The 55,170-nt window shown below is 61.0% G+C and carries 58 protein-coding genes and 2 tRNA genes (2 of these 60 running past the window's edge); 18 read left to right on the top strand and 42 right to left on the bottom strand.

The genetic code is table 11. The features are described from left to right. Both EXN22_RS07835 and EXN22_RS26155 read right to left on the bottom strand, forming a co-directional pair. Positions 1-305: the 5' portion of an HIT family protein gene (locus EXN22_RS07835; RefSeq protein ID WP_130263525.1), read on the bottom strand. The gene continues 121 nt to the left of window position 1, outside the view; only the first 305 of its 426 coding nucleotides appear in the window; its start codon is at positions 303-305; its stop codon lies beyond the left edge, outside the window. A 365-nt stretch (positions 306-670) separates the two neighbouring features. After that, positions 671-820, bottom strand: a complete 150-nt coding sequence (locus tag EXN22_RS26155) for a hypothetical protein (protein ID WP_165392195.1) — start codon at positions 818-820, stop codon at positions 671-673. Between the two features lie 294 nt (positions 821-1,114). On the opposite strand from EXN22_RS26155, the gene EXN22_RS07830 reads away from it, so the two are divergent. The 3 genes from EXN22_RS07830 (at position 1,115) to EXN22_RS07820 (ending at position 5,277) form a co-directional block, all read left to right on the top strand. After that, positions 1,115-2,419 (top strand): OprD family porin, encoded by a 1,305-nt coding sequence (locus EXN22_RS07830; RefSeq protein WP_130263524.1) that lies wholly within the window; start codon positions 1,115-1,117, stop codon positions 2,417-2,419. Positions 2,420-2,589: 170 nt separating this feature from the next. Continuing rightward, complete coding sequence (locus tag EXN22_RS07825) at positions 2,590-4,305, top strand: proline--tRNA ligase (protein ID WP_130263523.1); 1,716 nt, start codon at positions 2,590-2,592, stop codon at positions 4,303-4,305. An 18-nt stretch (positions 4,306-4,323) separates the two neighbouring features. Beyond that, the gene (locus EXN22_RS07820) at positions 4,324-5,277 is read left to right on the top strand and encodes a hypothetical protein (protein ID WP_130263522.1); all 954 of its coding nucleotides are present in this window, start codon (positions 4,324-4,326) and stop codon (positions 5,275-5,277) included. 81 nt (positions 5,278-5,358) lie between these two features. On the opposite strand, the gene dinB is transcribed toward EXN22_RS07820, so the two are convergent. After that, entirely contained in the window at positions 5,359-6,423 is a 1,065-nt protein-coding gene (dinB, locus tag EXN22_RS07815; RefSeq protein WP_130263521.1) for a DNA polymerase IV, read from the bottom strand. Between the two features lie 217 nt (positions 6,424-6,640). Between dinB and EXN22_RS07810 the strand changes: the two genes are divergently transcribed. The 4 genes from EXN22_RS07810 to EXN22_RS07795 all read left to right on the top strand — a co-directional run bounded on the left by EXN22_RS07810 (position 6,641) and on the right by EXN22_RS07795 (position 11,087). Next, positions 6,641-6,717: transfer RNA gene (locus EXN22_RS07810), tRNA-Met, on the top strand. Positions 6,718-6,849: 132 nt separating this feature from the next. Then, positions 6,850-6,926 (top strand) — tRNA-Met (locus EXN22_RS07805). Positions 6,927-7,149: 223 nt separating this feature from the next. Then, positions 7,150-9,792, top strand: coding sequence for a bifunctional lysylphosphatidylglycerol flippase/synthetase MprF (gene mprF / locus EXN22_RS07800; RefSeq protein WP_130263520.1), 2,643 nt, complete (start codon positions 7,150-7,152; stop codon positions 9,790-9,792). Then, on the top strand, positions 9,792-11,087 hold the full coding sequence (locus tag EXN22_RS07795; protein WP_130263519.1) for a virulence factor family protein: 1,296 nt from the start codon (positions 9,792-9,794) through the stop codon (positions 11,085-11,087). Before mprF ends, EXN22_RS07795 begins: the two co-directional genes overlap by 1 nt. A gap of 78 nt (positions 11,088-11,165) precedes the next feature. Here EXN22_RS07795 and EXN22_RS07790 read toward each other — a convergent pair whose 3' ends face one another. Next, on the bottom strand, positions 11,166-13,064 hold the full coding sequence (locus EXN22_RS07790; RefSeq protein WP_130263518.1) for a potassium transporter Kup: 1,899 nt from the start codon (positions 13,062-13,064) through the stop codon (positions 11,166-11,168). A gap of 266 nt (positions 13,065-13,330) precedes the next feature. Here EXN22_RS07790 and rimO point away from each other — a divergent pair, with 266 nt between their 5' ends. From rimO to tsaA, 5 genes are all read left to right on the top strand, one after another. Then, complete coding sequence (gene rimO / locus EXN22_RS07780) at positions 13,331-14,668, top strand: 30S ribosomal protein S12 methylthiotransferase RimO (protein WP_130263516.1); 1,338 nt, start codon at positions 13,331-13,333, stop codon at positions 14,666-14,668. 89 nt (positions 14,669-14,757) lie between these two features. Beyond that, positions 14,758-15,228, top strand: coding sequence for a GNAT family N-acetyltransferase (locus EXN22_RS07775; RefSeq protein ID WP_130263515.1), 471 nt, complete (start codon positions 14,758-14,760; stop codon positions 15,226-15,228). Positions 15,229-15,358: 130 nt separating this feature from the next. Continuing rightward, positions 15,359-16,069, top strand: coding sequence for an rRNA pseudouridine synthase (locus EXN22_RS07770; RefSeq protein ID WP_130263514.1), 711 nt, complete (start codon positions 15,359-15,361; stop codon positions 16,067-16,069). Between the two features lie 49 nt (positions 16,070-16,118). Then, the gene (locus EXN22_RS07765; RefSeq protein WP_130263513.1) at positions 16,119-16,580 is read left to right on the top strand and encodes a YehS family protein; all 462 of its coding nucleotides are present in this window, start codon (positions 16,119-16,121) and stop codon (positions 16,578-16,580) included. 7 nt (positions 16,581-16,587) lie between these two features. After that, entirely contained in the window at positions 16,588-17,283 is a 696-nt protein-coding gene (gene tsaA, locus EXN22_RS07760; RefSeq protein WP_130263512.1) for a tRNA (N6-threonylcarbamoyladenosine(37)-N6)-methyltransferase TrmO, read from the top strand. 45 nt (positions 17,284-17,328) lie between these two features. On the opposite strand, the gene fpr is transcribed toward tsaA, so the two are convergent. After that, complete coding sequence (gene fpr / locus EXN22_RS07755) at positions 17,329-18,108, bottom strand: ferredoxin-NADP reductase (RefSeq protein ID WP_007908723.1); 780 nt, start codon at positions 18,106-18,108, stop codon at positions 17,329-17,331. Between the two features lie 119 nt (positions 18,109-18,227). On the opposite strand from fpr, the gene EXN22_RS07750 reads away from it, so the two are divergent. Beyond that, complete coding sequence (locus EXN22_RS07750; protein ID WP_130263511.1) at positions 18,228-19,154, top strand: LysR family transcriptional regulator; 927 nt, start codon at positions 18,228-18,230, stop codon at positions 19,152-19,154. Here EXN22_RS07750 and EXN22_RS07745 read toward each other — a convergent pair. From EXN22_RS07745 to EXN22_RS07735, 3 genes are all read right to left on the bottom strand, one after another. Then, the gene (locus tag EXN22_RS07745) at positions 19,151-19,516 is read right to left on the bottom strand and encodes a diacylglycerol kinase (protein ID WP_130263510.1); all 366 of its coding nucleotides are present in this window, start codon (positions 19,514-19,516) and stop codon (positions 19,151-19,153) included. The genes EXN22_RS07750 and EXN22_RS07745 overlap by 4 nt on opposite strands. 75 nt (positions 19,517-19,591) lie before the next feature. Beyond that, complete coding sequence (erdR, locus tag EXN22_RS07740; RefSeq protein WP_130263509.1) at positions 19,592-20,242, bottom strand: response regulator transcription factor ErdR; 651 nt, start codon at positions 20,240-20,242, stop codon at positions 19,592-19,594. Positions 20,243-20,503: 261 nt separating this feature from the next. Then, positions 20,504-21,214, bottom strand: a complete 711-nt coding sequence (locus tag EXN22_RS07735; protein ID WP_130263508.1) for a tRNA-uridine aminocarboxypropyltransferase — start codon at positions 21,212-21,214, stop codon at positions 20,504-20,506. 237 nt (positions 21,215-21,451) lie between these two features. On the opposite strand from EXN22_RS07735, the gene EXN22_RS07730 reads away from it, so the two are divergent. Further along, on the top strand, positions 21,452-21,868 hold the full coding sequence (locus EXN22_RS07730) for a quorum-sensing-regulated virulence factor family protein (protein WP_130263507.1): 417 nt from the start codon (positions 21,452-21,454) through the stop codon (positions 21,866-21,868). A gap of 5 nt (positions 21,869-21,873) precedes the next feature. Here the strand turns inward: EXN22_RS07730 and EXN22_RS07725 are convergent, their stop codons facing one another. Continuing rightward, complete coding sequence (locus tag EXN22_RS07725) at positions 21,874-22,074, bottom strand: hypothetical protein (RefSeq protein ID WP_130263506.1); 201 nt, start codon at positions 22,072-22,074, stop codon at positions 21,874-21,876. 394 nt (positions 22,075-22,468) lie between these two features. Between EXN22_RS07725 and EXN22_RS07720 the strand changes: the two genes are divergently transcribed. Continuing rightward, entirely contained in the window at positions 22,469-23,587 is a 1,119-nt protein-coding gene (locus tag EXN22_RS07720) for an LOG family protein (RefSeq protein WP_130263505.1), read from the top strand. Positions 23,588-23,589: 2 nt separating this feature from the next. Here the strand turns inward: EXN22_RS07720 and recX are convergent, their stop codons facing one another. The 23 genes from recX to EXN22_RS07600 all read right to left on the bottom strand — a co-directional run bounded on the left by recX (position 23,590) and on the right by EXN22_RS07600 (position 42,472). After that, positions 23,590-24,057 (bottom strand): recombination regulator RecX, encoded by a 468-nt coding sequence (gene recX / locus EXN22_RS07715; protein ID WP_130263504.1) that lies wholly within the window; start codon positions 24,055-24,057, stop codon positions 23,590-23,592. 8 nt (positions 24,058-24,065) lie between these two features. After that, positions 24,066-25,133, bottom strand: coding sequence for a recombinase RecA (gene recA, locus EXN22_RS07710; RefSeq protein WP_130263503.1), 1,068 nt, complete (start codon positions 25,131-25,133; stop codon positions 24,066-24,068). A gap of 103 nt (positions 25,134-25,236) precedes the next feature. Next, complete coding sequence (locus EXN22_RS07705) at positions 25,237-25,719, bottom strand: CinA family protein (protein ID WP_130263502.1); 483 nt, start codon at positions 25,717-25,719, stop codon at positions 25,237-25,239. Between the two features lie 14 nt (positions 25,720-25,733). Further along, complete coding sequence (locus EXN22_RS07700; protein ID WP_130263501.1) at positions 25,734-26,297, bottom strand: hypothetical protein; 564 nt, start codon at positions 26,295-26,297, stop codon at positions 25,734-25,736. A 73-nt stretch (positions 26,298-26,370) separates the two neighbouring features. Continuing rightward, complete coding sequence (locus tag EXN22_RS07695; RefSeq protein ID WP_130263500.1) at positions 26,371-27,669, bottom strand: colicin-like pore-forming protein; 1,299 nt, start codon at positions 27,667-27,669, stop codon at positions 26,371-26,373. Positions 27,670-27,776: 107 nt separating this feature from the next. Further along, the gene (locus EXN22_RS07690; protein WP_233281689.1) at positions 27,777-28,277 is read right to left on the bottom strand and encodes a lysis system i-spanin subunit Rz; all 501 of its coding nucleotides are present in this window, start codon (positions 28,275-28,277) and stop codon (positions 27,777-27,779) included. After that, positions 28,274-28,819, bottom strand: coding sequence for a glycoside hydrolase family 19 protein (locus EXN22_RS07685; protein WP_130263499.1), 546 nt, complete (start codon positions 28,817-28,819; stop codon positions 28,274-28,276). Before EXN22_RS07685 ends, EXN22_RS07690 begins: the two co-directional genes overlap by 4 nt. 24 nt (positions 28,820-28,843) lie before the next feature. After that, positions 28,844-29,896, bottom strand: coding sequence for a phage late control D family protein (locus EXN22_RS07680; RefSeq protein ID WP_130263498.1), 1,053 nt, complete (start codon positions 29,894-29,896; stop codon positions 28,844-28,846). 68 nt (positions 29,897-29,964) lie between these two features. After that, positions 29,965-30,171 (bottom strand): tail protein X, encoded by a 207-nt coding sequence (locus EXN22_RS07675; protein ID WP_130263497.1) that lies wholly within the window; start codon positions 30,169-30,171, stop codon positions 29,965-29,967. After that, a complete protein-coding gene (locus EXN22_RS07670; protein ID WP_130263496.1) occupies positions 30,146-30,991 on the bottom strand; it encodes a phage tail protein in 846 nt (281 codons plus the stop codon). The genes EXN22_RS07675 and EXN22_RS07670 overlap by 26 nt, the downstream gene beginning before the upstream one ends. Positions 30,992-31,000: 9 nt before the next feature. Beyond that, entirely contained in the window at positions 31,001-33,424 is a 2,424-nt protein-coding gene (locus EXN22_RS07665) for a hypothetical protein (RefSeq protein WP_130263495.1), read from the bottom strand. A gap of 140 nt (positions 33,425-33,564) precedes the next feature. Further along, entirely contained in the window at positions 33,565-33,867 is a 303-nt protein-coding gene (locus tag EXN22_RS07660) for a phage tail assembly protein (RefSeq protein ID WP_130263494.1), read from the bottom strand. Between the two features lie 9 nt (positions 33,868-33,876). Next, on the bottom strand, positions 33,877-34,386 hold the full coding sequence (locus tag EXN22_RS07655) for a phage major tail tube protein (protein ID WP_038996697.1): 510 nt from the start codon (positions 34,384-34,386) through the stop codon (positions 33,877-33,879). A gap of 12 nt (positions 34,387-34,398) precedes the next feature. Further along, a complete protein-coding gene (locus EXN22_RS07650; protein WP_130263493.1) occupies positions 34,399-35,565 on the bottom strand; it encodes a phage tail sheath subtilisin-like domain-containing protein in 1,167 nt (388 codons plus the stop codon). 79 nt (positions 35,566-35,644) lie between these two features. Then, positions 35,645-36,241, bottom strand: coding sequence for a tail fiber assembly protein (locus EXN22_RS07645; protein WP_130263492.1), 597 nt, complete (start codon positions 36,239-36,241; stop codon positions 35,645-35,647). A gap of 9 nt (positions 36,242-36,250) precedes the next feature. Then, entirely contained in the window at positions 36,251-38,935 is a 2,685-nt protein-coding gene (locus EXN22_RS26315; RefSeq protein WP_325053300.1) for a phage tail-collar fiber domain-containing protein, read from the bottom strand. After that, positions 38,928-39,536, bottom strand: a complete 609-nt coding sequence (locus EXN22_RS07630) for a phage tail protein I (RefSeq protein ID WP_130263491.1) — start codon at positions 39,534-39,536, stop codon at positions 38,928-38,930. The genes EXN22_RS26315 and EXN22_RS07630 overlap by 8 nt, the downstream gene beginning before the upstream one ends. A gap of 1 nt (position 39,537) precedes the next feature. Continuing rightward, complete coding sequence (locus EXN22_RS07625; RefSeq protein ID WP_130263490.1) at positions 39,538-40,419, bottom strand: baseplate assembly protein; 882 nt, start codon at positions 40,417-40,419, stop codon at positions 39,538-39,540. Next, positions 40,416-40,742 (bottom strand): GPW/gp25 family protein, encoded by a 327-nt coding sequence (locus EXN22_RS07620; RefSeq protein ID WP_130263489.1) that lies wholly within the window; start codon positions 40,740-40,742, stop codon positions 40,416-40,418. Before EXN22_RS07620 ends, EXN22_RS07625 begins: the two co-directional genes overlap by 4 nt. A 4-nt stretch (positions 40,743-40,746) precedes the next feature. Further along, the gene (locus tag EXN22_RS07615) at positions 40,747-40,944 is read right to left on the bottom strand and encodes a hypothetical protein (protein ID WP_130263488.1); all 198 of its coding nucleotides are present in this window, start codon (positions 40,942-40,944) and stop codon (positions 40,747-40,749) included. 43 nt (positions 40,945-40,987) lie between these two features. After that, on the bottom strand, positions 40,988-41,548 hold the full coding sequence (locus tag EXN22_RS07610; protein WP_130263487.1) for a phage baseplate assembly protein V: 561 nt from the start codon (positions 41,546-41,548) through the stop codon (positions 40,988-40,990). Further along, a complete protein-coding gene (locus EXN22_RS07605; protein ID WP_130263486.1) occupies positions 41,545-42,063 on the bottom strand; it encodes a hypothetical protein in 519 nt (172 codons plus the stop codon). Before EXN22_RS07605 ends, EXN22_RS07610 begins: the two co-directional genes overlap by 4 nt. Positions 42,064-42,124: 61 nt before the next feature. After that, positions 42,125-42,472: a phage holin family protein gene (locus tag EXN22_RS07600; protein WP_130263485.1), complete on the bottom strand. Its 348-nt coding sequence runs from the start codon at positions 42,470-42,472 to the stop codon at positions 42,125-42,127. A 196-nt stretch (positions 42,473-42,668) separates the two neighbouring features. Between EXN22_RS07600 and EXN22_RS07595 the strand changes: the two genes are divergently transcribed. Beyond that, positions 42,669-43,001 carry a colicin E1 family microcin immunity protein gene (locus tag EXN22_RS07595; protein ID WP_165392194.1) on the top strand — a complete coding sequence of 111 codons (333 nt, stop codon included), beginning with the start codon at positions 42,669-42,671 and terminating at the stop codon, positions 42,999-43,001. 7 nt (positions 43,002-43,008) lie between these two features. Here the strand turns inward: EXN22_RS07595 and EXN22_RS07590 are convergent, their stop codons facing one another. Together EXN22_RS07590 and EXN22_RS07585 are read right to left on the bottom strand one after the other, a co-directional pair. Continuing rightward, on the bottom strand, positions 43,009-44,028 hold the full coding sequence (locus EXN22_RS07590; RefSeq protein WP_177414007.1) for a colicin-like pore-forming protein: 1,020 nt from the start codon (positions 44,026-44,028) through the stop codon (positions 43,009-43,011). A gap of 473 nt (positions 44,029-44,501) precedes the next feature. Further along, the gene (locus tag EXN22_RS07585; RefSeq protein ID WP_123565785.1) at positions 44,502-45,245 is read right to left on the bottom strand and encodes a LexA family transcriptional regulator; all 744 of its coding nucleotides are present in this window, start codon (positions 45,243-45,245) and stop codon (positions 44,502-44,504) included. A gap of 160 nt (positions 45,246-45,405) precedes the next feature. On the opposite strand from EXN22_RS07585, the gene mutS reads away from it, so the two are divergent. Together mutS and fdxA are read left to right on the top strand one after the other, a co-directional pair. After that, a complete protein-coding gene (mutS, locus tag EXN22_RS07580) occupies positions 45,406-47,976 on the top strand; it encodes a DNA mismatch repair protein MutS (RefSeq protein ID WP_130263483.1) in 2,571 nt (856 codons plus the stop codon). A gap of 140 nt (positions 47,977-48,116) precedes the next feature. Next, complete coding sequence (fdxA, locus tag EXN22_RS07575; protein WP_038996711.1) at positions 48,117-48,440, top strand: ferredoxin FdxA; 324 nt, start codon at positions 48,117-48,119, stop codon at positions 48,438-48,440. A 535-nt stretch (positions 48,441-48,975) separates the two neighbouring features. Here the strand turns inward: fdxA and rpoS are convergent. From rpoS to EXN22_RS07535, 8 genes are all read right to left on the bottom strand, one after another. Continuing rightward, on the bottom strand, positions 48,976-49,983 hold the full coding sequence (gene rpoS / locus EXN22_RS07570; protein WP_130263482.1) for an RNA polymerase sigma factor RpoS: 1,008 nt from the start codon (positions 49,981-49,983) through the stop codon (positions 48,976-48,978). A gap of 106 nt (positions 49,984-50,089) precedes the next feature. Beyond that, complete coding sequence (locus EXN22_RS07565) at positions 50,090-50,986, bottom strand: peptidoglycan DD-metalloendopeptidase family protein (RefSeq protein WP_130263481.1); 897 nt, start codon at positions 50,984-50,986, stop codon at positions 50,090-50,092. A gap of 178 nt (positions 50,987-51,164) precedes the next feature. Next, positions 51,165-51,842 (bottom strand): protein-L-isoaspartate(D-aspartate) O-methyltransferase, encoded by a 678-nt coding sequence (locus tag EXN22_RS07560; RefSeq protein WP_130263480.1) that lies wholly within the window; start codon positions 51,840-51,842, stop codon positions 51,165-51,167. Next, the gene (surE, locus tag EXN22_RS07555) at positions 51,842-52,591 is read right to left on the bottom strand and encodes a 5'/3'-nucleotidase SurE (protein ID WP_130263479.1); all 750 of its coding nucleotides are present in this window, start codon (positions 52,589-52,591) and stop codon (positions 51,842-51,844) included. Before surE ends, EXN22_RS07560 begins: the two co-directional genes overlap by 1 nt. Then, positions 52,579-53,637 carry a tRNA pseudouridine(13) synthase TruD gene (truD, locus tag EXN22_RS07550; protein ID WP_130263478.1) on the bottom strand — a complete coding sequence of 353 codons (1,059 nt, stop codon included), beginning with the start codon at positions 53,635-53,637 and terminating at the stop codon, positions 52,579-52,581. The genes surE and truD overlap by 13 nt, the downstream gene beginning before the upstream one ends. Next, positions 53,634-54,107 carry a 2-C-methyl-D-erythritol 2,4-cyclodiphosphate synthase gene (gene ispF / locus EXN22_RS07545; RefSeq protein WP_130263477.1) on the bottom strand — a complete coding sequence of 158 codons (474 nt, stop codon included), beginning with the start codon at positions 54,105-54,107 and terminating at the stop codon, positions 53,634-53,636. The genes truD and ispF overlap by 4 nt, the downstream gene beginning before the upstream one ends. Before the next feature lie 71 nt (positions 54,108-54,178). Next, complete coding sequence (gene fghA / locus EXN22_RS07540) at positions 54,179-55,033, bottom strand: S-formylglutathione hydrolase (RefSeq protein WP_130263476.1); 855 nt, start codon at positions 55,031-55,033, stop codon at positions 54,179-54,181. A gap of 8 nt (positions 55,034-55,041) precedes the next feature. Next, on the bottom strand, positions 55,042-55,170 hold the 3' end of the coding sequence (locus EXN22_RS07535; protein WP_130263475.1) for an S-(hydroxymethyl)glutathione dehydrogenase/class III alcohol dehydrogenase. The gene runs 984 nt beyond the window's last position; the window shows 129 of its 1,113 coding nt (coding positions 985-1,113); its start codon lies beyond the right edge, outside the window — the gene reads right to left on this strand; it ends in the stop codon at positions 55,042-55,044.

Raw genomic sequence — 55,170 nt, 5'->3', positions numbered from 1 at the left:
GCCGGATCATTGCGCCGACGAACAATGACATGCATATGTAGCTGGCTAACTACATTGCCGAGGGTTGCCACATTCATCTTGTCGGCTTTAAAGACATCCTTGAGGATTTGCGCCAGGCTTGTAGTCTCTTTCCAGAGTTGCTGCTGATCACTGTCATCAAGTTGAAACAATTCACTGATATCCGCACGCTGCGGCACCAGGATAAACCAGGGGTAGTTGGCATCCTTGCTCAGTAACAGCCGGCAAAGAGGAAAGTCACCCAGGTACAGGGTGTCTTGTTGAAGACGTTGATCTAAAGCAAACAAAGAGAAATCTCCTACAACAGCTTAATACCTTGCTCACACAACTCCACCGCGAGCCACTGCCAGCAGGATACTCCTGATCGGGCGCCGGGGCATTGCCCGCTGCCTTTATAAATGAAGAGATGCACCGATTTGGCCCAGTTCCCCGGCCAAAAGGGCCCATGGGCGAGAGGGTGTTACGCTGCCTGAGCGAGGAAACGCTACTTTTCGCACCAAAATGACACCGCCCATCGCCGTTTCGCCCACTGAACATCCACAAACTACTCAGCTTTAGCCTTTCGCGGTAACGCTTTGACTTTACGGGCAACTTTTACCCTTATTCCAGCACACGCGGCTTGCGCTAACCAATGGTTCTTTGACCCCCGGTTTCACGGCACCGCAGCCACCTTGCAGGCTGAAAAAGTGAAAAATTCGTGAAGCTGTTCGCTTTTGTGCACGCTTGTTGCATTGTCATCCGCCACAGTCGGCACGACACCTGCATTGATGCGGTGGAAGGCGACAAATAACAACAGCTGCATGGGTTAACCAGGGAGTTTCGGGGGCAAGGGGCTAGATTGTTTTTACCTATCCTTAATCCGCTTGAAACAGCGCTGGAGTTGTACGGCCCGCGAAACCCGGGGCGTGGTTTGCGACAGGGACATAACTGTTAGCGACATGACCGTAAAGTTACCGAAAGGTTCTGGACGCCCATATCGCCAACGCAGGTCAGCGTGATATACATTTCCGCCGACACAAAAAGAAAGAGCCGCACTGATAAAAAAACCAAACAGTGACGGCAGTACTCTTCCTAAAAACCAAAGGAGCAAATCACGATGCGCGTGATGAAGTGGAGCGTAATCGCCCTGGCTGTTGCAGCCGGCACCTCGCAGTTGGCAGTGGCCTCTTCTCAGGACGAGTCCAAGGGCTTTATTGAAGACAGCAAACTGTCTGTCAAAACCCGTGCAATGTACATGAACCGCGACTTCCGCAATGGCGCCGGCAACGTCCCTGATGCGACCAAGAGCAGCGGCTTCAAGAACGGCTACCGCGAAGACAGCGGTATTTCGATGCTGGGCATCTACGAATCCGGCTTCACTCAGGGTACCGTTGGCTTTGGTGTCGACGCCATGGCCATGGGTACCGCACGCTTCGACGGCGGCGAAGGCCGTGCCGGTAACGGCCTGTTCCGCACCGACAGCGACGGCAAGCCAGAAGACGCACAAGGCAAGACCGGTGGCGCGGTGAAGCTGCGCGTCTCCGACACCGTGCTCAAGTACGGTCGCCAGTTCGTTGCCAGCCCGGTTTTCGCAACCGACGACAGCCGCCTGCTGCCTGAAGTCGCCGAAGGTACCTTGATCACCAGCGACGAAATCAAGGGCCTGCAACTGAGCGCAGGTCGCTTCACCGCCCTGAGCTCGCAGACCGGCATGGGCAAGGATAGCATCAACGGCAAGCACACCCCGGGCCTGACCTCGGCCAACATTGCCGGCGCCACCTACTCCTTCACTGACAACTTCGTCGGTACCTTGGCAGCTTCCGATGTCGATGACTACTTCAAGAAGCAGTACATCAACCTCAACTACACCCTGCCGATCGATGACAGCCAGTCGCTGAACTTCGACTTCAACGCCTACCGCACCAAGGACCAGGGCCAGGCCCTGTACGGCGAGCTGGACAACAAACTGTGGAGCCTGGCAGCCGCCTATAGCCTGGGCGCTCACAAGTTCACCCTGGCCTATCAGCGCTCGACCGGCGACTCGGCCTACCTGTACGGTGTCGACGGTAACGGCACCATCTTCGTGTCCAACTCCATCCAGATCTCCGACTTCATCGGCGAAGAAGAGAAATCCTGGCAGGCGCGCTACGACCTGAACATGGCCAGCTACGGCGTACCCGGCCTGAGCTTCATGGCGCGTTATGTACACGGTGACAACATCGAGACCACGTCCAACACCGAAGGTAAGGAAAACGAGTTCAACTTCGAGACCAAGTACGTGATCCAGGAAGGCGCAGCCAAAGACCTGTCGTTCCGCGTCCGTCATGCCATCTACCGCGCCAACGATGCGTACAACGCAGACTACACCGCCGACAACAACGACTTCCGTCTGATCGTCGAGTACCCGCTGAGCATCCTGTAAGCCCCGGGCTTTCAGTATCCCCAGTACGAAGGAGCCCGGCACTGCCGGGCTTTTTCTTGCCTGAATACGGGCTGACAACGCCGTCAAGCTCCGGCATCCTGTACGCCACCGATTCGCCCCCGTACAATGCGGGGTCATTCAAAGTCTTAAGCAACCGACAACGGCCTACCATGCGCACCAGTCAATATTTGCTCGCTACTCAAAAAGAAACCCCTTCCGACGCGGTCGTCATCAGCCACCAGCTGATGCTGCGTGCCGGCATGATCCGCAAGCTCGCCTCCGGCCTGTACACCTGGCTGCCGATGGGCCTGCGGGTAATGCGCAAGGTCGAAGCCGTGGTCCGCGAGGAAATGAACGCCGCTGGCGCCCTGGAAGTGCTGATGCCGGCCATCCAGCCTGCCGAGCTGTGGCAGGAGTCCGGCCGCTGGGAACAGTACGGCCCTGAGCTGCTGCGTCTGAAGGACCGCCACGGTCGCGAGTTCTGCGTGGGCCCGACCCACGAAGAGGTCATCACCGACCTGGCACGCAACGAACTCAACAGCTATAAACAGCTGCCTTTGAACATGTACCAGATCCAGACCAAGTTCCGTGACGAGATCCGTCCGCGCTTCGGCCTGATGCGTGGTCGCGAGTTCATCATGAAGGACGCCTACTCCTTCCATGCCGATCCGGCTTCCCTGCAGGAAACCTACGATCGCATGCACCTGGCCTACAGCAACATCTTTACCCGCCTGGGCCTGGATTTCCGCCCAGTGCAGGCTGACACCGGCTCGATCGGTGGCAGCTATTCCCACGAATTCCACGTGCTGGCCGAGTCCGGTGAAGACGATGTGATCTTCAGCGACAGCTCCGACTACGCCGCCAACATCGAGAAGGCCGAGGCCATCCCACGGGAAACCGTGCGCCCTGCGCCGACTCAAGAGCTGCGCCTGGTCGACACCCCGGACGCCAAGACCATCACCCAGTTGGTCGACAACTATGACCTGGCGATCGAAAAGACCGTCAAGACCCTGATCGTCCACGCCGCCGAAGAGGGCAAGCTGATTGCCCTGATCGTGCGTGGCGACCATGAACTGAACGAAATCAAGGCCGCCAACCTGCCAGAGGTTGCCAGCCCGCTGGTCATGGCCTCCGATGACGAACTGCGCGACGCCATTGGCGCCGGTGCCGGTTCCCTCGGCCCATTGAACCTGCCGCTGCCGTGCATCATCGACCGCTCGGTCGCATTGATGAGCGACTTCGGCATCGGTGCCAACATCGACGACAAGCACTATTTTGGCGTCAACTGGGAGCGTGACCTGCCGGTTCCGCAAGTGGCCGACCTGCGCAACGTCGTCGCAGGCGACCCAAGCCCGGATGGCCAGGGCACCCTGGTGATCAAGCGCGGCATCGAAGTCGGGCATATCTTCCAGCTCGGCACCAAGTACAGCGAGGCCCTCAAGTGCCAGGTACTGGGCGAGAACGGCAAGCCGGTGACCCTGAGCATGGGTTGCTACGGCATCGGCGTATCGCGCGTGGTGGCCGCGGCCATCGAGCAGAACTACGACGACAACGGCATCATCTGGAGTGACGCCCTGGCACCGTTCCAGATCGCCCTGGTACCGCTGCGCTATGAAACCGAACAGGTTCGCGAAGCGACCGACAAGCTGTACGCCGAACTGACCGCTGCCGGTTTCGAAGTGCTGCTGGACGACCGTGACAAGAAGACCAGCCCGGGGATCAAGTTCGCCGACATGGAACTGATCGGCATCCCGCACCGCATCGTGATCAGCGATCGCGGCCTGGCCGATGGCAACCTGGAATACAAGCACCGCACCGAGCGTGACGCACAGCCGCTGCCAGTGGCCCAGGTGCTGTCGTTCCTGCAAGCCCGCATTCGTCGCTAAGCCAACGCAAGAGTAATCATGTTCAAGCGAAGTACCATCAACCTGGGGGGCGCCGCACTGTGCGGCGCCCTGTTCCTCAGCGGTTGCGCCAACCAGATGTCCCAGCGCAGCGAGCATGAGGAGCGCATCGAGCGCAAGCTGCTCGAACACAGCCTGCAGATCGATGTCGGGGACCCCAAGGTACTCGAGCTGCCGCAACGGCGTGTGCGCATCCACGAACAGAAGAATTTCGAAGTCACCGAGTTCGAAGTGACCCGTCGCTATGATCGCTATACGCCTTACCAGCCCTGGCGCGAGGTCTACGAGATTCCGCTGGGCGCGGTGGCGGTGGTTGCCGGTGTCGGCGCCAATGTGGTCAACGTCTTTGCCCTGGGCAACCTGCCCGACAGCGTGACCCATGACTGGCTGAGCTATGGTTTCGACGGCCTCAACCCGTTCATGAACGCTCAGTCCAACGGCCGTGCCCAGCAGAACCTGGCGGGTATCGCCGAGGTGCAGAAGGACAAGCGCCAGGAATACACCAGCGTCCCGTGGAGTGAACGTCCGGTCACCGTCAAGGCCGGCAAGGTCAACCACGAACTGACCACCGACCGCAACGGCGTGCTGCACCTGAACCTGCTCGACAGCCCGTTCAGCGAGCAGAACCTCACCCATATCGGCACTCTGCACCTGCAGGTCGCCGATGAAGACAACAATGTACGTGGCGATGCCAGCCTGCTGATCAGCGCCAGCCTGCGCGGCAAACTGGTGGAAGCTCACGAGCTGATTTTCGACGATCTGGAAGACGATGAAGTCAGCCAGTGGGTACATCGGGTCAAGCGCCTCTCGGAGCTGGGCCTGGAAGAGGAAGCCAGCGAACTGGAGCAGAGCCTGATCGAGCTGACCCGCAACGATCCGGAGCTGCAAGAGGAATTCCTCAAGGCGCTGACCAAGGACGCCGGCCGCCTGGTCGCTGATCCCGGCGCGCACTGATCTATCGCGGGGCAAGCCCGTTCCCACAGGATTCTCACCCAGTGGGAGCGGGCTTGCCCCGCGATTGCCCTCATAACTCAATCACTCATGACCAAACAGCTCCAACTGCTCATGACCTGCACGTAAATCCTGCAAGCGCACGCCGATACCCAACAACCTCACCGGTTTGCCACCTCGGGCAAAGGCCTGGCTGAGCAATTGCTGATAGCTGCCCAGGTCGCGCCCTGCCCCCGACTGCTCGAGGGTGGTCTGGCTGAAATCATGGAACTTCACTTTGACGAACGGCTTGCCCGGGCGATAGCTGTCGTCGATACGCGCCATGCGCCCGGCAAGGGTTTCCATCAGCTCCGGAAGCTTTTCCAGGCAACTGGCCAGGTCCGGTAGATCGGTATCGTAGGTGTTTTCCACACTGACCGACTGGCGACGGCTGTCGTTGTGCACCGGACGATCATCGATCCCCCGCGCCAACCCCCACAGGCGCTCGCCGAAACTGCCAAACTCACGGGCCAGGGCCAGGCGGCTCCAGTCGCGCAGCTCCAGGCAATGGATGATCCCCAAGCGCCCCATCTTGTCAGCGGTGACCTTGCCCACGCCATGCAGCTTGCTCACCGGCAAGGCTGCGACAAACGCCTCGACTTCGTTCGGCGTTACCACAAACAGCCCATTGGGCTTGCGCCAGTCACTGGCGATCTTGGCCAGGAACTTGTTCGGCGCCACACCGGCCGAGACAGTGATATGCAGCTGCTGGGCAACCCGCCGGCGAATGTCCGCGGCAATGCGCGTGGCGCTGCCATCGAACCAGGTGCTCTGCGACACATCCAGGTAAGCCTCATCCAGCGACAGCGGCTCGATCAGGTCGGTGTACTGACGAAAGATGCCGTGAATTTCTCGCGAGGCTTCTTTATAAGCATCCATACGCGGCTTGACGATCAACAGGTCCGGGCACAACTTGAGCGCGTGACGCGAAGACATCGCCGAACGCACCCCGTAGGCCCGCGCTTCATAGTTACACGTGGCGATCACCCCCCGACGCTCCGCCGAACCACCCACTGCCAGCGGCCGGCCAACCAGGCGCGGGTCGTCGCGCATCTCGATGGCGGCGTAGAAGCAATCGCAGTCGATATGGATGATCTTGCGTTGGGGCATAAATGGCGTAAGAACAGGTTTAAAGTGATGTAAGCAGTATCTCACTCGATCGAGTGCCACGCATCACAACTAATTTTTCGCCTCGCGGACGCCCTGCAAGGCCCACTCCTGCTGCCCTGCAGCGCTTTTTACAGGTGCTAAGCGATTGAAGGAAAAAGGATTTCTGCGAATGGGCTATTGACAGCCCCAGGCAAAACTGTAGAATCAGCCCCACAGACGCGGGATGGAGCAGTCTGGTAGCTCGTCGGGCTCATAACCCGAAGGTCGTCGGTTCAAATCCGGCTCCCGCAACCAAATAAAGAAAAAGGCCACTCTAACGAGTGGCCTTTTTCTTTGCCCGGAATAAAGTCCCAGGCACTTTTTTATTGTAAATCAACAATTAAGCGTTGACAGCCAAGCTCAACGCTGTAGAATCCGCCCCACAGACGCGGGATGGAGCAGTCTGGTAGCTCGTCGGGCTCATAACCCGAAGGTCGTCGGTTCAAATCCGGCTCCCGCAACCAAACAACAGAAAAGGCCACTTTGAAAAAAGTGGCCTTTTTTGCGTCTATACTTCCGACATTCATCCCTCTCGTCCACGCGCCCCGCCGCTTGGGCAATATGAAACTTCTTTAACTATCCTCAAGGTGCTCAGCGGCCCGATCATATCGGACATCACGCATCCATAGGGATTGGTACTTTGACCGGATACAGCCTAGCTGTCGCGCGCAAGCCACGAGGTGGTTGATGCGCACCCAGACACCTGAAACACAAGCCCCCGTTACCGCCGCACTACCGATTGCCGAGCATCGCCTGCGCATGCTTGAGCGCCTGAGCAAGTATCGCCAGCCGATCGGTCTGGGCGTAACCCTGCTGCTGTTTGCCGTTGCCCTGATCGCCTGTCGCCACCTGCTTAGCGAACTGGATATCTATGCCCTGCATGACTCGCTGCTCAGCGTGCCACCCACATCGCTGATCGGTGCGTTGCTGGCCACAGTGATCGGCTTCGTCATTCTGCTCGGCTACGAATGGTCAGCCAGCCGCTATGCGGGTGTGGAGTTACCGCCGCGCACCCTGGTGATGGGCGGTTTCAGCGCCTTTGCCATCGGCAATGCCATTGGCCTGTCGCTGCTGTCTGGAGGTTCGGTACGTTATCGCCTGTATGCCCGTCACGGTATTGGTGCCGCGGAAGTGGCGCGGATGACGCTGTTCGCCAGCCTTTCCCTGGGCTGTGCCCTGCCGCCACTCGCAGCCCTGGCGACCTTGAGCAACCTGCCTGCTGCAGCTTCAGCCTTGCACCTTGCCCCTGCGCTGCTGGCGGCAATCGCCCTGGCGATACTGGGCCTGAGCGCGGCGCTGGTTTACGGGCTCTACCGTCGACGGCTGCCCGAACAAGCCCTGGCAGACAACCTGCTGGTGCAAGTAGGCCGGCGTACTTTGCGCTTGCCAGGTGCACGCCTGACCCTGCTGCAGTTACTCATTACGGCCCTTGATGTTGCCGCTGCCGCCACCGTGCTGTACCTGCTGCTGCCAGAGGCGCCGCCCTTTGGTGCCTTCCTGCTGGTCTACCTGCTGGCCCTGGCCGCCGGCGTTCTCAGTCATGTGCCTGGCGGCGTCGGGGTATTCGAGGCAATCCTGCTCGCGGCCTTTGCCGACAAGCTGGGTGCCGCGCCACTGGCCGCCGCACTGCTACTCTATCGCCTGATCTATGTGGTGCTGCCACTGCTGTTGGCTTGCATCCTCCTGCTTGCCAGCGAAGCACGGCGCTTGCTGTTCGCCCAGCAGGCGATCCGGGCCGCTTCGGGCCTCGCGGCGCCGGTGCTGGCGGTGCTGGTGTTTTTGTCTGGCGTGGTGCTGCTGTTCTCCGGGGCCACGCCGGAAATCGACGAGCGCCTGGAGCACCTGGGCTTTTTGGTGCCACACCGGCTGATCGACGCCTCGCATTTTGGCGCCAGCCTGATTGGCGTACTCTGCCTGCTACTGGCTCAAGGCCTGCGACGGCGCCTGTCGGCGGCCTGGATACTGACCACCATCCTGCTGCTGGTCGGCGCCCTGCTCTCGCTGCTCAAAGGCTTCGACTGGGAAGAGGCCAGCATCCTGACCTTTACCGCCTGTCTGCTGGCAGTCTTCCGGCGCTCGTTCTACCGCCCTAGCCGCTTGCTCGAACTGCCGTTCTCGCCGGTTTATCTTGCCGCCAGCGCCTGCGTACTGGGCGCCTCGGTGTGGCTGCTGCTGTTCGCCTATCAGGATGTGCCCTACAGCCATCAACTGTGGTGGCAGTTCACCCTCGACGCCGATGCTCCACGCGGACTGCGCTCGGCCCTGGGCAGCGCGGTGCTGCTGGTGATCGTCGCCCTGACCTGGTTGCTGCGCACCGCCCGCCCGGTGATTCACTTGCCCAGCGCCGAAGAACTGCAACGCGCCAATGCCATCCTGCAAGCATCCGATCAGCCTGATGGCGGCCTGGCGCTGACCGGCGACAAGGCCTTGCTGTTCCACCCCAACAACGATGCCTTTCTCATGTATGCCCGCCGCGGCCGCAGCCTGGTGGCGCTGTATGACCCGATTGGCCCGGCCCATGAGCGCGCCGAGATGATCTGGCAGTTCCGCGACCTGTGCGATGTGCACCATGCCCGCCCGGTGTTCTACCAGGTTCGGGCCGAGAACCTGCCGTTCTATATGGACATAGGCCTGACCGCGATCAAACTGGGCGAAGAAGCCCGGGTCGACCTCAAGCGCTTTGACCTCGAAGCCAAGGGCAAGGAGATGAAAGACCTGCGTTACACCTGGAACCGGGGCGGGCGCGACGGCCTCAGCCTGGAAGTGCACGAACCGGGACAGGCGCCACTGCACGAGCTCAAGAGCATTTCCGATGCCTGGCTCAGCGGCAAGAACGTGCGCGAGAAAGGCTTCTCCCTCGGCCGCTTCAGCCCCGACTACCTGCAGCACTTTCGCATTGCCCTGATCCGCTTCGAAGGCCGGCCGGTGGCGTTTGCCAACCTGCTGGAGACCCGCGGCCTGGAACTGGCCAGCCTTGACCTGATGCGTGCCCACCCCGAAGCGCCGAAGCTGACCATGGAATTCATGATGATCGGCCTGATCCAACACTATAAGCAGCACGGTTATGGTCGCTTCAGCCTGGGCATGGTGCCACTCTCCGGGCTGCAACCACGGCGTGGCGCGCCCTTGACCCAACGCCTGGGCTCGATGGTGTTCCAGCGCGGTGAACAGCTGTACAACTTCCAGGGCCTGCGCCGCTTCAAAGACAAGTTCCAACCGGACTGGGAACCTCGCTACATGGCCGTGCCGGCCGGACTCGATCCGTTGGTGGCACTGGCCGATACCGCCGCCCTGATCGCGGGCGGCCTGACTGGATTGGTGAAACGCTGATGATTCGACGCTACTGGCTGTATGTTCTGGCTCCCCTGCTGCTCGCCCTGCTGGCCGCTGCCCTGGGCTTCTGGCTGTGGACGCGCCCGGCACCTGAAGCCACCCTCGAGCACCTGAGCCTGAGCGATGGCAGTAGCCTGATAAAGGTCAACCCGGGCACCCAGGCCAAGGCCCGGGTGGCCATCGCCGTGCCCCAGGAGCAGGCCTTGAGCGAGAAGCAGTTGCTCGATTTGAGCCAGAGCGGTGAAGCGCAGATGGTTCAGGTGATCCTTCCGCCCGCCGATTGCAGCAAGCAGCAACAAGCCGTGCAGCAAGCCCTGGAGCAACTCAAGGGCGCCCCGACCCTGGTGGCCGGTATCGGCCCAGGCGCAGCCCAGGCCTGGCGTTGGCTGGCCCAGCAGAGTGATGACAAGGCCCAGGCGATCTCGGTGGATTTCACCCTCGAACAGCCCGGCTGCGCCACCCCACTGCCCAAGTCCGCTGTCCACGGTCACTGGAGCGTGGCCTGGAACGACAACCCGGACGACGCCAGCGCCGCCTTCGTGCGTGACCAGCCGAACGCCGAAACCAGCATCAGCGACTACGACATCCACCTGCCGCAAGTGCTCAAGGCACAGCTGACCCAGGCGCTGGTGGGCGAGGATGGCAACGCCATGAGCATCCCCGTGGTCGAGGTGCCTGCCGGGCAAACCACCGACACCGTAACCCTGTTCCTGTCCGGCGACGGCGGCTGGCGCGACCTGGACCGCGACGTGGCCGGGGAGATGGCCAAGCTCGGCTACCCGGTGGTCGGCATCGACACCCTGCGTTACTACTGGCAGCACAAGACCCCGGAACAGAGCGCCATCGACCTCTCCGAATTGATGCAGCACTACCGGCAGAAATGGGGCACCAAACGCTTTGTGCTGACCGGTTACTCGTTCGGTGCCGATGTGCTGCCAGCGATCTATAACCGCCTGCCTGCCGAAGACCAGCAGCGTATCGATGCGGTGATCCTGCTAGCCTTTGCCCGCAGCGGCAGCTTCGAGATCGAGGTCGAGGGCTGGTTGGGCAACGCTGGCAAGGAAGCGCCTACTGGCCCGGAAATGGCCAGGCTGCCGGCCTCCAAGGTGGTCTGCGTGTATGGCGAGGAAGAGGCTGACGAGAGTGGCTGTACCGACCACAGCGCCGTTGGCGAGCGCCTGAAGCTGCCTGGCGGACATCACTTCGACGAGAACTACCCGGCGCTGGCCAAGCGCTTGATCGGCGATATCGAGAACCGCCAGGGCAAGACCAGCGTCGCCGAGCAAAACTGAACGTTCCATCGCGGGGCAAGCCCGCTCCTACATTGACCTGCCTTGTAGGAGCGGGCTTGCCCCGCGATGGCAGGCGCCTCAGATCTCTACTTGAGTACCCAGCTCGATCACCCGGTTCAACGGCAAATTGAAGAAGCGCAAATTGCCGTTGGCGTTCTTCAGCAAAAAGGCGAACAGCAAGCCCCGCCAACGCGACATGCCCACCAGGCGCGAGGCGATCACCGTCTCGCGACTGAGGAAGTAGGTGGTGCGCATCGGGCTGAAGTCCAGCCCTTCCAGATGACACAGCTTTAACGCTGCTGGCACATCGGGCTCATCCATAAAACCAAAGTGCAGCAGCACCCGATAAAAGCCCTCGCCATACGCTTCCACTTCAAAGCGCTGCTGGGCCGCTACCCGCGGTGTGTCCTCGCTGACCACAGTCAACAGCACCACCTGCTTATGCAGGACCTGGTTGTGCAGCATGTTATGCAACAACGCATGAGGCACCGCATCAGGCCGTGCGGTGAGAAATACCGCCGTCCCCTCGACCCGGTGCGGCGGCTGCACGCGAATACTGCCGATGAACAGGGGTAACGGCAGACTGCCTTCGTCCAGGCGCTCGACGAGGATCTGCTTGCCGCGCTTCCAGGTGGTCATCAGGACAAACAGGACGATCCCCGCCAGTACCGGAAAGGCCCCGCCCTGCACCACCTTGGGCACGTTGGCGGCGAAGAACAGGCCATCGACCAGAAGAAAGCCCAGCAAGACCGGTACCGCCAGCAACGGCGGCCATTTCCACAACAGCAGCATCACCGTGGACACCAGCAAGGTGGTCATCAGCATGGTCCCGGTCACCGCCACACCATAAGCCGAGGCCAGCGCGCCAGATGACTCGAAGCCGATCACCAGCAGGATCACCCCGACCATCAGCGACCAGTTCACCGCGCCAATATAGATTTGCCCCTGCTCGTCACTGGAGGTGTGCTGGATCTGCATGCGTGGCACATAGCCCAGTTGAATGGCTTGCCGGGTCAGGGAAAAGGCCCCGGAGATCACCGCCTGAGAGGCAATCACGGTGGCCAGGGTGGACAAACCGACCAACGGTATCAGCGCCCAGCCCGGCGCCAGCAAATAGAACGGATTGCGTGCCGCCTCAGGGTTCTGCAGCAACAGAGCGCCCTGCCCGAAGTAATTGAGTACCAATGCCGGCAGCACCAGGGCGAACCAGGCGCGGGCAATGGGCTTACGGCCAAAATGGCCCATGTCGGCATACAGCGCTTCGGCGCCGGTCAGGGCCAGTACCACGGCGCCGAGAATCGCCACGCCCATGCCCGGGTGGACGATAAAGAAACGCACCGCCCAGACCGGATTGAAGGCCTTGAGCACTTCCGGGCTCTGAAGAATGCCATGCACACCCAGGGCGCCAAGCACCACGAACCAGGTGACCATCACCGGCCCGAAGAGGATGCCGATGCGCGCGGTGCCATGCTTCTGAATCAGGAACAGCCCCACCAGTACGACCAATGCCACCGGAATCACCCAGTGATCGATGCCGTCGAAGGCCAGCTCCAGCCCCTCTACCGCCGACAACACCGAGATTGCCGGGGTGATCATGCTGTCGCCATAGAACAGCGCCGCGCCGATCAGGCCGCAACCGACCATCAGCGCCTTGAGTTTAGGGTACGGCGCCGAGGCGCGCCGGGCCAGGGCGGTGAGGGCCATGATGCCGCCTTCGCCCTGGTTGTCGGCGCGCAGGATGAACACCACGTACTTGATCGAGACCACCCAGATCAGCGACCAGAGGATCAGCGCCAGGATACCGAGCACGCCATCGTGGTTGACGGGCACGCCATAACCGCCGGAAAACACTTCTTTGAGGGTGTACAAGGGGCTGGTGCCGATGTCGCCGTACACCACCCCCACCGCTGCCACCAGCAAGCTCAGCGGCTTGGCCGACGAATGCCCGGTATCAGTCTGACTGCTTGCCTGAACCATCCACTACTCCCGCAACCAGGCCTTGTGGGCCGGTAAAATTCACCCCGGACGCTATGCTTTGTGCACCTGCAGCGCCGCAGCGGCCTGAGCCCGATACAAACACAGGCATATCGCCGCGAAGCATAGCTGAGCGTTCGTCGCATTTCTGCTGGTCAAGTGACTTTGCGCTCGCTAGAATTGCGCACTTTTTGATCAGAGGCGCCCAAAGCGCCCAACAGGCTTGCCCGCCGCCACGGCCGGCAAACCCTTCAATACCGAGGTTAGTCATGTCCACCACCCCTATGCCCACCGCGCCCAAGGTCGGCTTTGTATCCCTGGGTTGCCCCAAGGCCCTGGTCGATTCCGAGCGCATCCTGACCCAGCTGCGCATGGAAGGTTATGAAGTCGTGCCCACCTACGAGGACGCCGACGTGGTGGTGGTCAACACCTGCGGCTTCATCGACAGCGCCAAGGCCGAATCCCTGGAAGTGATTGGCGAAGCCATCAAGGAAAACGGCAAGGTCATCGTCACCGGCTGCATGGGTGTCGAGGAAGGCAGCATCCGCGACGTGCACCCAAGCGTATTGTCGGTGACCGGCCCGCAACAGTACGAGCAGGTGGTCAATGCCGTGCATGAAGTCGTGCCGCCGCGCCAGGACCACAATCCGCTGATCGACCTGGTGCCGCCCCAGGGCGTCAAGCTGACCCCGCGCCACTATGCCTACCTGAAGATTTCCGAAGGCTGCAACCACAGCTGCAGCTTCTGCATTATCCCGTCGATGCGCGGCAAGCTGGTCAGCCGCCCGGTCGGCGAAGTGCTGAGCGAGGCCGAGCGCCTGGTCAAGGCCGGGGTCAAGGAGATCCTGGTGATCTCCCAGGACACCAGCGCCTATGGCGTCGACGTCAAGTACAAGACCGACTTCTGGAACGGCCGCCCGGTCAAGACGCGCATGCTCGAGCTGTGCGAAGCGCTGAGCAGCCTGGGCGCCTGGGTGCGCCTGCACTATGTCTACCCGTACCCGAACGTCGACGACGTGATCCCGCTGATGGCGGCCGGCAAGATCCTGCCGTACCTGGACATCCCGTTCCAGCACGCCAGCCCCAAAGTGCTCAAGTCGATGAAACGCCCGGCGTTCGAAGACCGCACCCTGGCGCGCATCAAGAACTGGCGCGAGCAGTGCCCTGAGCTGGTGATCCGTTCGACCTTCATCGTCGGCTTCCCGGGTGAAACCGAAGAAGACTTCCAGTACCTGCTGGACTGGCTGACCGAAGCCCAGCTCGATCGCGTCGGCTGCTTCCAGTACTCCCCGGTCGAAGGCGCCCCGGCCAACGACCTGGGCCTGGACGACGTGCCGGATGACGTCAAGCAGGAACGCTGGGACCGCTTCATGGCCCACCAGCAGGCGATCAGCACCGCGCGCCTGCAACTGCGCATCGGCAAGGAAATCGACGTCCTGATCGATGAAGTCGAAGATGAAGGCTCGGTCGGTCGCAGCTTCTTCGATGCTCCGGAAATCGACGGCAATGTGTTCATCGACGGCAACCACGGCTTCAAGCCGGGTGACACAGTACGTTGCCGGGTGACCGACGCCGACGAGTACGACATGTGGGCCGAACCGATCTGATTCGGCGCTGTTAAAAAAGCCCTGCCAGCGATGGCGGGGCTTTTTTTTACAACTATCGTTTCCTCAATTGTCCTGAGGAGACCACCGTAATGCGCAGGCACATTACCGTGCAGACGCCCCACTTGAGCGACTACCCGGAGCTTGTACGCGTGTGGGAGGCATCGGTGCGCGCCACCCATGACTTTCTTCCCGACAGTTACATCTGCCTGCTGCGCGAGCTGCTGCTGAGCCAGTACCTGGACGCGGTGATGCTGATTTGCTGCAAGGACGCCAGGCAGCGCATCCGTGGTTTTGCCGGGGTCGCTTGCGGGCGGGTGGAAATGCTCTTCATCGACCCCCAGGTACGTGGCCAGGGCCTGGGCTCGCGGCTGCTGCGGGTGGCCATCGATGAGTTGCACGCCGAGCAACTGGACGTTAACGAACAGAACGCCCAGGCCCTGGGCTTCTACCTGCGCCAGGGCTTTGAAGTGGTCGGCCGCTCGGAAACAGACGGCATGGGGCAGCCCTACCCCCTACTCCACATGAAGCTAATTCGTACGCAGTCTGTCCGCACCGGCTGAAGGACTATGTAATCCACCTCCGAAATACCGCCAAACTGCAGATTAATGGCTGGATCAAAGAATGTTCCCGGCCCCAAGCCCGCCCAGGCAGTTACAATAGGCACCTTTCCCTGTGCCTACGGCTGTCGTCATGTCTGAACCCATTCGCCTTTCCAAACGCCTCATCGAACTGGTCGGTTGCTCCCGGCGGGAGGCCGAACTGTACATCGAGGGCGGCTGGGTCACCGTTAACGGCACCGTGATCGACGAACCGCAGTTCAAAGTCACCGAACACAAGGTCGAATTGCGCCCCGGCGCCAAGGCCGAAGCACTGGAGCCAGTTACCTTGCTGCTCAACCAGCCGGCCGACCTCGACCTCGACAGCGCCTGCGCCAGCATCGGCGCCGACAGCCTGTCGCCCGAGCACAGCTACAGCCGCCGCCCGCTCAGGGCGCACTTCGCCCGCCTGAGCTGCGCTGCGCCGCTTCAGGAAGGCGCCAGTGGCCTGCAGGTGTTTACCCAGGACTGGCGGATTACCCGCAAGCTCAGCGCCGACCTGGCCAAACTTGAGCAGGAATACATCGTCGAAGTTAGTGGCGATATGATTGCCCATGGCCTGGAACGGCTCAATCGCGGCTTCAACTGGAAAGGCAATGAACTGCCGAAGATCAAGGCCAGCTGGCAGAACGAAACCCGCTTGCGCATGGTTCTGAAAAACCCGCCAGCCGGGCTCATCAACCTGCTCTGCAGCAGTGTCGGGGTCACCCCGGTGAGCATGCGCCGGATCCGCCTTGGCGGCGTCGCCATGAGCAAGCTGCCACTGGGCCAGTGGCGCTACCTGGCAGCCAGCGAAAAATTTTAAGCAACAGGGCGCCGTCACTCAGGCGGCGCCCCTGAACAGGATTGTCCCCATGATTCACAACGATGCCCTGCGCAGCCTGCGCTACCTGCTGGACGTCAGCGATACCAAACTTACCGAGATCATCAAGCTGAGCGGCTTCGAGGTGTCCACCGCCGATATCGCCTCCTACCTCAAGAAGGAAGACGAGGAGGGTTTCGTGCGCTGCCCCGACGAGGTCATCGCCCACTTTCTCGATGGCCTGGTGATCTTCAAGCGCGGCAAGGATGACAGCCGCCCACCGCTGCCGATCGAGCTGCCGGTGACCAACAATATCGTCATGAAAAAACTGCGCGTAGCCTTCGAACTGAAGGAAGACGACCTGCACGCGATCCTCAAGGCCGCCGACTTCCCGGTGTCAAAACCGGAGCTCAGCGCCTTGTTCCGCAAGGTCGGGCACAACAACTACCGCCCCTGCGGCGACCAGCTGCTGCGCAACTTCCTCAAGGGCCTGACCCTGCGGGTTCGTGGCTGAGCCGGCGATGAACTACAGCGTCGCACCGGTCGGCTACGTCCGCTCCTGCTTCAAGGAAAAGTTTGCCATTCCGCGCCAGCCGCAATTGGCGCCGGCCGCCCGTGGGGTGCTGGAGCTACTGCCACCCTACGACAATGGCGAGGCGGTGGCCGGCCTGGAACAGGTCAGCCACGTCTGGTTGCTGTTCCTGTTCCACCAGGCCCTGGAAGACAAGCCACGGCTGAAGGTACGCCCACCACGGCTGGGCGGCAACAAGTCCATGGGTGTGTTCGCCACTCGCGCAACCCACCGGCCCAACGGCATCGGTCAGTCGGTGGTCAGGCTGGAAAAGGTCGAGGCTGGCCGCTTGTGGTTGTCGGGCATCGACCTGCTCGATGGCACACCGGTGCTCGATATCAAACCCTACGTGCCCTATGCCGATGCCTTGAGCACAGCGGTCAACCAGATGGCTGACGCGCCGCCTGCACCGATCGCGGTGAACTGGAGCGATACCGCCTTGATCCAGGCCCGCGAGCATGGCCTGCGCATTGGTGAGCCGTTGCTTGAGCTGATCGAGCAATGCCTGGCCCAGGACCCACGACCGGCCTACCAGATACCGCCACCCGAGCGCGTCTATGGGGTGAAGTTCTGGGATGTGCAGGTGCGCTGGCACTACCCGCAAGCGGATCAGATCCGGGTGCTGGAAGTGGTGAAAGATCTGTAGGCACAAAAAAGCAGGCCGAGGCCTGCTTTCTTATGTCGGTGCTGCTTACTTCTCGACGAATGCACGCTCGATCAGGTAGTCACCCGGCTCGCGCATACGAGCCGAGATTTTCAGGCCGAAGCTGTCGAGCACTTCGCTGGTCTCGTCGAGCATGCTCGGGCTACCGCAGATCATTGCGCGGTCGTCCTGCGGGTTGATCGGTGGCAGGCCGATGTCGCTGAACAGCTTGCCGCTGCGCATCAGGTCGGTCAAGCGGCCCTGGTTCTCGAACGGCTCGCGGGTCACTGTCGGGTAGTAGATCAGCTTGTCACGCAGCGCTTCGCCGAAGAACTCGTTCTGCGGCAGGTGCTCGGTGATGAACTCGCGGTAAGCGACTTCGTTGACGTAACGCACACCGTGAACCAGGATCACTTTTTCGAAGCGCTCGTAGGTTTCCGGGTCCTGGATGACGCTCATGAACGGCGCCAGGCCAGTACCAGTGCTGAGCAGGTACAGGTGTTTGCCCGGGTTCAGGTCGTCGAGCACCAGGGTGCCGGTAGGCTTCTTGCTGATGATGATTTCATCGCCTTCTTTCAGGTGCTGCAGCTGCGAGGTCAGCGGGCCGTCCTGCACCTTGATGCTGAAGAACTCCAGATGCTCTTCCCAGTTCGGGCTGGCAATCGAGTAGGCGCGCATGAGCGGGCGGCCGTTTGGCTGTTGCAGCCCGATCATCACGAACTGACCGTTCTCGAAGCGCAGGCCCGGGTCGCGGGTGCACTTGAAGCTGAACAGGGTGTCGTTCCAGTGGTGAACACTGAGGACACGTTCGTGGTTCATGTTGCTCATGTACGGGCTCCTGAAGAAAAACGCGGCGCTAAGCGAGAGCGCAATTGCGCAATAGTTTAGTGCCAGCGACAATATCTGTTAACTGAATTATCAAGATATGTCTTATCGGTTATATAGATATGCGATTTACCCTTCGTCAGCTCCAGGTGTTCGTTGCCGTGGCCCAGTACCAAAGCGTCTCGCGGGCCGCTGGAATACTGGCGCTATCGCAATCGGCCGCCAGTACCTCGATCACTGAACTTGAGCGCCAGTCCAGTTGCCAGCTGTTTGACCGCGCCGGCAAGCGCCTGAGCCTCAACGCCCTGGGCCATCAACTGCTGCCCCAGGCGGTCGCCCTGCTCGACCAGGCCAAGGAAATCGAGGACCTGCTCAATGGCAAGTCCGGTTTTGGCTCGCTGGCGGTGGGCGCCACCCTGACCATCGGCAATTACCTGGCCACACTGCTGATCGGCAGCTTCATGCAGGTCCACCCGGAAAGCCAGGTCAAGCTGCATGTACAGAACACTGCGCATATCGTGCAACAGGTTGCCCATTACGAAATTGATCTGGGTCTAATCGAAGGTGACTGCAACCACCCGAATCTGGAAGTGCAGCCCTGGGTCGAAGATGAGCTGGTGGTGTTCTGCGCGCCCCAGCACCCGTTGGCCAAACGCGGCCAGGCGAGCATGGAAGACCTCACTCATGAGGCCTGGATCCTGCGCGAACAGGGCTCGGGCACCCGCCTGACCTTTGACCAGGCCATGCGCCATCACCGCTCCACCCTCAATATCCGCCTGGAGCTGGAACACACCGAAGCGATCAAGCGGGCGGTCGAGTCGGGCCTGGGGATCGGCTGCATCTCGCGCCTGGCCCTGCGCGATGCCTTTCGTCGCGGCAGCCTGGTGCCGGTGGAAACCCCCGAGCTGGACCTGGCCCGGCAGTTCTACTTTATCTGGCACAAGCAGAAGTACCAGACGACCGCCATGCGCGAGTTTCTCGAACTGTGCCGCAGCTTCACTGCCGGCGTGAGCCGCAGTGACGAAATCGTGCTGCCAACCATCGCTTAGAGCAGGATTACCGCCCAGGTCAGGCCGACCATGCTCAAGGCCACGAACTGGGCGGCGCTGCCCATGTCCTTGGCATTCTTCGACAACGGGTGGCGATCGAGGGAAATACGATCGATCGCCGCCTCTACCGCCGAATTCAGCAGCTCGACGATCAGCCCCAGCAAGCACACGGCGATCAGGATCGCCCGCTCGGCGCGGCTGACATCCAGCCAGAATGCCACCGGGATCAATATGACGTTGAGCAGCACCAGTTGACGGAACGCCGCCTCACCGTTGAACGCGGCGCGCAGGCCGTCGAACGAATAGCCGGCGGCATTGAAAATACGTTTGAGGCCGGTCTGGCCCTTGAAAGGCGACGACATAAAAACTCACTTCATCCACTGAACGTGCTGCAGGCTAGTGTAGATCGGGTCAAAAAAGCGTGAAGGCCAATGGCCTTAACTGGCTGAAACCGATTCCAGTTGTTGCAGCAACAAGGCGGCCTGGGTACGGGTACGCACGCCAAGCTTGCGGAAAATCGCCGTCACATGGGCTTTGATGGTCGCTTCCGAGACACTCAGTTCATAGGCGATCTGCTTGTTCAGCAAACCTTCGCAGACCATCGTCAACACTCGGAACTGCTGTGGGGTCAGGCTGGCAAGGCCCTCGCTGGCAGCCTTGGCCTCAGCGGACACATCGACTTTCTCAAACGCCTGCGGGGGCCACCAGACCTCACCGTCAAGGATCTTCTGCACAGCGTCCTGAATCACTTCCAGCGAGCTTGATTTGGGAATGAAACCACTGGCGCCGAACTCCCGCGACTTGACCACTACCGCCGCTTCTTCCTGCGCCGACACCATCACCACCGGAATCTGCGGGTACTGCCCGCGCAACAGCACCAGCCCGGAAAACCCGTAAGCGCCCGGCATGTTCAGGTCCAGCAGCACCAGGTCCCAGTCGGCCTTCTCGCTCAGGCGGGTTTCCAGCTCGGCGATGCTCGCCACTTCTACCAGGCGCACATCCGGGCCCAGGCCCAGGGTAACGGCCTGGCGCAGCGCACTGCGAAACAGCGGGTGGTCATCGGCAATCAGGATTTCGTATGTGGCCATCGATCTAATGATCCTGTTCTGTGCAGGCGCAGGAAGGAAGGATAAGCGCCTGGCGGGCAACACGAGGCTTGCGGCAACGCCGCAGACCCAAAAGGCACATCGAGGCCCGGAAAAACAGCGTTTCAAGCCTTCGTTGTGCCCGAATCGGCGCCAAGGATGCCGAGCCAGGACCGGGTGGTCAAGTTCAACACCCGCCATGCTCGCCCACCCTGGCCACCAATCCATCCATTATGAAGCAAAGTGACGCGCCTGCCCCTTGTACTATAGGAAGGTATGCAAACGCTGGTGCACGCTATCCTGCTCATCCAGCGGCAGTTGATGCTTGGCGCTCAGGTAGTGGGTGGTGAATACATCCAGGTACGCATCCAGCGCTTGGGCCGCGTGATTGTCGCCGGCCATTTCCAGGCACATGGCCGCCACTTCGGCGGTGCAGAAGTGGTCGTCACGCTTTGAGCGACGCAAGCGATAGCGCGAGATCTGCTCAGGCTGCAGGCTCAATACCGGAAAGCGATTGAGGTACGGGCTCTTGCGAAACATCTTGCGCGCTTCGGTCCAGGTCGCATCCAGCAGAATGAACAACGGACGCTTGCCCGGTGTTCGCACGACCTCGCTGACCACCCGCTCAGGCTCGACGAACTCGCCCGGAAACACGATATAGGGCTGCCACTGCGGATCGTCGAGCAGCGCCAGCAACGCCTCATCGACCGCCGTACGCTGCCAGCCAAAAGCCGAGGTATCGGCAATCAGGTCAGCGATCAGCCAGCCGGTGTTGGTCGGTTTCAAGGGCTCGGTGTCATACATCAACAGGCACATACCCGAATCGGTCGGCACCCGCGGGCGCCAGGCGCACAGGCAGTAACTGAAAATCACTCGGCACTGTGGGCAGCGAGGTGCCCGGGAGCCGCGGGCAACGAAGGGTTTGACACTGAGCGCCAGACGCTCGGCGCGCAGGCGCGATACGGCGTGGCTCATGGCTGGGCACAACGTGGGCAAGAAAGGGATGACACTGCACTGACTCGGCAAGACGGAAAACCCGCGCAGTTTATCAGAGCCTGCCGACAGGTTGAGGGGATTTGGCGTGCAGCGCGCGCGCCGACTCCCCTATAATCCTCAGCCTGTCGCTACCCGCTGGCACTGCTGTTGCGCCCGTGACGGAACACCGCGCGCCGTTGTCGGTCCAACCGCCAGTTACCGAACCAGGAGAAATTCATGCTGCGTTTCATCGCCCCGTCCCTGAGCTTGTTGCTCGCCTTGCCTCTGGCGGCCAACGCCGCCTCCAAGCAGGAGTACGAGCTGAGCAAAATGCTGGAAAAAGTCGCCGCGCAGAGCAGCGTGGGCACGCCGCGGGCGATCAACGAGGATATCCTCGACCAGGGTTACACCGTCGAAGGCAAGCAACTGGTCAATCACCTGAGCGTGCTTCCCGGTCATGCCGAAAAAATGAAGGCCGACCCGAACCGGGTGCGCAGCCAATTGGGTGACAGCGTGTGCAAGAACAGCGGTTACCGCCAACTGCTCGCCAAAGGTGCAGTGCTGACCTATCGCTTTACCGAATACAAGACCAATCGCCCGGTGAGCGAGCAGGCATTCGATGCCGCCAGCTGCGGCCTGAAAGTCCAGAAGTAACAGCCCTAGGCTACCCGCTCCCTGTCGCGCCGTTGTTTTTCATCGGCGCGCAGTTCGGCCACCAGGGCCTGGATATAGCGCGAGTGCCGCTCCCCTCCCCCCAGCCGTCGCAGGCACTCCTGTTCAAGGCTCAGGTTATTGGCCTTCGCCGCATTATCGAGCAACCGGAACAACTGCTCGTCAAGCTCCAGGTTAAGCCGTTGCATGCTGCAGCCTCCTTGCACCGCGCAAACTCGCTGATCTTCAGTTAACCAGACCTGAGCAATGATTGGATCCTAGCTGACGAGCGGTCCTGCGCTTGGCAGCGAACGCCGTGGAACCATTCGGCATAAACCCGCGCCAAGGTCTAGATTGATAGCAACCATCCCGTATTTTTCGGGCAAGCAAAGGGGGTTGCCCATCGACGTGCTGCGATGCACGTGCAGCGTTGAACAACAATAAGTTGTATGGACCCATTACAACTGCAATGAGACCTTGCAGGTCTACTGCAATGCTCGGGGATCACACTCGAGCCACGGCAGCCAGCGACACATGCAGTGTCGCGGCCGGACAACGCATTGCCGCCCGGTCAGAGGTTTTGCTGCAGAAGGAGACGTTTGAATGCCTTACAAACCGAACGAACTGCTATCGAGTCACTTCAAGAACAACGACATCGACCTGAGCAAGATCGATGAGCAACTGAGCCTGGTTGCGCCGAACAGCCCCAACCTGCCGCTGTACCGCGACATGATGCTGACCGTGCTGCGCATGGCCCATGATGACCGCAACCGCTGGAACGCCAAGATCACTCTGCAGGCCCTGCGAGAGCTCGATCACGCCTTTCGTACCCTCGAACAATACAAGGGGCGCCGCAAGGTCACGGTGTTTGGCTCGGCCCGCACCCCGGTCGAACACCCGATGTACGCCTTGGCCCGGGAGCTGGGGGCGACCCTGGCACGCTCCGAGCTGATGGTCATTACCGGCGCCGGTGGCGGCATCATGGCCGCCGCCCATGAAGGCGCAGGCGTGGAGCACAGCCTGGGTTTCAACATCACCCTGCCCTTCGAGCAACACGCCAATGCCACCGTGGATGGCACCGACAAGTTGCTGCCGTTCCACTTCTTCTTTATACGCAAGCTGTTCTTCGTCAAGGAAGCCGATGCCCTGGTACTGTGCCCGGGTGGGTTCGGTACGCTGGATGAAGCGCTGGAAGTGCTCACGCTGATCCAGACCGGCAAAAGCCCGCTGGTGCCAATCGTTTTGCTGGACTCACCCGGTGGCAGCTTCTGGCAGGAAGCCCTGAACTTCATCACCCGCCAACTGGAAGAGAACCGCTATATCCTGCCCAGCGACATGAAACTGCTGCGCCTGGTGTACAGCGCCGACGAGGCGGTGGAGGAAATCAACCAGTTCTACAGCAACTACCACTCCAGCCGCTGGCTGAAAAACCAGTTTGTGATCCGCATGCAGCATCCATTGAGCGAAGCCGCGCTGTTTGACGTGCAGGAAGGTTTTGCCGATTTGCGCCTGAGTGGCAACTTCTACCAGCATGCCTATGGTGGCGAGCAGCATGACGAGGCCCGCTTCAGCCACCTGACGCGCCTGACCTTCGCCTTCAACGGGCGTGACCAGGGACGCCTGCGTGAGCTGGTGGACTTCATCAACCTATCGGAGAACTGGGCCAAGCCTCAACCAATGCACACTACCCAAAGGGCACGCGAGGCACTAAAGGTTACTTAAGCTCAGTCGTCCAACCCTCGGCCGCTCAACAGGCGGCCGACCGACTCCATGGAAAATCCACGATAAACCAGAAAACGGGTTTGCTGTGCGCGGCTGCGCGGATCGATGGGCAGTTGGCCGGCAAACTTGCGCTGCCAGACTTCCAGCAACCGGGCCGACCAGTCCACCCCGCATTCACGCAGGGCCTGGTCGATATCACCACGGTGCAACCCGCGCTGGCCCAGCTCTTCGCGAATACGCGCCGGGCCATAGCCTGAGCGTGAACGGTAGCTGATGAAGCTTTCCAGATAACGGGCTTCACTGAGCAGGCCCTCTTCCGTCAGACGGTCGAGCTCCTGATCAATCAATTCGGGGGAAGCGCCGCGCTGACGCAACTTGCGCGTCAGCTCGACTCGACCGTGCTCGCGACGTGCGAGCAGGTCCATGGCTGTCCGCCTTACGGCGACGGGGGTATCGAGTACGGCGGACATGGGGTCAATCAATAGTCAGCGTTAGCGTCAGCCAGATCTTCCGGCTCGGCATCGGCTACTGCGGCTTTACCAGCGGCTTCAACAGCTCCGGCATTAAGCAGCTTGTCGCGGATCTGCTTCTCCAGGGTCGCGGCGATTTCCGGGTTCTCCTGGAGGAACTTGGCCGAGTTGGCCTTGCCCTGGCCGATCTTGCTGCCCTGGTAGCTGTACCAGGCGCCGGATTTTTCCAGGAAGCCGTGCAGCACGCCCAGGTCGATGATCTCGCCGTTGCGGTAGATGCCCTTGCCGTAGAGGATCTGGAATTCAGCCTGACGGAATGGCGGAGCCACCTTGTTCTTGACGATCTTGACCCGGGTTTCGCTGCCGACCACTTCGTCGCCGTCCTTCACCGCGCCGGTACGGCGGATGTCGAGACGGACCGACGCGTAGAACTTCAGCGCGTTACCACCGGTGGTGGTTTCCGGGCTGCCGAACATCACGCCGATCTTCATGCGGATCTGGTTGATGAAGATCACCAGGCAGTTGGCGTTCTTGATGTTACCGGTAATTTTGCGCAGCGCCTGGGACATCAGGCGAGCCTGCAGGCCCACGTGCATGTCGCCCATTTCGCCTTCGATCTCGGCCTTGGGTACCAGGGCCGCCACGGAGTCGACGATGATCACGTCAACCGCGTTGGAACGCACCAACATGTCGGTGATTTCCAGGGCCTGCTCGCCGGTGTCCGGCTGCGAGACCAGCAGGTCATCGACATTGACGCCCAGCTTGCCGGCGTACTCCGGGTCCAGGGCGTGCTCGGCGTCGACGAAGGCACAGGTAGCGCCTGCCTTCTGTGCCTGGGCGATCACCGACAGGGTCAGGGTGGTTTTACCGGACGACTCCGGGCCGTAGATTTCGACGATACGGCCTTTTGGCAGACCGCCAATGCCCAGGGCGATGTCCAGGCCCAGGGAACCGGTGGAAATGGCCGGAATGGCCTGGCGCTCGTGGTCGCCCATGCGCATGACCGCGCCTTTACCGAATTGACGCTCGATTTGCCCCAGGGCCGCAGCCAAGGCGCGCTTCTTGTTGTCGTCCATTGAAGTCCTCACGTAATCGATAGGGCCTGACGGCCAGAACACCTGTATAAGTAGCCAGTATTATTCCACAGGGTTTTCTTCGCGCCTACCCCCGATGTGCGATTTACTCTGCGCCAAGCTGTAACAAGCCCTCTAGCGCGGCGATTACCGTTTGTCGGCGCACCGCGTCACGGTCACCCTCGAAGTGCCGGCGCTCGCTGCTGACGTGGCTGCCATCGGCCCAGGCCAGCCAAACAGTGCCCACCGGTTTTGCCGGTGAGCCGCCATCGGGCCCGGCCACGCCGCTGACCGCTACGGCAAAACGCGCGCCGCTGGCAGCCTGGGCGCCCCGCACCATGGCCTCGACCACGTCCTGGCTGACCGCCCCGACCTGCATGAACAGCGCCTCGGGCACCGCCAACTGACAGGTCTTCTGGCGGTTGGAATAGGTCACATAACCGGCCTCGAACCAGGCCGAGCTGCCCGGGATCCGTGTGATGGCCTCGGCAATACCGCCGCCGGTGCAGGACTCGGCGGTAGTCACCTGGGCATTGAAACGGCGCAGGTGTTCCCCCAGGCGGGCGGACAGTACAGTAATCGGGTCCATGCCAAGCTCCTTGGTCAATGCCGCTGCCTGCGCTGCGCCAATACCTCGCGAGGAAAGCGCAGCAGCAAGTTGTAACTGAAAAATGTCATCGCGTAGAACGCCAACAGCGACAGCATCGCGATAAACGGAAAGAACACCACGCTCAGGCCAAAGAAGCGAAACCTTCTAGAGTGAGCGGCAAAGTCGGTGAAGGTAAAATAATTCTGGTAGATCAGAAAAGCATCCAGCAATACACAGCCTGCGGCAATCAATGCATATCGGCCCAACGCCACCTGCGCCGGAGGCCCCGGTCGCAGCAGCGATCGCCGCATGATGCAGACAGTGATCCACAGGGAAAAAAACGGCGCGGCAACGGCAATGTAGTTGCCGATCGCCTTGGCGGTCAGGGGAAACATCGATGACCAGACGCCCACCCGACCGAACAGGCAGTCATCGAGAAACCGCTCAAGTTCCGCGTAGAAGCCCTGATCCGCCACGGCCGGGATCAACCAGGCAAGCAGGATGACCGGCGCCAGGCTCACACCAATCAACAGGTACGGGATATACAGGTAGGCCCCCTGTTGCGGGTCGGCTTTCATCACATTCATATTCACTGCGTCCATTGAGCCGGGCCAGGGGCAGCAGCACGGCGGCTCCCCCTGACCCATCTTTTCAGGATGCTACTGCATTGAGCACCATCTGGTTGAACGACTCCATTGCCTGGGCGTCGATGTAGGACGACACGGCAGCCAGAATCACCCCGGAGGCAATGATACCCGCACCTGCGGCCAAACCAGGTGCCAGCACCAGCGCCAGGCCGGCACCCAGTACGGCGCCGGCGGCAGCGCCTACCAGAGCGCCCACGGCAATGCTTTCCAGCTCCAGAAAGAACGGCTTCCATTCACCGGTGCTGAAACCACTGGCCGCCTTCTGTGCCAGGGTCGTTGCCTGCACAGCCTTGCCCGTTACACCAAACGCCTTGCCCAACCGCATGGCGTTGTCGGCATAGGTTGCCACATCCAGGGCATTGAGGGCCTGAGCGATGGCGGCAGTGTCCTTCTGGTTCATCTTGAAGCCCGGGTTGCGCGCAAGCTTTTCAAACGCCTGCATGGCCTGGTCGTAGCTCTTGACCGTCTTGCCGGTGATGTCCTTCTTCAGCTCGTCGGCAGCCTTGGCCATCTGCGCTCCGAAACGGCTGGCGACCTCCTTGCCGACATCACTGGCGAAGCTAACTGCGCTTTTGTACGCCTCCTGCTCCGCCACTTCCCGGGCTTGGGCCTGCAGCTTGTCGAGTTTCTCCTGGAGCATCGCGTTGGCAGTCAGGTCCACGTGCAGGCTCAAGCCTGCGCTCATGACATCCAGGACCTGATCGATAGCAGGCGGGATCTGCTCGTCGTCGAGTTTTTTCAACTCGGCGACCATTTTGTCGATGTTGCGCTCGATCAGCTCGCTGCCCGGCGAGGTGGACAGGCGCAGACGATTGAATTTGATCAGCTCGTCGCGCTTGGCCATCATCGCTTTGACGATACCGATAGAGCGCTCCAGGCGTTGCCCCGGGCTCAGGGCCGCATTGCTGCCGGCAGCGGCTTCGGCGGCGCGTTGTTCGGCATCGAGCTCTGCCGGCAGGGCGCGCTCCTTGCGCACGAAGCTGCCGTGAACCTCGTCACGCACCTCGAGGATCTGATAAGGCAGAATGCCCCAGACACTCATGCCCAGGTCGTAGTAGGCATCGATACTCGGCCAACCGTAACCCGACAGCACGGATTCGACGATCGTGGAGTTGAACACGATTGCCGCATTGAACGCAGGGCCCGTGGGCCTGCTGACGCCATCGATCGACACCGTCACCGAACCGATCACGCTACCGATGTTGCCGCTGCCCCAGAAGCCGCCGAAGACATTGCCAGCGGAAGCACCGCTACCGCCGCCTGGGGGAATGCCACGGTCGACGATGATATTTTTTTCACCCATGTTTAAAGTCCTTTTTTGTTGAGTCAATTGATAGCGAGGACACAGCCATGCCGGCCGTCCTCATATGGTTGGTTGAAAACAGAAAGTCTTTTGCACAGCCCCGACGCTCAGGGCATCAGCCCGCGCACGTAGGCCTGGCACGCGCGCAAGGCGATCAGTCCACGGTCGCCGTCGTCGGTGATGGCGACAATTCGTCGAGCATGCGCCGGGTCAAGTCGGGCGCGTACGGGGCCATGATCCAGGCCGCCGGTGCCGGGGGCGGCAGGCAGGCCGGCACAACCGGCGGCGTCGCGCTCGACCAGGACTGACAGCCGCACGTCAGCAGTAGCCAGGCGATCACGCAGGCGTGCCTGAGTCTGTTGGGCATCGAGTAGCTCCTGATAATGTCGTTGCTCACTGACCGCCAGCCGCTGCGCCATTCCTTGGCGTTGCAGGCGTTCGGCGACCAGTTGCGCGGCAGCGGCTTCGGCCTGTGCCTGCCACTCCTGTCCGTGCTGTTGCGCTTGCTCCGCAAGTTTGTGCCCCATGCGCCAACCCTGGACCTGCCAGGTCAGTGCACAGGCCAGCAACATCAGCAATGCAACAGCGCCCCATTGCAGTCGGCTCAACACAGCACCTCGCGGGCCCGCGCCCAGAGTTTCAGGCGGTCTTCAAGGCCGTTGAGCCCGCCGTTGATATGCCGGGTGATGCGGTTGAACTCGCCCAGGTCGGCCAGTTGGTTGAGGCCGCGCGAGTGCCAGAACCAGGCCGCCGACTCGGCCGCCCATTGCGGTTGTTCGAGCAGTTGTGGCTGCTTGAGCAAACGCTCGTCAGCGAACAGGGCCATGCTGCAAGCCCGGTAGTTGTTGCGCCCGGTGACCTGGATCAGGCCGCGGCCGCAATACAGCTGGCCATCACCGTCCGCTTCGGGGGTGTTGCCCAAACGCAAGGCCAGGCTGCCGGTGTCGTAACGTGCCAGGTAGCGGTCATTGCCCAGCTCCTTGACGTAGCGCAACTGACCGGACTCGTGGCCGATCTGGGCGAGGAAGGCGGCCATGCGCCGTGGGGTGTCGATGTCCCAGCGGGCCATGGCCAGGTTCAAGGCAGGTAGAAAAACGCCCGCATTCAGGCGGGCGTTGGGGAACACGGCAGCAAGTTGCTCCAGCGTCATGTAAGGTTCCTCATCCTTGGGGGTTCAAATGGGGTGCAACTGAATCGTCTTCAGACCCGGCCTGCTTTTGGCTTTCTTGCCCTTGGCTTTGGCTTTGCCTTGGCTGCCACCGTTGCAGTCGACCGTGGTTCCCCAGCCATTGGCGCTGAAGCTGTGCTCGACCGACTCGATCAGGTACTCGCCGTCCAGCCCGTCCTTGAAGCCCTGGGCAAGAATCAGGCGCTCGGCAAACAGATCGGTGCGTCCGGCCATTTCCAGTCGCACGCTGGCAGTACTGCGGTTGAACGCCGCCAGGCGCGCCTTGGCAGCCTGCTCGGCAGCAGCTTTGTTGGGGTAGAGATGACGGTCGCTGTGTACCGGCTGCAGCCCGGCCGGCGAGTCGTCATTGGCCAGGTCGATAATCTTCAGCCCGCCGCTTTTGGGGTCCTGATGTCGGGTTTGCACAGCCTTGTGCGTGCCTTTGTCCGCCAGACGAATCTGCCAGCGGCTCACATCGCTGCGGTTGAGGGTAACGACCCCCAGGGCCTGCCCACTGGCGCTGCGCCCGGCCTGACGCGACAGCACCAGCAACTTGCCGTCGCCGATCTTGGCCGTGCAGTCGTACTGCCTGGCCAGGCGGGTAATGAAGTTGAAATCCGACTCGTTTAACTGGTCGACCCGTGGCACCCGTGTGCTCACCGGGCAGAGCGGTTGCCAGCCGTTGCGCGCGGCAATGTCCCTGACGATCTGCTGCAACGGCACGTCCTCCCAGCTACCGCTGCGGATACTCTTGCCAGTACCACGCATGTCGCTGGCCTTGCCACGGATGACGATACTGTCGGGCGGACCGGACAATTCAATCTCATCCACGGTGTAGCGCCCCAGGCGCGTCAAGACCTGGCCGGCGTAGCCCAGGTGCACTTCGATCAGCGCCCCCCTGGCAGGCAGGGTCACAGCGCCGTCGCGATCGTCAATGCGCAGTTCGAACTCGTCGGACTCCATTCCAGGCTTGTCCGAGGTACGCAATGACAGCAAGCGATCGTTGATCAGTTCGGTAATGTCCTTGCCATCGGCAACAAGGCGAAACACTGGCTGCATGGTTCAGGCTCCAGAAAAGAAAGGCCCCGCACACGGCGGGGCCTGATCATCACAGTTAACGACAAGCATCAATCCCACAGCTGCACCGTGGCATCGCTCGCTGCCGGCAGCTCCGGCAGCAGGATCAATACCCCGGCGTGAAACGGTTGCGGTTGCTCGGCCAGGCCTTGATTAGCTGCCAACACGGCCTCGACGGTGCCGCTCAGGTGGCCGTAGTAGTGCTGACACAAGGTGTCGAGCACGTCACCCTCAGCGGTTCTGCAGGTCGTCGCCATAGCTCACAAACTCCAGTGAGAAACCTTGTTTTCGCGGAATGCCCCCGGCCAGCAGATTGCTCTGGTCTTCATCAACGCCGGTCAGGCACCAGGTGCCCAACACCTCGCCGTAACCACTGGTCAGGGTCAATGGTTGCAGTTGCCGACCGATGCTGCGCAACGCCTGCAACTGGCCAAGCCCGCCCTTGAAACCGGGGAAAATCGCGCCCTTGATGCTGATCTTCTCATCACCCAGGCCCACGGCCTGTTGCGCCGTGCTGCGGGTCAGACGCTCCTGGCCTGCCCAGCGAAAGCTGGTCTGCCGACGCAGCTCATCGAACGCTGCCGTGTCGAGGTTGAAGTAATAGGCCGGTGACTGGGCTTTGAGCGGTTGCAGAATCAGCAAATGCGGAAACGGCTTGACCGCTTCTGCCGCCGGCGTCGCTTCGGGGGCGAAGCTGCTGGTCGGCAGGATATTGGCCAGGGACGGACTGATCTTGCCCGCCAACCGATTGATCGCGGCACTGACCCGGCCAACCTGGGCCTTCACCGTGGCGACGCCATCACGTACCTGCGCCACCACCGCCACGGCCCGATCATATTTCGCCAGCGCTTGATCGACGCTGGACTGGGCCTTGTTGATCGCCCGCAAGCTGCGCTGCAGCTTGGCACCGATGGCAGGCCCGACAAAGGGCAACGCCTCAAGTTCGGCGGCGGCACCGATGAACTCGGCGGCGGCATCCTTGACCGGCGCCAGCATTTCATCAGCACTGCGCCGCCCCGCCTCGCCCGCCGCCACCAGGGCACCAAGCCCTGATTGCAACTGATCCATGTAGGTCATGGCACCTCCTTAAGCAACGTGAGGAACGTCGTACAACTGACGGCTGGTGGATTGACGCAGCAGATCCTCGAACTCCCGCCGGACAATGGCACCGACTTGCTGGGCAAGCTGCAAGGGATCGCTCATCCCGCCCTGAACCGTGATGGTGGGTGAAAAGGTGATTTGCTGAACTGGCTGCGGCGGTTGGCTGGCGCCAGGCTGTTCCATCCTGGGTGCCATGGAAAGCACGCCTGGCTGGTCTGCCGCAGGCTCCATCCCACGAACAATGTTGCCGATTCGCCCGACGGCAATGCCAGCGTCATCCTTGGAACGCTGCAAGTTCAAGGGTTGCCGGGCGGCTGACGGGGCCTGGCCCCTGTCCTGGGCGGGGGTGACGAGCGATCCGGCCTGTTTGCTGTCAAGCGTACCTGCGAGATGCCCCCCCACCAATGAGCCAAACTCCCGGCCTGGCAGCAGAACAGGCACGCCTGGCGCCGCTCCAAGCAATGCTCCGGTCACTGATGCGCTGACAAACTTCATGAGTTTGTCGTCCTCATCGGCTCTCGTCGGTGCTTGGCCTACGGCGGGTGTGGTTTTGCTCTGCTCGCTGGGGCATGGTTTGCACGTGTCTGCTGGGGGAGCAAACCAGCGCTTCGCCATCCAGCCACTCAAACCGTCATGCGCTGGCTGCCCCGAGGATGCACTTGGCAAAGGGCCGGCCCCTGATATTGACGACGGCGCAGATGACAGTCTCGTCAGCACCGGCATCGGTCCATCCGCCGAGGCATTGCCACTGTCCTTGCGCAACAAGGATATCGGTGGCAGCGCCTGAGCAGGCCTTGAAGCTGGCGCTGGTGCCTCAGGGTCACTCATCCAGCGTTTGCGCAGATACGCATCCAAGTTTTCGCCCGCCAAACCACCGACCCATTCGCCACCCCGTTCGCCACCCCGTTCGCCGAATACAGCCCCGATCGGCCCACCGACTCTGCCCCCAACCCAGCCCCCGAACCGTGCCCCCGCGAGCCCGCCCAGGGTTTCACCATAACTCTTGGCCTTTTCTTCAGGTGACTGGTCACTGGTATAGGTACTGAAAATATCGTATCCCGCTTCCAGATAATCAAGCCGCTTACCCCACCGCTCAGCAGCATCGCCCGGTTTCGCTGACGGGTCGTGCGATGCTTCAGTGCGAGGAGGTTGCTTTGCAGGTGGCTGGTGCGCACTTCCAGACCCGGTGGGTCGGGTTTCTTTCTTGGCTGCCGAACGTTGCTCAGGCCCGCCTGAACGCGCCTTTGCTTGGGCCTTGCTCGCTTTGCCTGGGCGAGCCTTGCCCCCTTGCTTGCCAAGGGCCATTGTCATCGCGCCCAGGGAAAGCCAATCAACTTCCGGCACTGCTGCTTGTGTTGTATTGCTGCCCGATGGGGCCAGGCCAGGACCTGGCTGTGCCTTGCTGGATGCACCTGGGCGAGCTTCGGCCTGGCCTGTCGCAGGCCTTGAAGCTGGAGCTGATGCCTCCGGGTCACTCATCCAGCGTTTGCGCAGATACGCATCCAAGTTTTCGCCCACCAAACCACCGACCCATTCGCCACCCCGTTCGCCACCCCGTTCGCCGAATACAGCCCCGATCGGCCCACCGAGTCTGCCCCCAACCCAGCCCCCGAACCGTGCCCCCGCGAGCCCGCCCAGGGTTTCACCATAACTCTTGGCCTTTTCTTCAGGTGACTGGTCACTGGTATAGGTACTGAAAATATCGTATCCCGCTTCCAGATAATCAAGCCGCTTACCCCACCGCTCAGCAGCATCGCCCGGTTTCGCTGACGGGTCGTGCGATGCTTCAGTGCGAGGAGGTTGCTTTGCAGGTGGCTGGTGCGCACTTCCAGACCCGGTGGGTCGGGTTTCTTTCTTGGCTGCCGAACGTTGCTCAGGCCCGCCTGAACGCGCCTTTGCTTGGGCCTTGCTCGCTTTCCCTGGGCGAGCCTTGCCCCCTTGCTTGCCAAGGGCCATTGTCATCACGCCCAGGGAAAGCCAATCAACTTCCGGCACTGCTGCTTGTGTTGTATTGCTGCCCGATGGGGCCAGGCCAGGACCTGGCTGTGCCTTGCTGGATGCACCTGGGCGAGCTTCGGCCTGGCCTGCGCCTGACTTCAACCCTAAGACCAACTTCATCAAGCCCAGTGACAGCACATCAAGGCCCGCAATTTTCACCACCAACGGGTTGCTGCTGTTCGACTGCGTTGGCACCGTAGCATCCTGCCCCGCTGCCGAATCATCAGTCGAAGCCAACTCATCTGAACCTGCCCCGTGCGGTTCCTCGCGCGGCCTCTGGGTCTTGCCAAGGGTGTTCTGATCGGCCTGTTTGAATCTGTTGATTCGCTCCAGGACCGCCTTGAAAACCACCCCTAGCGTCGGCTTGACGATGGCACCAATCACCCGCGTTTGCGCCAATTTGCTCGCCATCTGATCCCCCTTGTGCATGGCTATACGCTCAATCCGTGAGCCACCAGACCATGTCGCTGTACGACATGGTCATGATCTGGGCAGCGGTAAAATTCAGCTCTTTGGCGAGCCGCTTTGCCGCCGCCTTCTGCAGCCTGGGATCAAAGCTCGTCGTCTTGCACCAGACGAAAATAGCCCGCCTGCAAGCGGCCGTAATCCTTGAGCGGCAGTTCCTCGAGATCCTTGATCCCGACTTCGGCCAGGGAGGCGAAGAGGTTCAGCTCACGCTGCTCGTCATCGCCACTGGCCACCGATTGTGCGGTACGGATGTCACGCACGGTCGGCGCCCGCAGTGCCAGACTGTCGACTTGAACGCCATTGGCCTGGCAGGGTTTGCTCAAGGTCACAACGACGCGCTCGGCGCTCACCGCCAGCCAGCTCGGTGTCTTGTTTGCTTGTTGCATGGGAGCTCCTTACAGGCCCAGGGCCGAACGTTGGGCGGCGAGCTGGTCGACGCCGTTGATGACGCGTTTCATGCCCAGCGGGTCGATTTCGTAGACCAGGCGGCCGTCGACTTCGAGCTTGTAGTAGGTCACGGCCACGTTGTGCTTGATCTCGGCCTTGTCGCCCGGTTTCCAGTCGCCCATGTCGACCTCTTTGAGCGCCCCGCGCAGGGTGACGATGACCGGGGTGATTTTGCCTTTGAGGCCTTTGAAGGCACCGCGGAAGGTGCCGTTGAACGCCGAGCCGTCGGCCAGGCCGAAGAACTTCAGCGACTCGCGGCGCACGCCAGTGGTGACGAAGCCGGCTTCCTGCTTCTCCATGCCTTGATCGATTTCGATCGCCATGTCCATGCCGCCGGCACGGTGCTCCTCCATCTTCAGGGTGAGCTTGGGCAGGGTCAGGCTGGGGACGTCACCTTGAAAACTGACGCCATCGACGAACAGGTTCAGGTTGGCCAGGGTTTCGGGAATCATTGCCATGGTTATTGCTCCTTAAGCGGCTTGGTCGAGGACTTCGGTCAACCACTGGTTGGTGACCTCGACACGGAAATTCGGGTTCTCGGCTGGCGGCACGTCGGTGAAACGAATGTTCCAGTAGACCTTGCCCTGCTCCAGCTGGCTGGCGGTGTTCAGCTCGGGGTCGGCGAACACTTCGAAATTGATGATTGCGCCCTGGGCCTTCAGATCACGCATGAACGCCTGCAGGCCTTCGGTGACATCCTTGACGTAAGTCGCGGTGATCGAGCGGTCCACCGCCCACTTGTGGCCGTAGAGGATTGCGTCCATGACGATGTCCATGGTCCGCACGCGGGTGACGAAGGCCCACTTCGGGTCGCTGCTCAGAGTACGGTTGCCCCACAGGCGATAGCCGTCATCGCGAATCACGGTGGTGATGTTGGCGTTGTTGAGCAGGTTGGCCCGGCAAGTGGCATCGCCATCGAGGTACTCGATCGAGCGGCTGGTGCCGGTGATGCCGACAAACTCCTTGTTCGACGGCGAAGCCCAGAAGCCGTACTCGCTGTCGGTCCAGGCGAACAGGCCAGCCACCCAGGCCGATGCAGGGGCATCCAGGGTTGCGCTCTTGCCGGTGTCCCAGTACTGCACACCCGGGTCGACCAGGTAGGCACGCTTGGCGCCAAAGTTGTCGGCGTAGGCGATGGCCGCCTCGTCGGTGGTGTTCGGGCCATCGATGATGGCCAGGCCACGCAGCTTGTCAGCCAGGGCCACCAGGGCGGTACCGACAGCCAGGGTGGAACTGTGCTTGGGCGTCACCAGCAGGCGTGGCTGGGCGTTAAAACGGCTTTTGCCGTCGAGCAGCGCCTGCAGGCCGGTGCGTTTGCCGTCGGCCAGCACACCGCCGATGATCGCCGAAGTCTGCGCCGCCTCTTCGTCGAGCTTGGCCACGCCGCAGGCAACGATGACCGCCTTGGCACGGCTGTAGATGGCCTGGCAGGCCCGGGTGATCGCCGCATCGGCGCCGAACGCGGCAACCGCTTCACGCTCGCTGGTGATCAGCACCAGGTCGTTGGCCTTGGCACTGGCGGTCGGCCCGGGGGTGAAGGTATCGACCAGCCCGATAATCGAGGAAGAAGGCAACGCGATGGTGCGTGCGCCGGTGTCGACGTTGGTTACGGTAACGCCGTGGAAAAATCCACTCATGAGTAAGTCTCCAGAAATGCAAAAGCCCCAGCAGGGCCGTGGTACAGCAGAAAAGAAAACGCCCCGGCAGTGCGGGGCGTCAGGTGATTGAATTGGCGGCCTTGCCGTCTTCGGGACTTGGCGGCCACTCCACCGCAAGGGGGAAGCCTTCTTGCTGCTCAATGCGGGCCAGATCTACTCGGTAGTCTTTCCAGGCCACCAGCAGCACCTGCTCGGCTGCTGTCGCACGCCCCAGATCAACGGCGTCCTGAAGTGGAGCGACGCGCAACGAGGCGACATAAAGCCGGTCATCGCGCTGGGCCATTACCTCCAGGCGCATGCCAGAGCGCTGAGCGGGCTCATCCAGAACCCAGTCAGTGCCGCTCCAGCGGTGGTAAACACTCGGACGCGGAACCCGTGACAAGCCCGCAGGTAGCCCCCCCAACCGGGTGTATTCCTCAGGAAAGCCCGTCCCGGTGTTGTAAACGGTTCCGCGGTTGTCTTCGATTGGCTCCCAGGTGGTTTTGTCCGCCGAACGCTTGGCCACATGCCACTGGGGGACTTTCGGGGGGGCATCCAGATAAGCGAAGCCCGGAATTAGCCAGTTGTCAGGGTCCAGCGGGTCAGGATCAGCAATCCCCTTGCTCAGGTACTCACCCGAGATAGGGTGGGCGTGATAAATCGTTGGTGCAGTCATAAAGCGTCCTCAGTATTTGATGCAGGCGAGCAATGCCATATTGCGGGGCCGGGCCTCACTGCCGCCGTCGGTGTTGATGACCAACTGGTGGGTGTGACCACCGGCATTAGCGGCCGTACCCGTTAGGGTATGGGTGTGGTCACCTGCGGCCGAAATTGCCCCGGCCGTCCATTCGCCGTTCGCGCCCGGTGCGGTGATAGGCGGCCGATAACCCGCTACATCGTTGCCACCCATAGAAATGTTGTGGCTATGCGAGCCCCCGCTGCTGGTCAAGCCGCTTATCGCGTGGTAGTGCTCTCCGCTCAATGCGGCATACCCGGTGTGCGCGTGAGTAGCGTTCTGCCCGAACTGAACAGAACCGAGCGCGCGGTTGATATCCACACCCCGGGCATCGTCGTAACACCGGATGAACTCGCCTCGCAGGTCTGGCAAGTGAAAAGTAGTGCTGCCATCACCTGCTCCGCCGAACGTTCCGATGGCGGTGAATAGCTTGGCGTAAGTCACTCGGTTCACTTGTGCACCGTTGGCCTTGAGGTAGCCAGGAGGCGCGGAATACGAAGGGAAATAGACAATGGTGCCTGGCGCCACCTGATTATCCAGGCGCTCCCACTTCGTCCATCCACCAAGGTCGGTGTACACACTGCGGACAAAAATCGCGCTACCACCGTCATACTGAACCGCTATCTGGGAACGGTTCGAATGGGGGGCAATGTGTCTGAAAAAGGTGGTTGTGATGTGCCAGTAAAAACCCGGTATTGGCACATTGGGGTGATTGGTGAGAATCACCTGACTTGTCGCCTTATCAGGGTCCTGATCGATTGCTCCTTGATTCAAACCTGACACGGCCTGCAGCGCATCAAGCAAACCATTGACCTGGGAAATGCCGTGGCTATGAGCGAGCGGTGCTTTGTCGGCCAGCGCGTCCCCCAACCCGGTTACCGCATTGCTCGAAAGCGCACCTGTTCTTGCAAAATCCAAGGCGGCGTTCGAGACATTGGCAGTGGTTAGTACAGCGACCCGCCGTGCCTGGACCTCACCGGAGATGACAGTACTGTAGGGCTCACTCGTCCAATCTTGATAGATCGCCAAGCCACCACCATAACTGCGCTCCTTGAGTGCTGTAACAGTGAGCCGTGGAATGTACGCATTGGACCCGAAGTCCAGGCGAATGTTAACCAATCCATTGCTGTGACTGAGGTGAACCTTGAACAAGTTGTCAATATCAACACTTGCGCCGCTGACAATCACCTGCGGCATGTATATCGCATTCTGGTAGTAGTACCAGCAAAGCTGGGCTTCGAACGGGCTGGTATAGCCGTTAAGCGCCCCCTTGATCGTCAACGTAGGCATGGTGCCTTCCGATGCGGGAATTTTGGTCCGAATCAAAATGCCGGTGGTTTGCCCGTTGACGGTCGCATCGATGCATTCCACAGTGAAAGCACCAGTCAGATTCCGGCCGCGAATCTGAACGTCATCCAAGATCCCATAGCCCACAAGATTGTTCGCCTTGTCCGCCTTGCTGTTCAGGCTATTAAGGACGGTCGTAGCAAAATTCGGGTCGTTACCCAGCGCATCTGCCAGCTCCTTGAGCGTGTCCAACGCACCGGGTGACCCCGCTATCAGCTTGCTGACCGCGGCATTCACGAAGGCCGTGTTGGCAAGCTGAAGTGAATCACTGCCTAGGGCCGCCGTCGGCGCCGTTGGAATCCCCGCCAACGCAGGACTCAGCAATGGCGCTTTTTCCGCCAGAGCCTTGTCCACCTGAATCTTGGTGTACACATCAGTGAGGCCGTAGCCTGCCACTGTGGTCGGGTTGGTTGCAGCAACCACGCGGCCATACTTGTCCACTGTAACGCAACGATAAATGCCAGCTGTCACACCGGTGCGACCAAAGGCCATTTCGAAGGCCAGTCCGGTCACACCGAGGGTAATCAGGGCATCGCTCACCAGTTGCCAAGCGCTATCGCCATTGGAGTTGCCCTTCTCCACCAACACCAGCAGGCCTGGTGTTACCTTGGCACTGCTATCCGCATCAGAGCATCGAGTCCACCCCCCGGCAGCAACCAGGTACAAGCCATTATCCTTTGCAGCGGCTTGGTCCTTGACCAGCACACGGTTACCCACCTGCAGCGCCACCCCGTCGACCGTCTGCAGGCCGCTCAGTTCGACAGAGGCCGTGGTCGCGGCCAGTACCGAGTGTTTGAAGTCCTGGCGGGACAGCTCCTCTGTCACCCATTCACGGCTGGCCAACACTACGCTAGGGTCAATTTTCAGCTGCACACTGCTGGAACTGCTGACCACCAGACTCATACGTACTACTTGCGTACGACCCGAACCTTGGCTCAGCAACGGTTTGTAGGTTGGCGCACAGTTGGCCACCGCAACCAGGTCACCGTCCGCATCGTAGAGGCCGATTTCACGAATCCAGCGCCCCCCCGCGTCAGCCGGAATCACCTGTTCGGCAACGATAATGGCGCTGTTCTTTTCATCCACTTTCAGCTGATTCAGCGGCGCGCGACGCCATTCGCCGAGCAGGGCGGTTTGAGTGGCATTAGGTGTAGGGTCGGTGCCGTTGGCATCCCCTACGCCCATTTGTGTAATTTTCCAAGGGATGCCCAAGGCATCGGCGTTGGCCTGCTTTGCTGCCCCCACGTTGGTGAGGATGGCGTAAAACTGGGAGTTCTGGTCAACCATATGCAATGTCCAGGATATCAATGGTGTGTTCACGGCCACCACGGCCAATCAGGCCGGCGACCTCAATTTCTCGTGGTACAGGTGGGTATACGTCGAGTACGTCGCCCTCGCTCACCGAGCCGCCCACGTAGAAGCCGCCAAGCGATTCCAGGCTGATTGCCAAACCTGTCATGTGCCGACTCACTGGCCGGGCGTCATCAAGTAACGCCGACAGCTCACGGTAGCTCTCTTCGCTGATCCCGCCGTTGGAAACGCCGATCTTCAAGGCGAAGGTTCCCGGCGCGCCCTCGGGCTGCTGGTTGAACCATTCGGCTATCTCAATGAGATAACCGAACGGCTCCACCACCCTTCGTAGTGCACTGATGGTTCCTTTGTGTGCATGTACGTAGAACGCCGAGCGGATCACCGAGCGCTTGATTGCCTCTGGCCAGGTTTCATCCCAGCGGTCCACCGACCAGGCCCAGGCCAGTTGGTGCAGCAGGTGCGCAGGGCAGGTGTCGGGGTTGTACAGGGCACGCAGGGGGACTTCGGTGGTTTCAAATCCTGCGGCCTCGATGGCTTGTTCAAGATCGGTACTGTTGAGCGGAAGCAAACTGTCCATGTCAGCTCCCCCGCGTTACGCTGATCCCTTCACACCAGGCCGCTTGTGCCGGGGTCGGGCGAATGTCGGTCCAGCTGTTCAGGTCGACGCGGCTGACGCCGTTGATATGCAACTGCGCATCCACGCCCGAGCGGGCCACTTCAACACCCAGGCGCCGGCGCGGATTGATCCAGGCTTGCAGGCGGCGTTTACACTCGGCAAGCGTCGCCTCGATCTCCGGGCCGCTGCCGCTCATGTGCACCACAGCGTCGATGCGGTAGCGCAGGATCTGCGCACCTTGCACCGTCAAGCGATCACCCACTGGGCGCACGTCATCGTCATTGAGCTTGCGCCGCACGGTTTCCAACAGTTGTACCCCAGCGTCGCCATCGCTTTCGAGCGCCAGCACGGTCACCACCACCTCGGCCGGCGACGGGCTTTCGGCCGTCGCATCGGCCACTTGGCCGGACGCGTTGCGGGCATGCAGGATGTAGCTGTTGCGCGGGCCGGCCGTGGTCAGCCCTTCATACACCAGTTGCACCCGCTCGCGCAGCGCGTCGTCTTCCTCCAGCACCTGCGGGGTGGGCGGTACGCTGCTGGTGTCTTGAGCCTGCACCTCCAGCCGCTGCAGTTGCACATTGGCGGCCAGTTGATCCAAGTCGGCACCTTGCGCATAGGCCAGCAACAGTGCCTTGGCGGCATCATTGACCCGCGCACGGTTGAGCAGCTTGCGGTAGGCGCCGACTTCCAGCAGTTTGTTCACAGGGTCGCTTTCGACTGCAGCGTCCCAGTTGTCGCCCATATGCGACCGGAAGGTCGCCAGGTCAGCCTGGTAGATGGCCTCGAAATCGAGGTCTTCCAGTACCTGCGGCGCGGGCAACGCCGATAGATCCACACTACTCATGCCACCACCTCCAGGGTCTGGCTGGCGTTCAGGTATTGCCCGGTGAGCTGCAAGGTAATCTGCCCGCCAACCACTGCCGTTACCCTGACCCGTTCCAGCTTCAAACGTGGCTCCCAACGCCCCAGGGCGCGGGCCACCTCCGCCTGCACCGCGCTTTTCCAACCTTCGTTGACCGGCAGGTCGACAAAGCGGCGCAGCTTGCTGCCGTATTCCGGGCGCATGCGCCGGCTACCCAGTGGCGTGGTGAGGATGTCTTCGATGGATTGGCGCAAATGTGCAAGACCGGATAACGGCTGGCCGCTCCGGCGATCCATGCCGATCATCGCCCTACTCCTTGGCTGTGAAGTCCGGGTGCTCCTGCAGGTAGCCTAGGGCGACGCTGTCATCAGCGGCGACAATGACTTGTCCTGCACTTACGCTCAGTTGGCGGGCATCCGCCAGGATGAGCACGCGAGAGGTGTAGCGGCTGTCGCAGAACACCCGGGTGGCGGGTGCTTGGGAAGTGCTTTTCTTTATGCTGGCCATGATGTCTCCAGGAATAAAAAAGCCCGCTGTGGGCGGGCTGGATTCAGTGTTTGTGGTTGGCAGTGTTGCCACCGGTATCGATGATCTTGGCGCCACCGAGAATGTCGCCGCTTACCCGCAGCGGGCCGTTGATCTGCACCTCACCGGTCAGGGTAATGCTCGCGGCATTGGCGGTGATGGCCTGATCGGTCACTACTGCCGAGCTACCGCCGACCTTGATGCTGACGGTACCGCTGGGCAGCTCGATGCTGTAACTGCGGGCCTGCCAGTCGTATACCAGCGAGCCACCATCGTCGAAACGCCAGACCTCGACATGCTCGCGGTTGTCCGGCTGGTCGCCGGCGTTGCCGTACAAGCCAGGCACGAACGTACCCTGGGCCGGCTCGCCACTGGGGCTGAGCACAATGCCCTGCTCACCCAGGCTCGGTGCCCGCCAGTGGCGGGCCTTGCCAGCGGCCTGGCTGTGCCAGCGCAACCAGGCGCTGGTCCAGCCGGCGCCGTCGGACACCCGCACCCGGGCGGCGGCAAGGTCTACGGCCACCACCCGGCAGGGAATCACCAGGCCGGCGAGCATACGGTCGTGCATGGCACTGGCGTAGCTCATTGCAGATCCTCCGGCGATTGGTAGTCGGCCTCAAATCTCGGACCGGTGTCAGGGCTGAAGGCGAAGGCCAGGGGCCCAGTCTGATCGGGCCAGGGCCATTGCACCGCTCCCAGGAGCAGCGCCTGCTCCCATTGCACTCGCCAAGTTGTGGGAAACGTTGTGCCTGCGCCGGGTTGTACAACAGACGCCTGAACATTGTTCGCCGCTTGGACAAAGTCCAGTTGCCAGAACTGCTGACGCAACAGTACGGTCAGTTGTGTTGCCAGGCTGGCAGCCTGCAATGGAGCTTGCATAACACTGGCATCCACATGGATATCCGCTTCGAAAGTGGCCAGGATGCAACAACGGCCATCACCTGGGTCGGTTCCGGGCCTGAAGCTGACCATGGCGTGATTGAGGGCCGGCAGCGCCGTGTTCTGCTCCGTCGTGGCGTAGCCGGCAACGGTTTCAAGTTGAGGCATCGCGGCCTTGATGGTCGCGGTGATGGCCTCGTGTAGCGTCGTCAGTTCGTTCACCTGCGCTCCTTGGCGACACGGTTGTCAGGCGCACGGTATCCGTAAGCCATCGCTCATCGCCTCATCCCTTGTTGCTGTCGCTGTTTGACGTTTGTGCATCGATGCCCAGTCGCCGTGCCGCCCAGCGTTCATAAAGCCCGATGGCGACATCGGCACCGGCCATGGCGGTCAGGCAGCCAAAAGCGCTGGCGCTCCAGATCGACATGCCGCTGGCGTACAGCAGCATCACCGTCGACACGCCGCAGACCATACAGGCCCCCGAACGCAACACCAGGCGCCGAAACAGCGCCCAACCACGGGCACCGGCCTTGTCCGCCCGCCACATCTCGCCGGATACGCCGCCCAGCAACGCCAGGACGATCACCAGCCAGATCGGCATTTCCAGTAACGTCTGTTGTTCGTTCGTCACTGTCCTGTCTCCTTGGATAAGTCCGCTTGGCAACGTGCCAGCGGCGTTTTTGTATCGATCACCTCTGCGAGGTAAAAAAAGGTAAAGTTCATCCGTCGACGCGCGTCTGCAAGGACATGCCCAAAGGCCAGCGATGCCAGTAGCGATTCGCCAGGCCGCAATGACTCCCCAGATATCTCGAACCACAGCGGACGCTATGGAAAAAAACTACTATGTAAAAAACCTCTTGCTCGCACTGAGCCTGTTTGCAATAGGCACAGCAATCTGGTGGTACGACAATTCATTCTCAACCCGGGAAAACCTGATTTACTTGCTGCTTTCCAGTGCGAGCCTGTTGTTGTTCCCCTTCTCGAGAAAGTTGATTGAACAGAGCGTTTTAAAGTTTTCTTCTTCGGCATTCTGGAGCCGCGGCCTATTTGTCGAGACCCCGGGTAAAAACGGCCTCTATGCGCTTTTTTATCTGCTGTGCATGGCGACAGCGATCCCGCTGGGTGGCGCCTACTGTGTCTATCTACTGATGAAACGGTAGCGTCACTTCAGAGCGCAAGCAGCGCATCGTTGAACTTCTTGACCCGCGCCTCATCAATGTAGGCACTGGTCACTGCCATGATCATGGCGAATGCAATAGCCCCCATGACGGTCGACGCCGCCACACCGAACGCAAACGCAAGCAGTGCACCTGCGGCATTGCCAGCCAACAGCGTTTCGATCTTCAAAAAGGTGCTACCCCACTCTCCTGTCGCGTAGCCTTTTTTGATCTCGACCAGCAGGTCAGCGTAATCCATGGCTTTACCCACATAGCCGAACGCTTTGCTGAACTGTTCCAGGTTTTTCGCCAGTTGCTCTTTGTTCAGCGAGTCCAACGCCTTGGCAATGGCCTCTCGGTCCTTGGCACTGAATTTTTTGTTCAACGCATCCTTGTATTTTTCATACGCGGCCATGGCCTCCTTGGCATTGCCAATACGCTTGCCCTGGACGCCCGCCGCCAAGGCTTGCGCCTCCGCTGCCAACTGCCCACCTACTTTCGATGTCAGCTCTTTGTAAAAGTCTGCGGTGAATTTTACCGCGGCCTTGTAATCAACTTCGGCCTTGGCGTCATTCGCCTGTTGCTGCCGAGTGATCTCGGCATCCAGTTTGCCTACCTGCGCCAACAGACTAGCGACCTGTTCATTAAGCAGTTTTGCGTTGTAAGTAGCCATCAGCTTGCCAATGCTGCGGCTGCTTTTGACCGCCTTCAACTCGGTCTGCAGTTCACTGTTCTTGCGAACCATCAGCGAATTGATCACCGCCACCTGCCTTTGCAGTCCGGTAATCGTTGCAGTATCTGTCAGCGGTGGAAACTGGCTGGACAACACGTCCAGTTCCTTCTGCAGGTTGATTTCCAGGTTGGCGTGCGCCGCTTTGTAGTCATTTTCGATGCCAATGACAGCACCCAGCATCGGGTTGCCCATTGGGTAGTTACCCAGAATACTGCCCCGGACCTGGCCAGGATTGAGACTGATAAATTCAACAGATCCATCACCGTAGATAATGGTCGTTGCCAGTTCTAGCGCCATGTAAAACTCCCTTTCAGAATTGACGCTGCTCGGCCTCTTGCCAACAGCGGTCACTGCTAAACCGATCACTCGGCATTCCAAAAAGCCCGGCCTCCCCAGGCTTTTCAGTAATGCGTTGTCGAACCGCCCGCCACGACTGGTGCGCTGGGCGACTCCGCTTCAAGTTGTTCCTCCGACCGCGGCCACCTGCCCGCCGGATAACTGCTTGTGGTGCTTTACGCTGCACACCCGGGCCAGTTGCCAACCCTCTGAACAGTTCAGGCCTGTTCATCGCTGCCTTTGTCGCTACCGGTGTCGACCGGCTTGAGACAAAGATTATGCATCAATGCATATGCAGTCAATGCATTTATGGAAATATTTATGCATGAGAAAATGCACCTGCGCATGTAGGCCTTGCCCTGCCTGGGCTGGATCGCTTTTCTGCAGGCGAAAAAAAACCCGCCGAAGCGGGTTATTCTGAGGAGTAGGACTACTCAGCGAGCGTACATGCCCCACCAGAACACATGCCCAAGGATGCTGATCTGCTCCTCTTGCATCTGCTGGAAGCTGTAGTCTTCATCCGGGTGTTCATCGCGGTTGAAGCTGCGCAGGCGAATGCCGGTAGGCAGGCGATACAACTGCTTCACCCGCAGTTGGCCATTGTGGTTGATGGCGTACAGGTCGCCGTCGACAATGTCGCCGATGCCGCTCTTGCCGGCGTTGACACCCACCGTGGCGCCGTCACGCAACACCGGCAACATGCTATTGCCGCGCACCGTCACACACTTGGCCTGGTCGAACTGCACGCCGTTGTGGCGCAAGCTGCGCTTGCCGAAGCGCAGGCTGGCCTTCTCGCTTTCTTCGATTACGAATCTTCCTGATCCTGCTGCCAACTCGACCTCGCGAAGAAATGGAATGGACACCTCGTCGTCCTCGACGGGTGTGTCGTCATCCCACAGACTGATATCGTTCAACTCGGCGTGGCTGCGTGCAGGCGCAGCTTCGCGGCTGTCACCCAGCTCGACGCGACCGCGCAGCTGGTCGGTGCTCACGCCAAAGTATTCGGCGATTTTCGACACATGCTTATCGGACGGGTCGACGATCTTCTCGCTGAGAATGCGCGACAGGGTGGATTGCGGCACGCCGGTACGCCGGTGCAACTCCGTGGGGGAGAGACCGTGGCGATCGAGCAGTGCTCTTAAGACGGATGCTACGTTGCGTTTTTGCATAAAATGCATAATGCCGGTGCCTGTAACGGAATGCAAACCCTGCTATGCATGGATATGCACGGACAAATGGTCGCGCCCGCCCGTTTGCCCTCGGCAGCCCGGATAAAATCCCTGTACCATTGCCCGCTTGCCTTTGGTCTACAACGACACTGCGAGCCCTGTTTTTGCAATGAGCGATCTTTCCGCACACACCCCGATGATGCAGCAGTACTGGAAGCTGAAAAACCAGCACCCGGACCAGCTGATGTTCTACCGCATGGGCGATTTCTACGAGATCTTCTACGAAGATGCGAAGAAAGCCGCAAAACTCCTGGACATCACCCTGACCGCCCGTGGGCAGTCGGCGGGCCAGTCGATCCCCATGTGCGGTATCCCCTACCACGCAGCCGAGGGCTACCTGGCCAAGCTGGTGAAGCTGGGCGAGTCGGTGGTGATCTGCGAACAGATCGGCGACCCGGCCACCAGCAAGGGCCCTGTGGAGCGCCAGGTGGTGCGGATCATCACCCCGGGGACGGTCAGCGACGAGGCGTTGCTCGACGAGCGACGCGACAACCTGATCGCTGCTGTACTGGGTGACGAGCGCCTGTTCGGCCTGGCCGTGCTGGATATCACCAGCGGCAACTTCAGCGTGCTGGAGATCAAGGGCTGGGAAAACCTGCTGGCGGAACTTGAGCGGATCAATCCGGTCGAGCTGCTGATCCCGGACGACTGGCCCCAGGGCCTGCCTGCGGAAAAACGCCGTGGTGCACGTCGCCGTGCGCCGTGGGATTTTGACCGTGACTCGGCACGTAAAAGTCTTTGTCAGCAGTTCGCTACCCAGGACCTCAAGGGTTTTGGCTGCGAGAAGCTGACCCTGGCCATCGGCGCCGCCGGCTGCCTGCTCGGCTATGCCAAGGAAACCCAGCGCACCGCCCTGCCGCACCTGCGCAGCCTCAAGCATGAGCGCCTGGACGACACCGTGGTGCTCGATGGTGCCAGCCGTCGCAACCTCGAGCTGGACGTGAACCTGGCCGGTGGCCGTGACAACACCCTGCAGTCGGTCATCGACCGCTGCCAGACCGCCATGGGCAGCCGTCTGCTGACCCGCTGGCTGAACCGCCCGCTGCGTGACCTGAAAGTCCTGCAGGCACGTCAGGGATCGATTCGTTGCCTGCTCGATGGCTATCGTTTCGAAAAGCTGCAACCCCAGCTCAAGGAAATCGGCGACATCGAGCGGATTCTCGCCCGTATCGGCCTGCGTAACGCCCGTCCCCGCGACCTGGCGCGCCTGCGCGATGCCCTCGGCGCCCTGCCGGAACTGCAGAACGCCATGGCCGAGCTCGAGGCGCCGCACCTGGCGCGCCTGGCGGCCATTGCTGGCACCTACCCGGAGCTGGCCGACCTGCTGGCCAAAGCCATCATCGACAACCCTCCCGCGGTGATCCGTGACGGCGGTGTGCTCAAGACCGGCTACGACAGCGAGCTCGACGAGTTGCTGGCCATGAGCGAGAACGCAGGCCAGTTCCTGATCGACCTGGAAGCCCGAGAGAAAGCCCGCACGGGCCTGGCCAACCTCAAGGTCGGCTACAACCGGGTGCACGGCTATTTCATCGAGCTGCCGAGCAAGCAGGCTGAACAGGCGCCCGCTGACTATATCCGGCGCCAGACCCTCAAGGGCGCCGAGCGCTTCATCACCCCGGAGCTGAAAACCTTCGAGGACAAGGCGCTGTCGGCCAAGAGCCGCGCGCTTGCCCGTGAGAAGATGCTCTACGATGCCTTGCTCGAAAATCTGATCGGCCATCTGCCGCCGCTGCAGGATACCGCTGCGGCCCTGGCCGAGCTGGACGTGCTGAGCAACCTGGCCGAGCGCGCGCTGAACCTGGACCTGAACTGCCCAAGCTTTGTCGACGAGCCGTGCATGCGCATCACCCAGGGCCGTCACCCGGTGGTCGAGCAGGTGTTGACCACGCCGTTCGTGGCCAACGACCTGGCACTGGATGACAACACCCGGATGCTGGTGATTACCGGCCCGAACATGGGCGGTAAATCCACCTACATGCGCCAGACCGCATTGATCGTACTGATGGCGCATATCGGCAGTTTTGTCCCGGCCGCCGCCTGCGAGCTGTCGCTGGTCGATCGCATCTTCACCCGCATCGGCTCCAGCGACGATCTGGCCGGTGGGCGTTCGACCTTCATGGTCGAGATGAGCGAAACCGCCAACATCCTGCACAACGCCACCGAGCGCAGCCTGGTGCTGATGGACGAAGTCGGCCGCGGCACCAGTACCTTCGACGGCCTGTCGCTGGCCTGGGCTGCCGCCGAGCGCCTGGCGCAACTGCGTGCCTATACTCTGTTCGCCACCCATTACTTCGAGCTGACGGTTCTGCCCGAGAACGAGCCGCTGGTAGCCAACGTGCACCTGAACGCCACCGAGCACAACGAGCGGATCGTGTTCCTGCACCACGTGCTGCCAGGGCCTGCCAGCCAGAGCTACGGCCTGGCGGTAGCCCAACTGGCTGGCGTGCCGTCGCCGGTCATCCAGCGTGCCCGTGAGCACCTGGGCCGTCTGGAAACCGCCAGCCTACCCCATGAAATGCCTGTGCAGCAGCATCAAGGTGCACCTGCGGTACCGCACCAAAGCGACCTGTTTGCCAGCCTGCCGCATCCGGCCATCGAGAAGCTCGGAAAGCTGGACCTGGACAACATGACGCCGCGTCAAGCTATCGAAATGCTCTATACACTAAAGACTCTGTTATAACGCGGGCCCGTACAAGCTGATAGAATCCCGCGCGGTTTGGTGGCGCTGCAGGTTACTAGCCTGGCCTGCAGCCGAACATCCAAACCGAGCGGCCCTGTCTGGAAGGGTACCGCTGCCGTCGCCTGAGGAGAGAATTAGAAATGACCTTCGTCGTCACCGACAACTGCATCAAGTGCAAGTACACCGACTGCGTAGAAGTCTGTCCGGTGGACTGCTTCTACGAAGGCCCGAACTTCCTGGTCATTCACCCGGACGAGTGCATCGACTGTGCACTGTGCGAGCCTGAATGCCCCGCCGTCGCCATTTTCTCGGAAGACGAAGTGCCGGCCGGCATGGAGAACTTCATCGAGCTCAATGCCGAGCTTGCGGAAATCTGGCCGAACATCACCGAAAAGAAAGATTCGCTGCCAGACGCCGCCGAGTGGGATGGCAAGACCGGCAAGATCGCCGATCTGGAGCGCTAAGGCGCCCCGATCAACAAAAAAGGCCCTTCGAGGGCCTTTTTTCATGTTTTGCGCAGGCAAAAAAAAGGGGCGGTTTAACCCGCCCACATTTTTTCCGTAGTCCCTTTGTTCCCTTTCATCATCCTGATGAATCGCATCCTGCGATGTCCTTGGCCTCCATCCTTGAAAGCCTGTGTCAGTCCGTAGACACAGGACAAATATTAGCGTTTCCTAGATTCCTCACAACTGCACAAAGCTCTCAAAAAGCTGCGGAAACATAACTGTCACAAACAAAAAAACTTATATTAATCAGATAGTTATATAAAAACGTACACTAAAAACGACAACGATTTACTAAAGTGTACAGCTAAGGCTTACATCACATGTAAGCAATGACTTACATGAACTAGAACAGTACCAACATTGCCGTCAGATCGCGCCCAAACCCGGATGTTTCATCATCCCCCTGGGGAAAAGGTTCTCGGAGCCTTCAGCGCAGCCAGAAACAAAAACGCCCCGACAAGTCGGGGCGCTCTTCACAGCACTACCGCAGTTCCTACTGAAACAGCGACTCGCTGGACAGGCCATTCTTTTCGAGGATCTCACGCAGACGCTTGAGCCCCTCCACCTGAATTTGCCGTACCCGCTCGCGGGTGAGGCCGATTTCCAGGCCGACATCCTCCAAGGTACTGCTCTCGTGGCCGCGCAAGCCAAAGCGGCGAATCACCACCTCACGCTGCTTGTCGGTCAGCTCGCTGAGCCATTGGTCGATGCTTTGCGACAGGTCGTCATCCTGAAGCAGCTCACACGGATCGGTGGGACGATCATCGGTGAGGGTATCGAGCAGGGTCTTGTCCGAATCCGGCCCCAGGGACACATCTACCGAGGATACCCGCTCGTTGAGCCCAAGCATGCGCTTGACCTCGCCGACGGGTTTTTCCAGCAGGCTGGCAATCTCTTCCGGGGACGGTTCGTGATCGAGCTTCTGGGTCAGTTCGCGGGCTGCGCGCAGATAGACGTTAAGCTCCTTGACCACGTGAATGGGCAGGCGAATCGTCCGGGTCTGGTTCATGATCGCCCGTTCGATGGTCTGACGGATCCACCAGGTGGCGTAGGTAGAGAACCGAAAGCCGCGTTCGGGATCGAACTTTTCGACCGCACGAATCAGGCCAAGGTTGCCCTCCTCGATCAGGTCGAGCAGCGAAAGCCCCCGGTTGACATAACGCCGGGCGATTTTAACCACCAGGCGCAGGTTGCTTTCGATCATGCGCTTGCGCCCGGCGGGGTCGCCACGTTGCGACAGGCGCGCAAAGTGAACTTCCTCTTCCGGTGACAGCAAAGGCGAAAAGCCGATTTCATTGAGGTAAAGCTGGGTCGCATCAAGTGCACGGGTGTAGTCGATGTACTTGTGCTGCTTGAGCGTTGAGCCCTGTTTAGCCTTGGTCCGAACCGTAGATACAGCAGGTTCGTCTGACATCACATCCGTTTCCAAAACAATGCCGGTCTCCATCAGGAGAACCTCATCGTCGATGTCAAACTCCGGCACTTCTTTACTGAGAGCCATTGTTATAGTCCTTTGCTGAGTTCGAACTCAGACTCGAGCGACGCCTTAATCCTTGGCAGCGCTGGAGCCTGTCCCCTCTACGCGAGGAACAGGCCGGGCCTAGCAATCAACGACGTGGCAGGAATTGCAGCGGATCGACAGGTTTGCCCTGGCGGCGAATTTCAAAATGAAGCTTCACCCGGTCAGTACCCGTGGACCCCATTTCGGCAATTGTCTGCCCTACCTTGACCTGCTGTCCCTCCCGAACCAAAAGCCTGCGGTTGTGGCCGTAGGCACTGACGTAGGTATCGTTGTGCTTGATGATTACCAGCTCGCCGTAGCCCCGCAAGCCACTCCCGGCGTAGACAACTGAACCATCAGATGCAGCAAAAACAGGCTGTCCCAAATCACCGGCGATATCAATGCCTTTATTCAAACTACCGTTTGAAGCAAATTTACCAATGAGCACACCATTGGCCGGCCAGGCCCAGCCGGCCGTGGAACGCCCTGCCGGGGGCACTTGAACGGGTGCGGTGGTAGCTACCACCGGGGCAACTGGCGGGGTGTTTGGTGTGTTTGCGGGCGCGGTCGCAGGGGGCGCGACCGGCTTGCCAGAACTGTCCAGCGGACGCTTGAAGACAGTGGTCTTGCTCGAGGATGACGGCGTACTGGTGACGACCGTGGTAGTCCCTGTTGTAGCCGGAGCGTTTGAGCGCCCGTCAAAACGGATCGCCTGGCCGGGACGGATGGTGTACGGCGGGGCAATGCTGTTACGGGCAGCCAGGGCCTTGTAGTCCCAACCATAGCGAAAGGCAATGGAGAACAACGTGTCGCCCGGACGCACCACGTACTGGCCGGTAGTGACCACCGGGCGCTTGGGGGCTGCGTTGTTGCGATCGACCACCCGGACACTGTTCGAGGACGTGCTCGAGCACCCCGTCACCAGCGTGCCTACAGCCATTGCAATCAGCAGAAGCTTGAAGTTCGATAGACCTTTGCGCTGCCGAATGATTGTGTGACCCACCCGCCGCTCCCTCTAATGGTGACCGATGCCAAAAATGCAATATTGTTGCAATTATACCCGAGCGCGCCGCCCTGCGAACGTCAGGCATTGCCAAACGTGATCTGCAACAGACTATGGTAGCCCGCCAGATAGACAGGGCAATGCCGCAGGAATTCGCCCGGGGCGAAAATAATCCAGGTCAGGCCAGTGGCCCGGTGAGCAATGGCACGAAACGTACCGCACCCAGCACCCGACGCGAGAAGCCGTGCTCTTCGCGAACGATCAGCATCAGTTGCTGGGTCTCGCCGGTCGGCCCGACCGGGATGACCATGCGCCCGCCCGGGGCGAGCTGGTCGAGCAAGGCCTGGGGCACCTCGGGCGCCACGGCGGTGACGATGATGCCATTGTAGGGCGCCAGCGCCGGCCAGCCTTCGCAACCATCACCCCAACGGAACACCACGTTGCGCAGATTGAGCGCGGTCAGGCGCTCCTTGGCGCGATCCTGCAGGACCTTGATGCGTTCCACGGAAAACACCCGCTCGACCAGTTGCGCCAGGATCGCTGTCTGGTAACCCGAACCGGTACCGATCTCCAGCACCTTGTCCAGCGGCCCTGCTTCAAGCAGCAACTCACTCATGTGCGCGACCATGAACGGCTGGGAGATCGTCTGGTTGTTGCCAATCGGCAGCGCGGTGTCTTCATAGGCGCGGTGCGCCAAGGCCTCGTCGACGAACAGGTGGCGTGGCGTGCGACGCAGTACGTCGAGCACCTTGGGGTTCGACACCCCTTCCTCGATCAGACGCTTGATCAGCCGCTCGCGGGTTCGCTCAGAGGTAAAACCGATACCATGGCGCATCAGATCGTCCTGCTCGCGCATCAGAGTAACCCCTCCAGCCAGCCGTCGAGGCGCTCGAAGGCATCGTTGAAGGTCCGGTCCAGTTGCAGCGGGGTGATCGAGACATAGCCCTGCATCACTGCATGAAAGTCGGTACCCGGGCCGCCGTCTTCGGCATCGCCGGCAACCGCGATCCAGTAACCTTCCTTGCCCCGCGGGTTGACCACCTTGGTCGGCGCCGCCGCGCGTGCGCGGTGCCCCAGGCGGGTCAACTGGATGCCACGGATGTGCTCCAGCGGCAGGTTGGGAATGTTGACGTTGAGCACGGTGCGCGGCGGCAGTTCGAGGCTGGCGTGGGCCTCGACCAGTTTACGGGCGAAATAGGCCGCCGTCGGCAGGTTGTCCGGCAGGCGCGACAACAACGAGAAGGCAAACGAGGTGCCGCCAAGAAAACGCCCTTCCAGCGCCGCCGCCACCGTGCCGGAATACAGCACGTCATCGCCCAGGTTGGCGCCCAGGTTGATGCCCGACACCACCATGTCCGGGGTGGTCTCCAACAGGCCGTTGAGGCCCAGGTGGACGCAATCGGTCGGCGTGCCGTTGAGGCTGATAAAGCCGTTGTCCAGGGTCTGCGGGCACAACGGCCGGTCGAGCGTCAGCGAACTGCTGGCGCCGCTCTTGTCCTGGTCCGGGGCGATCACCACACACTCGGCATAATCCGCCAGCGCGGCATGCAGCGCGGCAAGACCGGGTGCGGTAACCCCGTCGTCGTTCGAAATCAGAATACGCATGGGCTGTCCGTCTGCCCTACCGGCACCAGATCAACAAGCTCGCGCACCACCACGGTGGCGAAGCATCCGGCCGGAAGGACGAATTCCAGTTGCAGGATATCAGGCTCGGGATAATGCCACGTCAGACCGCCAATGGGCAGTCGCAGGATGCGCCGTTCGTGACTCATGCCCGCCCGCGCCAGCCATTGGCACAACGCTGAGTGCTGTTGACCGATGCTTTGCTCGAGTTCACCGGCAACGCCTGTGGCGCCGGACTGGCCCTCGCCCCACAGCGGGCCGGTGGGGTGCAAGTCAAGAATCGCCAGGCGTGGATCGGAGCATTCGGCCTCGCCCGCCGGAAAAAAGCTGCGGCTGTCGGTGAACGCCAGCAGATCGCCAACCTGCGCCTGTTGCCAACTGCCGTCGGCCACACGTTGAGCCAACACCTGGTTGAACAGGTAGCTGCGGGCGCTGGAAAGCAGCCGTGAGCGCACGTTACGCTGCTCAGGTAGCGCCTGCCGGCCAGCCCATTCGCGGGCATCGTGGACGTTGCCGCCGCCGTGGCCGAAGCGCTGGGTACCAAAATAGTTCGGCACGCCCTGGCTGCGGATCTGCTCAAGCCGTGCATCCAGCGCCGCGTGCTCGGCCTTAAGGCCCGTCAGGCGCAAGGTAAAACCATTGGCCGAATGCGCACCCCGCTGCAATTTGCGCGAGTGGCGGGTCTGTTTGAGGATGCTCAGGGTTTCGTTTTGCGCAGCGCTCAGGTCTGGGTCGGCCTTGCCCGGCAGGTGCAGGCTGAACCACTGACGGGTCAGGGCCTGACGGTCCTTGAGGCCGGCGTAGCTGATGCTGCGCAGCGGCACGCCAGCGGCGCGGGCCAGTCGGCGGGCCGCCTCTTCGGTATTGAGGTCGCGCTTTTCGACCCACAGCCACAAGTGCTCACCGGTCCCGCTCAGGGGTATATCGAGTACTTCGTCGACCTGGAAGTCTTCAGCGGTGGCCTTGAGAATTGCGCTGCCCAGCGCTTCGCCCGCTGCCCGCGGGCCCAGCAGTTCGAGTTCGGTCATGCCGGTAGCAACAGGGCAACGGCGTGAACGGCAATGCCTTCCTCACGCCCGGTAAAACCGAGCTTTTCGGTGGTGGTGGCCTTGACGTTGACCTGGTCCAGCTCGACCTGCAGGTCTTGCGCGATCAACTGGCGCATGGTGTCGATATGCGGGGCCATCTTCGGCGCCTGGGCAACGATGGTGGCGTCAACGTTGCCGACTTTCCAGCCCTTGGCCTGAACGATCTGCACGATATGGCGCAAAAGCACACGGCTGTCGACCCCCTTGAACTGCGGATCGGTGTCGGGAAAGTGCTTGCCGATGTCACCCAGTGCGGCTGCGCCGAGCAGGGCATCGCTCAGGGCGTGCAACACGACGTCGCCATCGGAATGAGCCAGCAGCCCGAACTTGTGCGCAATGCGCACCCCACCCAAGGTGATGAAATCGCCTTCCGCGAAGCGGTGCACATCGTAGCCGTGGCCAATACGCATAAAAAAACGCCCTGATTGAGTCAGGGCGTGATTCTACCTGCTTTGCCGGCGCTTGGGCTTGATTTGTAGGATCAGTTACCCTCGCCTGTCAGCGCTGCGGCATGATGACGCAAGTGGTCGTCGATGAAGCTGGCGATGAAGTAATAGCTGTGGTCATAGCCCGGCTGCAACCGCAAGGTCAACGGATAGCCCGCCGCTTTAGCCGCCTGCTCGAGCGTCTGTGGCTTGAGCTGGTTATCGAGAAAGTCATCGCGATCTCCCTGGTCGACCAGCAACGGCAAGCGTTCACTCGCCTGCGCAAGCAACACACTGGCATCCCACTCGCGCCAGCGTGCCCGGTCCTCGCCCAGGTAACGGCTGAATGCCTTCTGCCCCCAGGGGCAATCCATCGGGTTGCTGATCGGCGCAAACGCCGACACCGAACGATAGCGCCCGGGATTGCGCAAGGCGCAGACCAGCGCGCCATGGCCGCCCATGGAATGACCACTGATACCGCGCTGATCGGAGGCCGGGAAATGCGCCTCGACCAGGGCCGGCAACTCATTCACCACATAGTCGTGCATGCGGTAATGCTGGGCCCAGGGTTGCTCGCTGGCATTGAGGTAGAACCCGGCACCCAGACCGAAGTCCCAGGCGCCTTCCGGGTCAACCGGCACCTGCGGGCCGCGCGGGCTGGTGTCGGGGGCGACGATGATCAGGCCAAGCTCGGCCGCAAGCTTGTGCGCGCCGGCCTTTTGCATGAAGTTTTCATCGGTACAGGTCAGGCCGCTCAGCCAGTACAGCACTGGCAACGTGCCGCCCTGCTCGGCCTGCGGAGGCAGGTATACGGCAAACACCATGTCGCAACCGAGCACCTGGGAGCGATGGCGGTAGCGCTTATGCCAGCCGCCAAAGCTTTTCTGACAGGAGATGTTTTCCAGGCTCATGGCAGACCTCAGAAGTGGATGACGCTGCGAATGCTCTTGCCTTCGTGCATCAGGTCGAACGCCTTATTGATGTCTTCCAGGCCCATGGTATGGGTGATGAAGGTATCCAGCGGGATTTCGCCTTTTTCCGACATTTC

This window comes from Pseudomonas tructae (assembly GCF_004214895.1).
In the GTDB taxonomy this organism is placed as follows: Bacteria; Pseudomonadota; Gammaproteobacteria; order Pseudomonadales; family Pseudomonadaceae; genus Aquipseudomonas; species Aquipseudomonas tructae.
This window is presented reverse-complemented; position numbering and strand designations above follow the sequence as displayed.

Coding starts and splice junctions, on each gene's coding strand:
- tsaA (WP_130263512.1), top strand. CDS start 16,588: ATGAACTACAGCGTCGCACCGGTCGGCTACGTCCGCTCCTGCTTCAAG.
- recX (WP_130263504.1), bottom strand. CDS start 24,057: ATGTCCGCCGTACTCGATACCCCCGTCGCCGTAAGGCGGACAGCCATG.
- rpoS (WP_130263482.1), bottom strand. CDS start 49,983: ATGGCTCTCAGTAAAGAAGTGCCGGAGTTTGACATCGACGATGAGGTT.
- EXN22_RS07750 (WP_130263511.1), top strand. CDS start 18,228: ATGCGATTTACCCTTCGTCAGCTCCAGGTGTTCGTTGCCGTGGCCCAG.
- EXN22_RS07670 (WP_130263496.1), bottom strand. CDS start 30,991: ATGACCTACATGGATCAGTTGCAATCAGGGCTTGGTGCCCTGGTGGCG.
- recA (WP_130263503.1), bottom strand. CDS start 25,133: ATGGACGACAACAAGAAGCGCGCCTTGGCTGCGGCCCTGGGGCAAATC.
- EXN22_RS07820 (WP_130263522.1), top strand. CDS start 4,324: ATGTTCAAGCGAAGTACCATCAACCTGGGGGGCGCCGCACTGTGCGGC.
- dinB (WP_130263521.1), bottom strand. CDS start 6,423: ATGCCCCAACGCAAGATCATCCATATCGACTGCGATTGCTTCTACGCC.
- EXN22_RS07725 (WP_130263506.1), bottom strand. CDS start 22,074: ATGCAACGGCTTAACCTGGAGCTTGACGAGCAGTTGTTCCGGTTGCTC.
- erdR (WP_130263509.1), bottom strand. CDS start 20,242: ATGGCCACATACGAAATCCTGATTGCCGATGACCACCCGCTGTTTCGC.
- EXN22_RS07720 (WP_130263505.1), top strand. CDS start 22,469: ATGCCTTACAAACCGAACGAACTGCTATCGAGTCACTTCAAGAACAAC.
- mprF (WP_130263520.1), top strand. CDS start 7,150: ATGCGCACCCAGACACCTGAAACACAAGCCCCCGTTACCGCCGCACTA.
- EXN22_RS07585 (WP_123565785.1), bottom strand. CDS start 45,245: ATGCATTTTATGCAAAAACGCAACGTAGCATCCGTCTTAAGAGCACTG.
- EXN22_RS07610 (WP_130263487.1), bottom strand. CDS start 41,548: ATGAGCTACGCCAGTGCCATGCACGACCGTATGCTCGCCGGCCTGGTG.
- EXN22_RS07765 (WP_130263513.1), top strand. CDS start 16,119: ATGATTCACAACGATGCCCTGCGCAGCCTGCGCTACCTGCTGGACGTC.
- EXN22_RS07695 (WP_130263500.1), bottom strand. CDS start 27,669: ATGGGTGAAAAAAATATCATCGTCGACCGTGGCATTCCCCCAGGCGGC.
- mutS (WP_130263483.1), top strand. CDS start 45,406: ATGAGCGATCTTTCCGCACACACCCCGATGATGCAGCAGTACTGGAAG.
- EXN22_RS07645 (WP_130263492.1), bottom strand. CDS start 36,241: ATGACTGCACCAACGATTTATCACGCCCACCCTATCTCGGGTGAGTAC.
- EXN22_RS26315 (WP_325053300.1), bottom strand. CDS start 38,935: ATGGTTGACCAGAACTCCCAGTTTTACGCCATCCTCACCAACGTGGGG.
- EXN22_RS07560 (WP_130263480.1), bottom strand. CDS start 51,842: ATGCGCGAGCAGGACGATCTGATGCGCCATGGTATCGGTTTTACCTCT.
- surE (WP_130263479.1), bottom strand. CDS start 52,591: ATGCGTATTCTGATTTCGAACGACGACGGGGTTACCGCACCCGGTCTT.
- EXN22_RS07615 (WP_130263488.1), bottom strand. CDS start 40,944: ATGGCCAGCATAAAGAAAAGCACTTCCCAAGCACCCGCCACCCGGGTG.
- EXN22_RS07770 (WP_130263514.1), top strand. CDS start 15,359: ATGTCTGAACCCATTCGCCTTTCCAAACGCCTCATCGAACTGGTCGGT.
- EXN22_RS26155 (WP_165392195.1), bottom strand. CDS start 820: ATGCAGCTGTTGTTATTTGTCGCCTTCCACCGCATCAATGCAGGTGTC.
- EXN22_RS07825 (WP_130263523.1), top strand. CDS start 2,590: ATGCGCACCAGTCAATATTTGCTCGCTACTCAAAAAGAAACCCCTTCC.
- EXN22_RS07660 (WP_130263494.1), bottom strand. CDS start 33,867: ATGCAACAAGCAAACAAGACACCGAGCTGGCTGGCGGTGAGCGCCGAG.
- EXN22_RS07795 (WP_130263519.1), top strand. CDS start 9,792: ATGATTCGACGCTACTGGCTGTATGTTCTGGCTCCCCTGCTGCTCGCC.
- EXN22_RS07665 (WP_130263495.1), bottom strand. CDS start 33,424: ATGGCGAGCAAATTGGCGCAAACGCGGGTGATTGGTGCCATCGTCAAG.
- EXN22_RS07595 (WP_165392194.1), top strand. CDS start 42,669: ATGGAAAAAAACTACTATGTAAAAAACCTCTTGCTCGCACTGAGCCTG.
- EXN22_RS07650 (WP_130263493.1), bottom strand. CDS start 35,565: ATGAGTGGATTTTTCCACGGCGTTACCGTAACCAACGTCGACACCGGC.
- EXN22_RS07775 (WP_130263515.1), top strand. CDS start 14,758: ATGCGCAGGCACATTACCGTGCAGACGCCCCACTTGAGCGACTACCCG.
- EXN22_RS07745 (WP_130263510.1), bottom strand. CDS start 19,516: ATGTCGTCGCCTTTCAAGGGCCAGACCGGCCTCAAACGTATTTTCAAT.
- EXN22_RS07630 (WP_130263491.1), bottom strand. CDS start 39,536: ATGGACAGTTTGCTTCCGCTCAACAGTACCGATCTTGAACAAGCCATC.
- EXN22_RS07590 (WP_177414007.1), bottom strand. CDS start 44,028: ATGGCGCTAGAACTGGCAACGACCATTATCTACGGTGATGGATCTGTT.
- fpr (WP_007908723.1), bottom strand. CDS start 18,108: ATGAGCAACATGAACCACGAACGTGTCCTCAGTGTTCACCACTGGAAC.
- EXN22_RS07685 (WP_130263499.1), bottom strand. CDS start 28,819: ATGACGCTGGAGCAACTTGCTGCCGTGTTCCCCAACGCCCGCCTGAAT.
- EXN22_RS07705 (WP_130263502.1), bottom strand. CDS start 25,719: ATGGACCCGATTACTGTACTGTCCGCCCGCCTGGGGGAACACCTGCGC.
- EXN22_RS07735 (WP_130263508.1), bottom strand. CDS start 21,214: ATGAGCCACGCCGTATCGCGCCTGCGCGCCGAGCGTCTGGCGCTCAGT.
- ispF (WP_130263477.1), bottom strand. CDS start 54,107: ATGCGTATTGGCCACGGCTACGATGTGCACCGCTTCGCGGAAGGCGAT.
- fdxA (WP_038996711.1), top strand. CDS start 48,117: ATGACCTTCGTCGTCACCGACAACTGCATCAAGTGCAAGTACACCGAC.
- rimO (WP_130263516.1), top strand. CDS start 13,331: ATGTCCACCACCCCTATGCCCACCGCGCCCAAGGTCGGCTTTGTATCC.
- EXN22_RS07675 (WP_130263497.1), bottom strand. CDS start 30,171: ATGGCGACGACCTGCAGAACCGCTGAGGGTGACGTGCTCGACACCTTG.
- EXN22_RS07655 (WP_038996697.1), bottom strand. CDS start 34,386: ATGGCAATGATTCCCGAAACCCTGGCCAACCTGAACCTGTTCGTCGAT.
- EXN22_RS07790 (WP_130263518.1), bottom strand. CDS start 13,064: ATGGTTCAGGCAAGCAGTCAGACTGATACCGGGCATTCGTCGGCCAAG.
- truD (WP_130263478.1), bottom strand. CDS start 53,637: ATGACCGAACTCGAACTGCTGGGCCCGCGGGCAGCGGGCGAAGCGCTG.
- EXN22_RS07730 (WP_130263507.1), top strand. CDS start 21,452: ATGCTGCGTTTCATCGCCCCGTCCCTGAGCTTGTTGCTCGCCTTGCCT.
- EXN22_RS07620 (WP_130263489.1), bottom strand. CDS start 40,742: ATGATCGGCATGGATCGCCGGAGCGGCCAGCCGTTATCCGGTCTTGCA.
- fghA (WP_130263476.1), bottom strand. CDS start 55,033: ATGAGCCTGGAAAACATCTCCTGTCAGAAAAGCTTTGGCGGCTGGCAT.
- EXN22_RS07830 (WP_130263524.1), top strand. CDS start 1,115: ATGCGCGTGATGAAGTGGAGCGTAATCGCCCTGGCTGTTGCAGCCGGC.
- EXN22_RS07625 (WP_130263490.1), bottom strand. CDS start 40,419: ATGAGTAGTGTGGATCTATCGGCGTTGCCCGCGCCGCAGGTACTGGAA.
- EXN22_RS07700 (WP_130263501.1), bottom strand. CDS start 26,297: ATGAAAGCCGACCCGCAACAGGGGGCCTACCTGTATATCCCGTACCTG.
- EXN22_RS07680 (WP_130263498.1), bottom strand. CDS start 29,896: ATGCAGCCAGTGTTTCGCCTTGTTGCCGATGGCAAGGACATTACCGAA.